Source organism: Mycobacterium sp. 1274761.0 (assembly GCF_001668615.1).
Lineage (GTDB): Bacteria > Actinomycetota > Actinomycetes > Mycobacteriales > Mycobacteriaceae > Mycobacterium.
The window spans coordinates 1-55,259 of sequence record NZ_LZMC01000075.1 but is presented as its reverse complement, the minus strand read 5'-3'; the positions used below and the strand labels follow the sequence as shown (position 1 = coordinate 55,259).

59 protein-coding genes and 1 tRNA gene are annotated in these 55,259 nt (G+C 67.0%); 29 read left to right on the top strand and 31 right to left on the bottom strand.

Annotated features, from left to right (window positions below):
- On the top strand, positions 1 to 657 hold a 657-nt coding region (locus tag A5651_RS16220), incomplete at its 5' end, for an adenylate/guanylate cyclase domain-containing protein (protein ID WP_197496641.1).
- Here the strand turns inward: A5651_RS16220 and topA are convergent.
- From topA to cspA, 3 genes are all read right to left on the bottom strand, one after another.
- Positions 658 to 3,453, bottom strand: coding sequence for a type I DNA topoisomerase (topA, locus tag A5651_RS16215; RefSeq protein WP_066982752.1), 2,796 nt, complete (start codon positions 3,451 to 3,453; stop codon positions 658 to 660). It lies immediately after the preceding gene.
- A 134-nt stretch (positions 3,454 to 3,587) separates the two neighbouring features.
- Positions 3,588 to 4,166 (bottom strand): hypothetical protein, encoded by a 579-nt coding sequence (locus A5651_RS16210; RefSeq protein WP_066982749.1) that lies wholly within the window; start codon positions 4,164 to 4,166, stop codon positions 3,588 to 3,590.
- 125 nt (positions 4,167 to 4,291) lie between these two features.
- Positions 4,292 to 4,495 carry a cold shock protein CspA gene (cspA, locus tag A5651_RS16205; protein ID WP_066982775.1) on the bottom strand — a complete coding sequence of 68 codons (204 nt, stop codon included), beginning with the start codon at positions 4,493 to 4,495 and terminating at the stop codon, positions 4,292 to 4,294.
- Between the two features lie 266 nt (positions 4,496 to 4,761).
- On the opposite strand from cspA, the gene A5651_RS16200 reads away from it, so the two are divergent.
- Positions 4,762 to 7,083 (top strand): DEAD/DEAH box helicase, encoded by a 2,322-nt coding sequence (locus A5651_RS16200; protein WP_066982747.1) that lies wholly within the window; start codon positions 4,762 to 4,764, stop codon positions 7,081 to 7,083.
- Positions 7,084 to 7,379: 296 nt separating this feature from the next.
- A complete protein-coding gene (locus A5651_RS16195; RefSeq protein WP_066982744.1) occupies positions 7,380 to 8,480 on the top strand; it encodes a PAS domain-containing protein in 1,101 nt (366 codons plus the stop codon).
- Here the strand turns inward: A5651_RS16195 and A5651_RS25470 are convergent.
- The 7 genes from A5651_RS25470 to ssd are packed head-to-tail and all read right to left on the bottom strand — an operon-like array spanning position 8,477 to position 12,910.
- Complete coding sequence (locus tag A5651_RS25470; RefSeq protein WP_066982742.1) at positions 8,477 to 8,755, bottom strand: Rv3654c family TadE-like protein; 279 nt, start codon at positions 8,753 to 8,755, stop codon at positions 8,477 to 8,479. The genes A5651_RS16195 and A5651_RS25470 overlap by 4 nt on opposite strands.
- 34 nt (positions 8,756 to 8,789) lie before the next feature.
- On the bottom strand, positions 8,790 to 9,122 hold the full coding sequence (locus tag A5651_RS25465) for a TadE family type IV pilus minor pilin (protein WP_156662980.1): 333 nt from the start codon (positions 9,120 to 9,122) through the stop codon (positions 8,790 to 8,792).
- Positions 9,119 to 9,322 (bottom strand): DUF4244 domain-containing protein, encoded by a 204-nt coding sequence (locus A5651_RS16180; RefSeq protein WP_066982736.1) that lies wholly within the window; start codon positions 9,320 to 9,322, stop codon positions 9,119 to 9,121. Before A5651_RS16180 ends, A5651_RS25465 begins: the two co-directional genes overlap by 4 nt.
- Positions 9,323 to 9,361: 39 nt before the next feature.
- Complete coding sequence (locus tag A5651_RS16175) at positions 9,362 to 9,913, bottom strand: type II secretion system F family protein (protein ID WP_066982769.1); 552 nt, start codon at positions 9,911 to 9,913, stop codon at positions 9,362 to 9,364.
- Between the two features lie 8 nt (positions 9,914 to 9,921).
- The gene (locus A5651_RS16170; RefSeq protein WP_066982734.1) at positions 9,922 to 10,692 is read right to left on the bottom strand and encodes a type II secretion system F family protein; all 771 of its coding nucleotides are present in this window, start codon (positions 10,690 to 10,692) and stop codon (positions 9,922 to 9,924) included.
- A complete protein-coding gene (locus A5651_RS16165) occupies positions 10,689 to 11,855 on the bottom strand; it encodes a TadA family conjugal transfer-associated ATPase (RefSeq protein WP_066982731.1) in 1,167 nt (388 codons plus the stop codon). The genes A5651_RS16170 and A5651_RS16165 overlap by 4 nt, the downstream gene beginning before the upstream one ends.
- Positions 11,852 to 12,910, bottom strand: coding sequence for a septum site-determining protein Ssd (ssd, locus tag A5651_RS16160; protein WP_066982729.1), 1,059 nt, complete (start codon positions 12,908 to 12,910; stop codon positions 11,852 to 11,854). Before ssd ends, A5651_RS16165 begins: the two co-directional genes overlap by 4 nt.
- 407 nt (positions 12,911 to 13,317) lie before the next feature.
- Here ssd and A5651_RS16155 point away from each other — a divergent pair, with 407 nt between their 5' ends.
- The gene (locus tag A5651_RS16155; protein WP_066982726.1) at positions 13,318 to 14,187 is read left to right on the top strand and encodes an HAD-IB family hydrolase; all 870 of its coding nucleotides are present in this window, start codon (positions 13,318 to 13,320) and stop codon (positions 14,185 to 14,187) included.
- 401 nt (positions 14,188 to 14,588) lie between these two features.
- Here A5651_RS16155 and A5651_RS16150 read toward each other — a convergent pair whose 3' ends face one another.
- Positions 14,589 to 15,332, bottom strand: a complete 744-nt coding sequence (locus A5651_RS16150) for an oxidoreductase (protein ID WP_066982723.1) — start codon at positions 15,330 to 15,332, stop codon at positions 14,589 to 14,591.
- Between the two features lie 58 nt (positions 15,333 to 15,390).
- On the opposite strand from A5651_RS16150, the gene acs reads away from it, so the two are divergent.
- A complete protein-coding gene (gene acs / locus A5651_RS16145; RefSeq protein WP_066982720.1) occupies positions 15,391 to 17,355 on the top strand; it encodes an acetate--CoA ligase in 1,965 nt (654 codons plus the stop codon).
- 5 nt (positions 17,356 to 17,360) lie between these two features.
- Here acs and A5651_RS16140 read toward each other — a convergent pair whose 3' ends face one another.
- Positions 17,361 to 18,077: a S1 family peptidase gene (locus A5651_RS16140; protein ID WP_066982717.1), complete on the bottom strand. Its 717-nt coding sequence runs from the start codon at positions 18,075 to 18,077 to the stop codon at positions 17,361 to 17,363.
- Positions 18,078 to 18,212: 135 nt separating this feature from the next.
- Here A5651_RS16140 and A5651_RS16135 point away from each other — a divergent pair, with 135 nt between their 5' ends.
- Positions 18,213 to 18,722 carry a phage holin family protein gene (locus A5651_RS16135; RefSeq protein WP_066982714.1) on the top strand — a complete coding sequence of 170 codons (510 nt, stop codon included), beginning with the start codon at positions 18,213 to 18,215 and terminating at the stop codon, positions 18,720 to 18,722.
- Positions 18,722 to 19,699 (top strand): alpha/beta fold hydrolase, encoded by a 978-nt coding sequence (locus tag A5651_RS16130; protein WP_066982711.1) that lies wholly within the window; start codon positions 18,722 to 18,724, stop codon positions 19,697 to 19,699. The genes A5651_RS16135 and A5651_RS16130 overlap by 1 nt, the downstream gene beginning before the upstream one ends.
- Positions 19,700 to 19,707: 8 nt before the next feature.
- Here A5651_RS16130 and marP read toward each other — a convergent pair whose 3' ends face one another.
- From marP to nth, 4 genes are read right to left on the bottom strand one after another with little or no spacing between them, the layout of a single operon-like run.
- On the bottom strand, positions 19,708 to 20,898 hold the full coding sequence (gene marP, locus A5651_RS16125) for an acid resistance serine protease MarP (RefSeq protein ID WP_066982709.1): 1,191 nt from the start codon (positions 20,896 to 20,898) through the stop codon (positions 19,708 to 19,710).
- Positions 20,895 to 21,677: a CoA pyrophosphatase gene (locus A5651_RS16120; RefSeq protein WP_066982706.1), complete on the bottom strand. Its 783-nt coding sequence runs from the start codon at positions 21,675 to 21,677 to the stop codon at positions 20,895 to 20,897. The genes marP and A5651_RS16120 overlap by 4 nt, the downstream gene beginning before the upstream one ends.
- Positions 21,674 to 22,318, bottom strand: a complete 645-nt coding sequence (locus tag A5651_RS16115) for a TlpA disulfide reductase family protein (RefSeq protein ID WP_066982704.1) — start codon at positions 22,316 to 22,318, stop codon at positions 21,674 to 21,676. The genes A5651_RS16120 and A5651_RS16115 overlap by 4 nt, the downstream gene beginning before the upstream one ends.
- Before the next feature lie 18 nt (positions 22,319 to 22,336).
- The gene (nth, locus tag A5651_RS16110) at positions 22,337 to 23,017 is read right to left on the bottom strand and encodes an endonuclease III (RefSeq protein WP_066982700.1); all 681 of its coding nucleotides are present in this window, start codon (positions 23,015 to 23,017) and stop codon (positions 22,337 to 22,339) included.
- 244 nt (positions 23,018 to 23,261) lie between these two features.
- Here nth and A5651_RS16105 point away from each other — a divergent pair, with 244 nt between their 5' ends.
- On the top strand, positions 23,262 to 23,570 hold the full coding sequence (locus A5651_RS16105; RefSeq protein WP_082943804.1) for a hypothetical protein: 309 nt from the start codon (positions 23,262 to 23,264) through the stop codon (positions 23,568 to 23,570).
- A 101-nt stretch (positions 23,571 to 23,671) separates the two neighbouring features.
- Positions 23,672 to 24,346: a cAMP-activated global transcriptional regulator CRP gene (crp, locus tag A5651_RS16100; RefSeq protein WP_041312815.1), complete on the top strand. Its 675-nt coding sequence runs from the start codon at positions 23,672 to 23,674 to the stop codon at positions 24,344 to 24,346.
- On the opposite strand, the gene A5651_RS16095 is transcribed toward crp, so the two are convergent.
- From A5651_RS16095 to A5651_RS25460, 3 genes are read right to left on the bottom strand one after another with little or no spacing between them, the layout of a single operon-like run.
- A complete protein-coding gene (locus A5651_RS16095) occupies positions 24,343 to 25,170 on the bottom strand; it encodes an MBL fold metallo-hydrolase (RefSeq protein ID WP_066982694.1) in 828 nt (275 codons plus the stop codon). The two genes, crp and A5651_RS16095, sit on opposite strands and share 4 nt — an antisense overlap.
- Positions 25,167 to 25,628 (bottom strand): RidA family protein, encoded by a 462-nt coding sequence (locus A5651_RS16090; RefSeq protein WP_066982691.1) that lies wholly within the window; start codon positions 25,626 to 25,628, stop codon positions 25,167 to 25,169. Before A5651_RS16090 ends, A5651_RS16095 begins: the two co-directional genes overlap by 4 nt.
- Positions 25,625 to 25,786 (bottom strand): DUF4177 domain-containing protein, encoded by a 162-nt coding sequence (locus tag A5651_RS25460; RefSeq protein ID WP_156662974.1) that lies wholly within the window; start codon positions 25,784 to 25,786, stop codon positions 25,625 to 25,627. The genes A5651_RS16090 and A5651_RS25460 overlap by 4 nt, the downstream gene beginning before the upstream one ends.
- Before the next feature lie 48 nt (positions 25,787 to 25,834).
- Between A5651_RS25460 and A5651_RS16085 the strand changes: the two genes are divergently transcribed.
- Both A5651_RS16085 and A5651_RS16080 read left to right on the top strand, forming a co-directional pair.
- On the top strand, positions 25,835 to 26,854 hold the full coding sequence (locus tag A5651_RS16085; protein ID WP_066982688.1) for an ArsA family ATPase: 1,020 nt from the start codon (positions 25,835 to 25,837) through the stop codon (positions 26,852 to 26,854).
- Positions 26,851 to 27,978: an ArsA family ATPase gene (locus tag A5651_RS16080; protein WP_066982685.1), complete on the top strand. Its 1,128-nt coding sequence runs from the start codon at positions 26,851 to 26,853 to the stop codon at positions 27,976 to 27,978. The genes A5651_RS16085 and A5651_RS16080 overlap by 4 nt, the downstream gene beginning before the upstream one ends.
- Positions 27,979 to 27,985: 7 nt before the next feature.
- Here the strand turns inward: A5651_RS16080 and A5651_RS16075 are convergent, their stop codons facing one another.
- Positions 27,986 to 28,345, bottom strand: a complete 360-nt coding sequence (locus A5651_RS16075; protein ID WP_066982682.1) for a WhiB family transcriptional regulator — start codon at positions 28,343 to 28,345, stop codon at positions 27,986 to 27,988.
- A 289-nt stretch (positions 28,346 to 28,634) separates the two neighbouring features.
- Between A5651_RS16075 and ponA2 the strand changes: the two genes are divergently transcribed.
- From ponA2 to A5651_RS16050, 5 genes are all read left to right on the top strand, one after another.
- On the top strand, positions 28,635 to 31,064 hold the full coding sequence (gene ponA2, locus A5651_RS16070; protein WP_066982679.1) for a transglycosylase/D,D-transpeptidase PonA2: 2,430 nt from the start codon (positions 28,635 to 28,637) through the stop codon (positions 31,062 to 31,064).
- A 38-nt stretch (positions 31,065 to 31,102) separates the two neighbouring features.
- On the top strand, positions 31,103 to 32,059 hold the full coding sequence (locus tag A5651_RS16065) for a metallophosphoesterase (protein WP_066982676.1): 957 nt from the start codon (positions 31,103 to 31,105) through the stop codon (positions 32,057 to 32,059).
- On the top strand, positions 32,056 to 33,162 hold the full coding sequence (locus A5651_RS16060) for a PLP-dependent cysteine synthase family protein (RefSeq protein WP_066982673.1): 1,107 nt from the start codon (positions 32,056 to 32,058) through the stop codon (positions 33,160 to 33,162). Before A5651_RS16065 ends, A5651_RS16060 begins: the two co-directional genes overlap by 4 nt.
- Positions 33,163 to 33,414: 252 nt before the next feature.
- Positions 33,415 to 33,488, top strand: a tRNA-Pro gene (locus A5651_RS16055).
- A gap of 62 nt (positions 33,489 to 33,550) precedes the next feature.
- Entirely contained in the window at positions 33,551 to 34,570 is a 1,020-nt protein-coding gene (locus tag A5651_RS16050; RefSeq protein ID WP_066982671.1) for an iron-containing redox enzyme family protein, read from the top strand.
- On the opposite strand, the gene A5651_RS16045 is transcribed toward A5651_RS16050, so the two are convergent.
- Positions 34,550 to 34,717 (bottom strand): CDGSH iron-sulfur domain-containing protein, encoded by a 168-nt coding sequence (locus A5651_RS16045; RefSeq protein ID WP_156662976.1) that lies wholly within the window; start codon positions 34,715 to 34,717, stop codon positions 34,550 to 34,552. The two genes, A5651_RS16050 and A5651_RS16045, sit on opposite strands and share 21 nt — an antisense overlap.
- A gap of 44 nt (positions 34,718 to 34,761) precedes the next feature.
- Positions 34,762 to 35,454 carry a HemK2/MTQ2 family protein methyltransferase gene (locus tag A5651_RS16040; RefSeq protein WP_066982766.1) on the bottom strand — a complete coding sequence of 231 codons (693 nt, stop codon included), beginning with the start codon at positions 35,452 to 35,454 and terminating at the stop codon, positions 34,762 to 34,764.
- Positions 35,455 to 35,533: 79 nt separating this feature from the next.
- On the opposite strand from A5651_RS16040, the gene A5651_RS16035 reads away from it, so the two are divergent.
- Entirely contained in the window at positions 35,534 to 36,220 is a 687-nt protein-coding gene (locus A5651_RS16035; protein WP_231988715.1) for a phosphodiesterase, read from the top strand.
- Between the two features lie 6 nt (positions 36,221 to 36,226).
- Here the strand turns inward: A5651_RS16035 and A5651_RS25745 are convergent, their stop codons facing one another.
- Positions 36,227 to 36,379, bottom strand: a complete 153-nt coding sequence (locus A5651_RS25745; protein ID WP_197496638.1) for a hypothetical protein — start codon at positions 36,377 to 36,379, stop codon at positions 36,227 to 36,229.
- 106 nt (positions 36,380 to 36,485) lie between these two features.
- Between A5651_RS25745 and A5651_RS16030 the strand changes: the two genes are divergently transcribed.
- Positions 36,486 to 37,070 (top strand): hemerythrin domain-containing protein, encoded by a 585-nt coding sequence (locus A5651_RS16030; protein ID WP_066982764.1) that lies wholly within the window; start codon positions 36,486 to 36,488, stop codon positions 37,068 to 37,070.
- A 63-nt stretch (positions 37,071 to 37,133) separates the two neighbouring features.
- Here A5651_RS16030 and A5651_RS16025 read toward each other — a convergent pair whose 3' ends face one another.
- The 3 genes from A5651_RS16025 to A5651_RS16015 form a co-directional block, all read right to left on the bottom strand.
- Positions 37,134 to 38,030 carry a manganese catalase family protein gene (locus A5651_RS16025; RefSeq protein ID WP_066982761.1) on the bottom strand — a complete coding sequence of 299 codons (897 nt, stop codon included), beginning with the start codon at positions 38,028 to 38,030 and terminating at the stop codon, positions 37,134 to 37,136.
- Between the two features lie 72 nt (positions 38,031 to 38,102).
- A complete protein-coding gene (locus tag A5651_RS16020) occupies positions 38,103 to 39,089 on the bottom strand; it encodes an LLM class F420-dependent oxidoreductase (RefSeq protein ID WP_066982662.1) in 987 nt (328 codons plus the stop codon).
- Positions 39,090 to 39,125: 36 nt separating this feature from the next.
- Positions 39,126 to 39,590: a GatB/YqeY domain-containing protein gene (locus A5651_RS16015; RefSeq protein WP_066982659.1), complete on the bottom strand. Its 465-nt coding sequence runs from the start codon at positions 39,588 to 39,590 to the stop codon at positions 39,126 to 39,128.
- A gap of 61 nt (positions 39,591 to 39,651) precedes the next feature.
- Here A5651_RS16015 and A5651_RS16010 point away from each other — a divergent pair, with 61 nt between their 5' ends.
- The 5 genes from A5651_RS16010 to A5651_RS15990 are packed head-to-tail and all read left to right on the top strand — an operon-like array spanning position 39,652 to position 44,794.
- Complete coding sequence (locus A5651_RS16010) at positions 39,652 to 40,755, top strand: glycerophosphoryl diester phosphodiesterase membrane domain-containing protein (RefSeq protein WP_231988714.1); 1,104 nt, start codon at positions 39,652 to 39,654, stop codon at positions 40,753 to 40,755.
- Position 40,756: 1 nt separating this feature from the next.
- Positions 40,757 to 41,371 carry a DUF4129 domain-containing protein gene (locus A5651_RS16005; protein ID WP_066982653.1) on the top strand — a complete coding sequence of 205 codons (615 nt, stop codon included), beginning with the start codon at positions 40,757 to 40,759 and terminating at the stop codon, positions 41,369 to 41,371.
- A 2-nt stretch (positions 41,372 to 41,373) separates the two neighbouring features.
- Positions 41,374 to 42,507, top strand: coding sequence for a DUF4350 domain-containing protein (locus A5651_RS16000; protein ID WP_066982758.1), 1,134 nt, complete (start codon positions 41,374 to 41,376; stop codon positions 42,505 to 42,507).
- Positions 42,504 to 43,472, top strand: a complete 969-nt coding sequence (locus tag A5651_RS15995) for a MoxR family ATPase (RefSeq protein WP_066982650.1) — start codon at positions 42,504 to 42,506, stop codon at positions 43,470 to 43,472. The genes A5651_RS16000 and A5651_RS15995 overlap by 4 nt, the downstream gene beginning before the upstream one ends.
- Positions 43,472 to 44,794 carry a DUF58 domain-containing protein gene (locus A5651_RS15990; protein WP_066982647.1) on the top strand — a complete coding sequence of 441 codons (1,323 nt, stop codon included), beginning with the start codon at positions 43,472 to 43,474 and terminating at the stop codon, positions 44,792 to 44,794. Before A5651_RS15995 ends, A5651_RS15990 begins: the two co-directional genes overlap by 1 nt.
- Before the next feature lie 3 nt (positions 44,795 to 44,797).
- Here the strand turns inward: A5651_RS15990 and A5651_RS15985 are convergent, their stop codons facing one another.
- A complete protein-coding gene (locus A5651_RS15985; RefSeq protein ID WP_066982645.1) occupies positions 44,798 to 45,790 on the bottom strand; it encodes a stage II sporulation protein M in 993 nt (330 codons plus the stop codon).
- Between the two features lie 27 nt (positions 45,791 to 45,817).
- Between A5651_RS15985 and A5651_RS15980 the strand changes: the two genes are divergently transcribed.
- The 3 genes from A5651_RS15980 to A5651_RS15970 all read left to right on the top strand — a co-directional run bounded on the left by A5651_RS15980 (position 45,818) and on the right by A5651_RS15970 (position 48,478).
- Complete coding sequence (locus A5651_RS15980; protein ID WP_066982641.1) at positions 45,818 to 46,669, top strand: RDD family protein; 852 nt, start codon at positions 45,818 to 45,820, stop codon at positions 46,667 to 46,669.
- Between the two features lie 175 nt (positions 46,670 to 46,844).
- On the top strand, positions 46,845 to 47,555 hold the full coding sequence (locus tag A5651_RS15975; RefSeq protein ID WP_066982638.1) for a PadR family transcriptional regulator: 711 nt from the start codon (positions 46,845 to 46,847) through the stop codon (positions 47,553 to 47,555).
- Positions 47,556 to 47,605: 50 nt separating this feature from the next.
- The gene (locus A5651_RS15970; RefSeq protein WP_066982636.1) at positions 47,606 to 48,478 is read left to right on the top strand and encodes an oxidoreductase; all 873 of its coding nucleotides are present in this window, start codon (positions 47,606 to 47,608) and stop codon (positions 48,476 to 48,478) included.
- A 51-nt stretch (positions 48,479 to 48,529) separates the two neighbouring features.
- Here A5651_RS15970 and glpK read toward each other — a convergent pair whose 3' ends face one another.
- Entirely contained in the window at positions 48,530 to 50,047 is a 1,518-nt protein-coding gene (gene glpK / locus A5651_RS15965) for a glycerol kinase GlpK (protein WP_066982633.1), read from the bottom strand.
- 56 nt (positions 50,048 to 50,103) lie between these two features.
- Between glpK and A5651_RS15960 the strand changes: the two genes are divergently transcribed.
- Positions 50,104 to 50,892 carry a class I SAM-dependent methyltransferase gene (locus tag A5651_RS15960; RefSeq protein WP_231988713.1) on the top strand — a complete coding sequence of 263 codons (789 nt, stop codon included), beginning with the start codon at positions 50,104 to 50,106 and terminating at the stop codon, positions 50,890 to 50,892.
- On the opposite strand, the gene A5651_RS15955 is transcribed toward A5651_RS15960, so the two are convergent.
- The gene (locus A5651_RS15955) at positions 50,880 to 51,233 is read right to left on the bottom strand and encodes a CD225/dispanin family protein (RefSeq protein ID WP_082943798.1); all 354 of its coding nucleotides are present in this window, start codon (positions 51,231 to 51,233) and stop codon (positions 50,880 to 50,882) included. The genes A5651_RS15960 and A5651_RS15955 overlap by 13 nt on opposite strands.
- Before the next feature lie 62 nt (positions 51,234 to 51,295).
- Positions 51,296 to 52,096 (bottom strand): MBL fold metallo-hydrolase, encoded by an 801-nt coding sequence (locus tag A5651_RS15950; RefSeq protein ID WP_066982630.1) that lies wholly within the window; start codon positions 52,094 to 52,096, stop codon positions 51,296 to 51,298.
- A gap of 80 nt (positions 52,097 to 52,176) precedes the next feature.
- Here A5651_RS15950 and A5651_RS15945 point away from each other — a divergent pair, with 80 nt between their 5' ends.
- Both A5651_RS15945 and A5651_RS15940 read left to right on the top strand, forming a co-directional pair.
- The gene (locus A5651_RS15945) at positions 52,177 to 53,655 is read left to right on the top strand and encodes a glutamate--cysteine ligase (RefSeq protein ID WP_066982627.1); all 1,479 of its coding nucleotides are present in this window, start codon (positions 52,177 to 52,179) and stop codon (positions 53,653 to 53,655) included.
- Positions 53,652 to 54,086 carry a hypothetical protein gene (locus A5651_RS15940; protein ID WP_066982624.1) on the top strand — a complete coding sequence of 145 codons (435 nt, stop codon included), beginning with the start codon at positions 53,652 to 53,654 and terminating at the stop codon, positions 54,084 to 54,086. The genes A5651_RS15945 and A5651_RS15940 overlap by 4 nt, the downstream gene beginning before the upstream one ends.
- Here the strand turns inward: A5651_RS15940 and A5651_RS15935 are convergent.
- A partial coding sequence (locus A5651_RS15935) for a cation:dicarboxylate symporter family transporter (protein WP_066982621.1) occupies positions 54,083 to 55,259 on the bottom strand: 1,177 nt, incomplete at its 5' end. The genes A5651_RS15940 and A5651_RS15935 overlap by 4 nt on opposite strands.

Genomic DNA, 55,259 nt, shown 5'->3' with positions numbered 1-55,259 from the left:
TACGTCGGTGAGGACGTCGCCCGACGCGCGCTGGAACGCGGCACCGAACTCGGCGGCCAGGAACGCGACGTGGCGGTGCTGTTCGTCGATCTGGTGGGTTCGACGCAGCTGGCCTCGACCCGGCCCGCGGCCGACGTCGTGAACCTTCTCAACGACTTCTTCCGTGTCGTCGTCGACACCGTCAACCGCCACGGCGGGTTCGTCAACAAATTCCAGGGCGACGCCGCACTGGCCATCTTCGGCGCACCGATCGAGCATCCCGACGCTTCGGGGGCGGCGCTGGCGGCTTCCCGCGAACTGCACGACGAACTGCTCGGCGTGCTGGGCTCGGACATGGAGTTCGGCATCGGGGTGTCGGCGGGCCGCGCCATCGCCGGCCACATCGGCGCCCAGGCCCGTTTCGAGTACACCGTGATCGGCGACCCGGTCAACGAGGCCGCCCGCCTCACCGAGCTCGCCAAGCTCGAAGAAGGCCACGTCCTGGCCTCGGCGATCGCGGTCAGCGCGGCGCTGGACGCCGAGGCGCTGTGCTGGGACGTCGGCGAGATCGTCGAGTTGCGCGGCCGCGTCGCGCCCACCCAGCTCGCCCGCCCGCTGAACCTCGTCGACGCGAACCAGGAATCAGACGACGAGGTCTCCAGCGACGTTTCGCGCTAGCTAGCTTTTCTTGGCAGCCTTCTTGGCAGGAGCCTTCTTCGCGGCCTTCCTGGCCGTCTTCTTCCCCGTGCGCTTCACCGGACCGCGTGCACGCCGGTCGGCCAGCAACTCGGCGGCCCGCTCATCGGTGATCGACAGCACGTCGTCACCCTTGCGCAGGCTGGCGTTGGTCTCACCGTCGGTGACATAGGGCCCGAACCGACCGTCCTTGATGACCATCGGCTTGCCCGTCGCCGGGTCCTCACCCAGCTCACGCAGGGGCGGGGCGGCCGCGCGTTGTCCTGCACGGCGTTTCGGCTCCGAGTAGATCTTGAGCGCTTCCTCGAGCGTGATGTCGAACATCTGCTCTTCGGTGGCCAATGAACGAGAGTCGGTGCCGCGCTTCAGGTACGGGCCGTAACGCCCATTCTGCGCGGTGATCTCCTCACCGGTGTTGGGGTCGACGCCGACCACCCGCGGCAGCGACAGCAGCCGCAGCGCATCCTCGAGCGTAACCGTCTCAAGGTCCATCGACCGCAACAGCGAACCGGTGCGCGGCTTGGGGCCCGTCGGCTTCTTGCCCTTCTTGGCGGGCGCGCCGTCCTCGGGTTCGTCCGGCTCGGGCAGCACCTCGGTCACATACGGGCCGTAACGTCCGTCCTTGGCGACGATTTCGTGGCCGGTCTCGGGATCGATGCCCAGCGAGCGGCCCTCCTGCGGAGTGGAGAACAGCTTCTCGGCCAGCTCCAGCGTCAGCTCGTCCGGTGTCAGCGAGTCGTTGAGGTTGGCGCGCTGCGGCTTCGGCTCGCCGTCTTCACCAGTGACCGTCCGCTCAAGGTACGGACCGTTCTTGCCGACCCGCACATAGATGGCTCGGCCCTGCTCATCGTCAAACAGCTTGATGGAGTTGATTTCTCGGGCGTCGATCTCCTCGAGGTTGCCTCCGACGAGCTTCTTTAAGCCGCCGGAACGCGCAATCGACTGCGGCACACCGTGGTCGCCACCGAAATAGAAATTGGACAGCCACGTGGTGCGTTGCTCGTGGCCTGCCGCGATCTCGTCGAGCTCGTCCTCCATGGCCGCGGTGAAGTCGTAATCGACCAGCCGCCCGAAGTGCTGCTCGAGCAGTCCGGTGACGGCGAACGCCACCCACGACGGCACCAGCGCGCTGCCCTTCTTGTGGACGTAGCCGCGGTCCTGGATGGTCTTGATGATCGACGAGTACGTCGACGGCCGGCCGATGCCCAGCTCTTCCAGCGCCTTGATCAGCGACGCCTCGGTGTAGCGGGCCGGCGGTGTGGTGGTGTGCCCGTCGGGCGTCAGCTCCTTGGCGTCGACGCGCTGGCCCTGCTGCAGGTTCGGCAGCCGGCTCTCGGCATCGTCAGACTCGCCGCCGGCCAGCTCGTCGATGCTTTCGACGTAGGCCTTCAGGAAGCCCGCGAAAGTGATGGTGCGGCCGCTGGCGTTGAAGACCACCTGCTGGCCGTCGCTCGACGTGCCCGCAATGCGCAGCGACAGCGTCGTACCGCGCGCATCGGCCATCTGCGAGGCGACGGTGCGCTGCCAGATCAGCTCGTAGAGACGGAACTCGTCGGTGTCGAGCTGGCCGTGCAGCTGACCCGGTGTGGAGAACACGTCACCGGCGGGGCGGATGGCTTCGTGTGCCTCCTGCGCGTTTTTGACCTTGCGCGTGTACTGGCGGGCGGTCGGATGGACGTACTCCTCGCCGTAGAGCTGGCGGGCCTGATTGCGCGCGGCGGTGATCGCCGACTCCGACAGCGTCGTGGAGTCGGTACGCATATAGGTGATGTAGCCGTTCTCGTACAGCCGCTGAGCGATGCTCATCGTGCGCTCCGAGGAGAACCGGAGCTTGCGGCCGGCCTCCTGCTGCAGCGTCGACGTCATGAACGGCGCATAAGGCTTACGCGTGTAAGGCTTTTGCTCGACCGAGGCGACTTCCAGGTGCGCACCGCGCAGCCCGGCCGCCAACGCACCGGCACTGGTCTCGTCGAGCACCAGCACTTCGTCGGGTTTCTTCAGCTGTCCGAGCGAGTCGAAGTCGCGGCCGGTGGCCACGCGCTTGCCGTCGACGGTGTTGAGCTTGGCGGTAAAGGTCGGCGGGGAGGCCTGGGCGTCTGAGACGCTGGCGTCGAGCTCGGCGGTGACGTCCCAGTAGCCGGCGCTGCGGAACGCCATCCGCTCGCGCTCGCGCTGGACGATGATGCGGGTTGCCACCGACTGGACGCGGCCGGCCGACAGCTTCGGCGCGACCTTCTTCCACAGCACGGGGCTGACCTCGTAGCCGTACAGCCGGTCCAGGATGCGGCGGGTTTCCTGGGCGTCGACCAGGTCGTTGTCCAGGTCGCGGGGATCCTCGGCGGCCGCCCGGATCGCGGGCTCGGTGATCTCATGGAACACCATCCGCTTGACCGGCACCCGGGGCTTCAGCGTCTCCAGGAGATGCCAGGCGATGGCCTCGCCCTCGCGGTCACCGTCAGTCGCCAGATACAGCTCGTCGACGTTCTTGAGCAAGTCTTTCAGCTCGGCGACCGTGCTTTTCTTCTCCGGGCTGATGATGTAAAGCGGCTCGAAGTTGTCCTCGACGTTGACCCCGAGGCGCGCCCACGGCTCCGATTTGTACTTCGCGGGCACATCGGCGGCGTTGCGGGGTAAGTCCCTGATATGTCCGCGGGACGACTCGACGATGTAATTGGAGCCCAGGTAACTAGCAATTTTGCGTGCCTTGGTAGGCGACTCGACAATGACGAGTCGCCGCACACCACCGTTGCGGCCGCTGCCGCGGTCCTCGTCAGCCAACTGTGCCTACGCTCCACTTCTGATGTTGCCCTCCGACGCGGAATCATGCGTTATCGGCTATCCCTCGCCCTCGGCAACTGACAATTTGGCACCCCGGGCGGGCCGACGCAAACTGACTCTCCGGCGTCAGGGCGTTAGATCCGGGGCCAAGCCGAGAACGCCTCGACGTCTTCTGGGGGTTCCCCCACGTTCTCTACCAGGCGTGATAGCCGTCGGCGGCCGCTGATTCGCAGCGCGGGACGCGAGCCCCTGGTCCCGATCAGAGTGGGCGCAATCCCCACCCGCATCATCGCCGAGGCGAGCGCGGCATGGGTGTCGGGCGCGTGCGGGTCAAGTCCTAGTAGATAGCGGTCGGCTTCCGGCGTTCCGGCCGCCAGCGTCCAGGCCCGCAGTTCGCGCGGGCCTGGCAGCCACTGCGGCGGGACCGTCTTGACCGCTCCCCTGGTCCAGTCGGCGGCGATGCCGAGCAGCCGGGTGTCGACCGCCGTGCGGACCAGCGGGGTGTTCTCGTCGGTCCGGCTGATCTCGGGTTCGAGGCCGGCGTCGACGATCATCTCGGCCAGCGCGACCGCTCGCCACAAATGCTCCACCACGACCGACAGCCGCGCTCCCTCACCCACCATGACCACCTGTCCTGGTGCGGCGAGCAGACCCGTCAGGTCGGCCACCGCGGGCGGTACCGACTCTGCCGAGAAGAACGACAGCTGGCTCACGGAAACGACAGTAGGCCAGTCAAGCGGCGCTGCGCTGTCGGCGGGCCGCAGTTCTGGCCAGAAACGAAAACCCCCCGCCGGTCCTGTCGGGGACTAGTGCGGGGGGGATTCGTCAGGTTCGTTACTTAGATGGACCGAACACCGGTTGCCTGCGGGCCCTTGGGGCTCTGACCGACCTCGAACTCGACTTTCTGATTCTCTTCGAGAGTCCGGAAGCCGGATCCCTGAATCTCCGTGTAGTGGACAAACACGTCCGCCGACCCATCTTCAGGAGCGATGAAGCCGAAGCCCTTCTCCGCGTTGAACCACTTCACAGTTCCCTGTGGCATCTTTCGTTCTTTCCTTCTCTTCATACCGGGAGCGGTCCACCGACTTCCGGTGTACCGGGCCCGTTCCGACCGCCATACCAACGCGGTGTCGCCGGAACTTGACCCGACCTACAACCCTCGCAGGAACCGCGACCGCAACGTCGATCCTGCGAGTGCATATACACGAACACAGAAGCTGCGACCGCCCTTAGTCAATCATGTTCGGAGCTCCCGCGACAGTCTTGGAGCAGCAACTAGGGAACAATTCCCTAACAGGAGGGTGAACGATGTCGGATTTCGGCCGCGAGCTGCTCTCCTGCGCGGTCGAGGGAACCGATCCGGAGGAGAAGCCGCTACGCCACGTTGCGGACCTGCCGCCACGACAGGCACGGCCGCAGGCGTGGCCGCGATGGGCCGACCCGGATGTACTGCGCGCGTTCCATGATCAGGGAATCACCGCCCCGTGGTCGCACCAACTCGAGGCGGCCGACCTCGCCCATGAGGGACGCCATGTCGTGCTCAGCACCGGCACTGCGTCGGGCAAGTCGTTGGCCTATCAGCTGCCGATCCTGACGGCCTTCGCCACAGACCCTCGTTCCCGAGCGTTGTACCTTTCCCCGACAAAGGCACTCGGCCACGACCAACTCCGGAGCGCGCAGGCGCTGACGAGCGCCGTGGATAAGCTGAGCACCGTTGCACCGAGCGCCTATGACGGCGACAGTCCAACAGAGGTGCGTCGTTTCGCCCGCGAACGCTCGCGGTGGATCTTCTCCAACCCCGACATGATCCATCTGTCGATGTTGCGCAACCACGCGCGGTGGGCGGTGTTCCTGCGGAACCTGCGCTACATCGTCGTCGACGAATGTCATTACTACCGCGGAGTTTTCGGCTCCAATGTGGCGATGGTGCTGCGCAGGCTGCTTCGGTTGTGCACACGGTATTCCGCTGACCATTCGATGCCGACGGTCATCTTCGCCAGCGCGACGACGGCCTCACCCGCGGCCACCGCATCCGAGCTGATCGGGCAGACCGTGCTCGAAGTGACCGAGGACGGCTCACCGCAAGGCGAACGCACGGTCGCGTTATGGGAACCGGCGCTGCGTACCGACATGGTCGGCGAAAACGGCGCTCCGGTACGACGATCGGCGGGCGCAGAGGCGGCACGGGTGATGGCGGACCTGATCGCCGAAGGGGCGCGCACGCTGACGTTCGTCCGGTCCCGCCGCGGCGCGGAGCTCACCGCGCTGGGCGCGCGCGCCCGGCTGGAGGACGTCGCGCCCGAGCTCGCGAGCCGCGTCGCGTCGTATCGCGCCGGCTATCTCGCCGAGGACCGCCGCGCTCTGGAACGCGCGCTGGCCGAAGGCGATCTGCGAGGTTTGGCCAGCACCAACGCCCTTGAGCTCGGCGTCGACATCGCCGGACTCGATGCGGTGGTGCTGGCCGGTTTTCCCGGGACGGTAACGTCGTTCTGGCAGCAGGCCGGTCGGTCAGGCCGGCGCGGTCAAGGCGCACTGATCCTGTTGATCGCCCGAGATGACCCCCTGGATACGTATTTGGTGCATCATCCGGAAGCATTGCTGGACAAGCCGATTGAACGCGTCGTCATCGACCCTGGAAACCCCTATGTGCTCGGCCCGCAATTGCTCTGCGCCGCAACGGAGCTGCCGTTGACCGACGCGGAGGTGCGCGCATGGAACGCCGATGCGGTCGCTGAGTCGCTCGTCGACGACGGGTTGCTGCGCCGACGACCGAGCGGATACTTTCCCAGCCCCGGTGTCGACCCGCACCCCGCCGTGGACATCCGCGGCTCGTCGGGCGGTCAAATCGCGATCCTCGAGACCGAGACCGGCCGGCTACTCGGCAGCGCCGACGTCGGGCGGGCGCCGGCGACGGTCCACCCCGGCGCGGTTTATCTGCACCAGGGCGAGTCCTATCTGGTCGACTCACTCGATTTCGAGGACGGCGTGGCGTTCGTGCATGCCGACGACCCCGGCTACACGACGTTCGCGCGTGAGCTCACCGACATCGCGGTCACCGGAGAGGGAGAGCGGAAGACGTTCGGGTCGACCACGATTGGGCTGGTCCCGGTGTCGGTCAGCAACACTGTGATCGGCTACCTGCGCCGTGAGCTGAGCGGCGAGGTGATCGACTTCGTCGAGCTCGATATGCCGACCCGCACCCTGGACACCAAGGCGGTCATGTGCACGGTCACCCCGGAAGCACTGCAGGACAACGGTATCGAACCACTGCGGATACCCGGCGCCCTGCACGCCGCCGAACATGCCGCGATCGGCCTGCTCCCCCTGGTGGCCAGTTGCGACCGCGGCGACATCGGTGGGTTGTCGACGGCGGTTGGACCCGTCGCGGGTCTGCCGACCATCTTCGTCTACGACGGCTATCCGGGCGGTGCCGGCTTCGCCGATCGCGGCTTCGAGCAGATCGCCACGTGGTGGAAGGCGACGGCCGACGCGATCGAGGCCTGCGAATGTCCGGCCGGCTGCCCGTCGTGCGTACAGTCGCCGAAGTGCGGCAATGGTAACGACCCGCTCGACAAATCGGGAGCGGTTAGGGTGCTGCGATTGGTGCTTCGGGAATTGGGCGTGCGCTGACAGAAGGTCAACGGCGACGGCCGACCCCTCGACGGCCGCCCCCGTGGACCAGCAATCGACGGTGCCGGATCGGGCACGCCGAGCGCGAGAGCCGTTGAGACGAATTGACTACAACGTAATTCGTTGTTGCCCCAATTGCCTTCGCGTAAACGTAAATTACCTCGTCGCGGCGGTCCGAGCAACTTAGCCAGGGATTTTCGCGGCCGTAAAATTCATGGTCCACACCAGAACGCTACGGATTTCGTTGTCGGTCTCGCCAGGCCGTTCGCAATCCGCACAACTGTAAGATTTGCCGCATGAGCCACGACTGGCTGCTCGTGGAAACCCTTGGCAGCGAGCCCGTCGTGGTGGCCGATGGCCGCCAGACCAGGAACCTCATTCCGATCAGCGTTTTTCTGCGACGAAGTCCGGATCTGATGGCGATTCAGACCGCGATATCCGAAACCGTGGCCGCTGGTGAGGCGATGAGCACGATCACGCCGAGGAATGACCGCGTAATCCGGACTGAGCCCGTGGTGATGTCAGACGGGCGGGTGCACGGCGTTCACGTGTGGATCGGACCGCTGGGCACCGAACCCCCGGAGCGGATGGTGCCCGGTCCGTTGAAGTGGGATCTGACCCGCGGGATCGCCACTCACACGCCCGAGTCGATCTACAACAGCGGCCGCGACCCCTCGACCGAACACGTCCACGGCCGGACATTGGCCGACGACATGCCACGCTCGCTGAACCCGAACGAGTCGAAGGCGTTGTCGATGGCGATCAGCGCCGAGCCCGGGATGAAGCTGTGTAGCACCTGGACGCTCACCGATTATCAGGGTGAGACCATCTCGGTCGGCTTCGTCGCACGTGCCGCGGTGGAAACGCAAGATGACGGCAGCGAGCGGCTGATCTGCCGTGCCATGAACTGGCGCGCCGAGCCAGAGGGGCCTGTGCTGCCGCCCGATCATCTTGCGGAACGGATTCTCGACGGCCAAGCTCTTCCCGGCGTGCACCGGGCGTTGGTCGATCCCGGCCACTGGACCCTGCTGAAGTGGCTCGACGAGCCGCCGGGGTTTTTCGACTGGCATGCTCACGAGGCCGGTAAGGAGTCGGTCAACCCGGCCGACGCGCTGCACATGGCGCGAATGACGCTGGAGTACACCAACGGAGCCACCAGCGGAGTGTTGCGCTTGCGCACGCACGAGGGCGGATGGACGCCGGTACATGTGACCGTCAATCGCATTGAGCTGGAACCGGACACGTACGCGGCATTGGTGACATTGCGCCTGCCGACGGAAGAAGAGCTGTCGCTGGTGGAGTTCACCGACGACGACGACTCCGCTGGCAAGAAGTCGCGAAAGAGCAAGCGTAAGAAGGAAAAGAAAGACAAGAAGAAAAGGGCTAAACGCGGTTAACCCGCTTCTGTAGGCCCGGCCCTGGCCGCCGCGCTGGCCCTGCCCGCAGTCACGGTGACAACGACGTCGAGCTCGTCGATTCTGCAGTCAGCCAATACGACCTCGGTCGCGTGCGCAGTGGACGACGCGTGGGCGCATGCCGCTGCGGCGCCTTCGGGCAACCGCGCCGCGGCCGCCAATGCGGCCAGATCGGCGGCCCCCTGCGCCCGGTGCCGAGCGACCACGGCCGAGCCGACGTAGATGCCGCCCGCGGTGATGCTCACCAGGACGGCCATGATCGCGACCGCGATCAGCGTCGCCGAACCGCGGTCACCCTGCAGTCGGCTCGACGGCCGCCACCATGTCGGCCCGGATCGGGATGCCTGGCAAAAGTGCCGAACGGGCGGTGACCGTCGCGATGACCAAACCGCCTTCGCGACGCAGATCGAGGTTCGCCCCTGCCGGTGCGATAGCGCGCGCGGCTTGCGCGGCGTTGCTGTCGTCTCCGCGGGCTGCAAGGCGGGCGGCCTCCCGCGCCGCATCAAGGCAGCGCACCTGCATCGACACGGCGGTGAGCCCGGCCGTACACAACAGCAGAACCACCACCAGGGCGGCGATGGCGAACGCTGCCTCGACGGTGACGGCGCCATGGTCGCCGGTCAGACGTTGGTGTTCAGCGCGCGGGTGATGATGTTGGTCAACGCGCTGACAATTGAATCGCCGGTGACGACCGTATACAGGATCGCGCCGAACGCCGCGGCCGCGATGGTGCCGATGGCGTACTCGACGGTGGACATGCCGGCCTCGTCGACCAGCATCAGCAGCATTCGCGCCCTCAATCGGCGGGTCATGTTCGCTGTCATCGATTTTCCCTTCTCGTAAATTGAATCGATCGCAGCGGGTCATGCCAGACCCGACCGCAGTACGTCACCTGCGAGGCCTGCGACGATCGGCACGATGCCCAGGCACACGAACGCCGGCAGATAGCACAGGCCCAGCGGACCCGCGATGAGCACGGACGCCCGTTGGGCCCTGGCGTCGGCAGCCGAGAGGGCCGCGTGGCGGGCCTGGTCCGCGAGATCGGTGACGCCCTGGGCGAGCGCAGCCCCCGACGCCGCCGACCGGCGAGCGAGTCGTAGGAGCGCCTCGCCGTGGTCGTCGAGCTCGATCTCGGAGTTCGACCACGCCGCAGCGGGATCCGCGCCCAGCGCGAGCATGTCCGCCGCGCGCCCGAGCGCCATGCCGAGCCGGTGCGGCGCCGACGGTGCGGCGGCCGCCGCCGCGGCCGACACCGCCATGCCGGACGTCAGACACGCGGCCAGCACGTCGAACGTCGATGCCGCGGCCAACGCATCCGAGTCGGATGCCGGCGAAACGCGCACCGGCCGAACGGCGCCCGGACCGCGGGCCCGCGACGGGCGCCCGGCAACCATCAGGGCCGCCGCCAGCAACATGCACGCGATCACGTCAGCGCCCGCCCGGTGATGCGATCCGACCACAGCAGCCCGCCGCAGGCCAGCGTCACCCCGACCACCAGCAGCCAGCCGCCGAAACCCGGCGACAGCAAAAAGCCGACGGGATCCGCTCCGATGAGTTGCCCGAGTCCGATGCCGAGCACCGGAAGCCCAGCCAACACCGCGGCAGTGGTGCGGGCACCGGCCATCCCGGCGTCCACCCGAGCCGAGAACCGTTCGCGCTCAACAATGTCTCGGTGCGCCGCCCGCATGAGTGTCGCGATGGCCAACCCGTGGCTCTGTGCAAGCCGCCAGAACAATGCCAGCCGTTCCCAGTGCGCGGGCATCCGCGAGGACGCGGAGAAACAGCGCAGCCCCACCGCGACGTCGGCACCCAGCCGGGCCCGGGCTGCGACCGCGCGCAGGCTGTGCGCGACGGTGCCGTCCGTCTCGCGGGCGGCGACTTCGAACGCCGCGACCGGGTGCGCGCCGACCCGAAGTTCGCCTACGAGTACGTCCAGCGCGCCTTGCAGTGCGCACGCCTCCGCCGCCCGTGCCCGTCGGGCCACCGCCCGGCGCCGGCGCGACACAAGCGTCCCGGTCGACACGCCCGCGGCGAGCGTGAGCGGCAGCGGCAACGTCAACGCCGTCACTGCGGCGAGCGCGGCACCCGACGCCAGCGACGGAAGCCGGCGCCGCGGGGCGACCCGACGGTCCAGGCGATGACGCGACGGCGCCACCAGCAAGGCCAGAGCCAACGAGAGCGCCGCGGCCGTCATCGCACACCCCGGGCGCTGAGCATGGTCACCAGATCGTCTGCGCCGCCGCCGAACCCGTCATCGGCGTGCCATGCGGTGGCCACCCCGACCAACCCGGTGCCGTCCCGGTGCAGCACCGCGATCTCGTGGAGCCTGCGCTTCCCGGACGGGTCCCGGTCGACGTGCAGCAGCACCTGCACCGCAGCGGCCAGTTGGCTGTGCAACGCGAACCGGTCGAGGTTGCCGAGCGCCGCCAGTGCCTCGAGCCGGGCCGGCACCTCTCCCGGATTGTTCGCATGCACGGTGCCCGCGCCGCCATCGTGGCCGGTGTTGAGGGCGGCCAGCAGGTCGACGACTTCCGCGCCGCGGACCTCACCGACGACGATTCGGTCGGGCCGCATGCGCAACGCCTGCCGCACCAGGTCGCGCACCGTGATCGCGCCCACCCCTTCGACATTCGCGGAGCGCGCGACGAGCTTCACCAGATGTGGGTGCCGAGGTTGCAGTTCGGCAGCGTCCTCGACGCAGACGATCCGTTCGTCGGGCGACACCTCGCCAAGCGCCGCCGACAGCAGCGTCGTCTTGCCCGCTCCGGTGCCGCCCGACACCAGAAAGGCCAGCCGCGCGGCGATGACCTTGTCGAGCAACTGTGCGGCCTCGGGCGCGATCGCGCCGGTTTCGGTGAGCGTCGCAAGATCCTGTGTCGCGGGGCGCAGCACCCGCAACGACAAACACGTGCCGCCGGCTGCGATCGGCGCGAGCACCGCGTGCAACCGGACCGTGAACTCGTCTGCGGTGACACCGGTGAGTTGGCCGTCGACCCACGGCTGCGCATCGTCGAGCCGACGCCCGACGCTCAACGCCAGGCGCTGCGCCAGTCGCCGCACCGCATCCTCGTCGGCGAACCTGATCGAGCTGCGACGCAACCCGTTTCCGTCGTCGACCCAGACCGCGTCCGGCGCGGTGACCAAGACATCGGTCGTGCCTTCGGCGCTCAGCAGCGGCTCAAGGATGCCGACGCCGGTCAGCTCGGTCTGCAACATCCGCAGGTTGCTCAGCACCTCCGTGTCACCGAGCACGCCACCGGATTCGGCACGGATCGCGGCGGCCACGACGTCCGGGCGAAGCGGCGCCGATTCCGCGGCCAGCCGCTCGCGGACGCGGTCGATCAACGACACGCTCATGCGGCGTCTGCCAACGGATGTCGCGCCAACAGCGTCATGACCCGACGCGCGGCGGCGCCCAGCGGCGAGCGCGGGGGAATCCGCAGACCGCCGCGCTCCAGCATCATCGCAAGGCCGGGCTGCGCCCGCACAGCCGCCAGCAGCGGCAGCTCGACGATGCGCGCCACCTCGGTCGGCCGCAGGCCGGCGGGCGAGGGGCCGCGCACCACGAGACCGACATTCGCGTTGATCGCGCTGACCGTTGGAGCGACGGCGGTCGCCGCGGCGCAACCCCCGACGTCGGCGGTGACGACGAGCACCACGAGATCGGCCGCGTCTAGGGTGAATTCGACCGCGCGCGTCATGCGCCGCGGCAGATCACAGACGACCGTGACGCCGCCGCGTCGACCGGCGTCGACCACGGCGGCCAACGGTCCGGCGTCCACGTCGTTGCCCGACCGAACGCCCGACAGCACGCTCAGTCCGTCCAGCCGCGGCAACGCCTGCCGCAGCGCGGCGAAGTCAAGCCGACCGTGTTCCACCGCGAGGTCGGGCCACCGCAGCCCCGGCTTGTCTTCGGTGCCGACCACCAGATCCATGCCACCGCTCCAGGGGTCGGCATCGACGAGCAGGGCGTCACCCGCTGCGCGCGCGAGGGCGGTAGCGAACACCGACGCGCCCGCACCACCGCGAGCCGCCATCACGGCGACGACGGGACCGCGACGCTCGCCGTCGCGCCGGGCTGCGGCGGCTTCCGAGATGGCGGCCACGAGATTGGCTTCGTCCGACGGCAGTGTCATGACGCGCTGCGCGCCGACGGCGACGGCGGCCTGCCATTCGGCGGCGTCCGGCTCACCGCGGCAGAGCATCAGCACGAAGCCGCGGCGAGGTAGCGCGGCGCACCCGTCGGCGCGGGCGGTATCGAGCAGCACAGCCAACGCGCCTGACCACGCCTGCCGGCTCGGCGGTCTCGCAACATGGACGACGGGCACGCCGGCGGCGGCCGCCACGCGGTCGACCTCGTCGCGCAGTGCGGCGTCGGCAAGCATCGCGAGGACGCCATTGCTCGTAGTCATCCGCCCACTGTGCGGGCGCCGTCGCAACGGCGGACAGAGCCGTCACGAGTTCTGTGGATCAAGTCTCAACTGTGGATAGAACGTGTGGCAACACACACATCGAAAATGAGATTCCGCAACGTTGGCGCACTCGCCGACCTATCCGGACAACGAAAGGGCTCGGAAAAAGGGACGACCCCCGCCAGGGGGGGAGGAGGCGGAGGTCGTCGTGTATCAGCCCCGGGGGGTCGGGCTGATGCACACCCGGCATAAGCCGAGTAATCCTCACTATACACACGGAAAGCCCAAGAAGCGCAAGTACTGCTTGCTCTTGGAAGCAGTAGTTTTCGCCGGCGGTATGTTGCCATTCACAGGTGGCGTGAACTGCCTTTTTGGCCGCTCGGCCCGTCGCTGCGGGTATACCCCCTATGCTGAGCGCTGTGACCGCAACCGATCCGGCGGCCGCGCAGGCGGAGATACCGCAAACCCAACCGCCCGCCGGAGAGCCCGTTCGCACCGCGGCATTCTTCGATCTCGACAAAACGGTCATCGCTAAGTCGAGCACGTTAGCTTTCAGCAAACCCTTCTTCGACCAAGGGCTAATTAACAGACGCGCCGTACTCAAGTCGACCTACGCCCAGTTCCTGTTCCTGATGTCGGGCGCCGACCACGACCAGATGGACCGGATGCGCAACTACGTCACCAACATGTGCACAGGGTGGGACGTGGAACAGGTGAAGGCGATCGTCGGCGAGACGCTGCACGACATCGTCGACCCCCTGGTGTTCGCCGAAGCCGCCGACCTGATCGCCGATCACCGGCTGTGTGGCCGCGACGTCGTCATCGTTTCGGCGTCGGGCGAGGAGATCGTCGCGCCGATCGCCAAGGCGCTCGGTGCCACCCATGCCATGGCGACGCGGATGGTTGTCGAGGACGGCCAGTACACCGGCGAGGTGGCCTATTACTGCTACGGCGAAGGCAAGGTGCAGGCCATCCGCGAGCTCGCCGCCCGCGAGGGATATGCGCTCGAGCACTGCTACGCGTACTCCGACTCGATCACCGACCTGCCGATGCTCGAAGCGGTCGGCCATCCCACCGTGGTAAACCCCGACCGCGGGCTGCGCAAAGAGGCCGTCGCGCGCGGCTGGCCGGTGCTGACGTTCTCACGGCCGGTGCCGCTGCGTGAACGCATTCCCGCACCGTCGGGCGCGGCCGTGGCGACAACCGCCGCCGTCAGCCTGAGCGCTCTGCTCGCCGGCGCGGTGACGTACTCACTGCTGCGCCGCTTCGCTTTCTGACCGGGTAGCTGACCGGCCCGCCGTAACGATCGAATCTCACGGCGGATTGCCCCTTGCTGTGACCCGGGTCACGTAGTACAAAGGAACCACGGAAGCCTGAGAGGCCAAGCTCGAGCCGGAAGAGAAGGCTCGATCTCCCGCATCAGGCTACCCAGCACGGATCCCGGCACCCACGCGGAGCTAAAGCCGCTGATTAGGCAAAAGTGTTGCGGGCCTGCGTAGTTGCGAAGAGCGGATGGCCACGACGACCCTTTGGGTAGGGTTGCAGTCGTAGCGCATCGCAAGACGCCGAGGCCACCCACGCACACCAGAACAGCACGCTTGGTAACCGGAGTCCGTGCTAGCGGGCGGCGAGCCGAACAGATTCGGAACGCCGCCCGTTCTCAGTTTGCTGAATGGTTCTACTTCGCCACGCCCTCCGCGATCGACAGGGCCTCCCTCGCGCCGGCGCGCAGCGCCTGACAACTCAGCACCAGCCATGCGGTCAGACCGTCGCGGGTACCCGAGGCGAAGCCGCGCGCGGCGGCTCGGTAATCGCCGGGGTTGCGCATCCAGAACACCTCCGGCACGCCGAGACCGTGCGGGTCCAAGCCGGTGGCCATCGTCACCAGACGCGAAACACCGCGCGCGACCAGACCGTCGGCGGTACCAAACGGCGCCAGCGTCAACAGCTCGCCGTGCGCGACCGCGGCGAGCACGGTCGCGGGTATCACCGATTTGCCGGTGACAAGGTCGACCAACAACTCCAGCCGCGGCATCACCTCGGCGTCGGCGCGCGGCCGGCCGAGGCGCTCGTCGTCGACAAGGTCCGCAGCGGCCAATGCATGCAGCCGCGCCAAGGCCTGCATCGGCGCCTTCTGCCAAACCCCGACGAGCGCGGTGGCGCCGCCCTCCAACGCCTCCGAGACGCGCAGCGCACCGGCTAGTAGCGGATCAGGCTCGCCGATATCGGACAGTTGCAGCGCACCGCCCTCGAGTACCGATGACGCACGCGCCGCGCGCAGTGCGGCTTCGGCGGCGGTCTCGGGCCAGCCCCGCAGGTTGGTGCGGTGTCGGTGTGCCTTGCCCAGCGCCTCGCGGGCTTCCTCGGCGGCGGCCGCCACCCCGGGCAGTTTGGCCAGCGGAGCCAGCGGGTGCGACGTCATTCGGGCAAGGTTAACAACGCGGACGTCGGAGGTTTCGTCGGTGACTAGGCTCACAGTTATGTCGCAGACCCAGTCCGAAGGCCCCGCTACGTATCCCCCGTCCGACGACTTCGCCGCCCAGGCGAACGCGACCGCCGAGCTGTACGCCGAGGCCGAGAAGGACCGGCTGGCGTTCTGGGCGAAACAAGCCGAGCGCCTGTCCTGGGATACCCCGTTCAGTGAGGTCCTGGACTGGTCGGAGGCCCCGGTGGCCAAATGGTTCGTCGGCGGCAAGCTCAACGTCGCCTACAACTGCGTCGACCGTCACGTGGAAGCGGGCCACGGCGACCGCGTCGCCATCCGCTGGCAAGGCGAGCCCAAGGACGACAGCAGGGACATTACCTACTCCGATCTGCTCGCCGAGGTGTCCAAAGCGGCCAATGCTCTGACCGATCTCGGCCTGGTCGCAGGCGACCGCGTCGCGATCTACATGCCGATGATCCCGGAGGCCGTCGTCGCGATGCTGGCCTGCGCGCGGCTGGGCGTGCTGCACTCCGTGGTCTTCGCCGGGTTCTCGGCGACGGCGCTGGCCGCCCGCATCGAAGACGCCGAAGCCAAACTGGTCATCACCGCCGACGGGCAATACCGTCGGGGCACGGCGGCCTCACTGAAGGAGTCGGTCGACGAAGCCATCGCTGCCGTCGAAAAGAGCGGCAAGAACCCCGTCGAGCACGTTGTTGTGGTGCGCCGCACTGGAATTGAGGCGCCGTGGACCGACGGCCGCGATCTCTGGTGGCACGACATCGTCGAGCCGGCCTCACCGGAACACACACCGGAGGCCTTCGATTCCGAGCATCCGTTGTTTCTGCTCTACACCTCGGGCACCACCGGTAAGCCCAAGGGCATCGTGCACACCTCCGGCGGCTATCTGACCCAGTCCTCTTACACGCACTACTACGTGTTCGACGTCAAACCGGAAACCGATGTCTATTGGTGCACAGCGGATATCGGCTGGGTCACCGGCCACACCTACATCGTCTACGGACCTTTGTCCAACGGCGTCACTCAGGTGGTATACGAGGGCACCCCGAACTCCCCCGACGAGCACCGGCACTTCGAGATCATTGAGAAGTACGGCGTCACAATCTATTACACTGCTCCGACGCTGATTCGCATGTTCATGAAGTGGGGCAGCGAGTTCCCCGACGCCCATGATCTGAGCAGCCTGCGGCTACTGGGTTCGGTCGGTGAGCCGATCAATCCCGAGGCGTGGCGCTGGTACCGAAATGCCTTCGGCGGCAACCGAACCCCTGTCGTCGACACCTGGTGGCAGACCGAAACGGGAGCGATCATGATCTCGCCCCTGCCCGGCGTCACCGCCGCCAAGCCGGGTTCGGCCATGCAGCCGCTGCCGGGTATCAGCGCGAACATCGTCGACGAAGAGGGCAAGGAGTTGGTGCCCGGCGCCGATGAGGCCGAGCACGTCACCGGATACCTGGTGCTCGATCAGCCGTGGCCGTCGATGCTGCGCGGCATCTGGAATGACCTCGAGCGGTTCAAGGACACCTATTGGTCACGGTATGCCGAGCAGGGCTGGTATTTCGCCGGTGACGGCGCCCGCGTCGACGCCGACGGCAGCATCTGGCTGCTCGGACGCATCGACGACGTGATGAACGTTTCGGGGCACCGGATTTCGACGACCGAGGTGGAGTCGGCGCTCGTCGGCCATTCCGGTGTCGCCGAAGCGGCCGTCGTCGGCGCGTCGGACGAAACGACGGGGCAGGGCATCTGCGCCTTCGTCATCCTGGAGTCGCACGCCAAGGACAACGACAACATGGTCGAGGAACTGCGCGAGCAGGTCGCCAAGGAGATCGGCAAGATCGCGCGGCCGCGCGAGATCCACGTGGTGCCCGAGCTGCCCAAGACCCGTAGCGGCAAGATCATGCGGCGGCTGCTGCGCGACGTCGCCGAGGGCCGCGAGCTCGGCGACACGTCGACGTTGGTCGACCCCAGCGTGTTCGAGGCCATCCGGGCGAGCAAGTAAGCGGGCTACGCCGCGGGTGTCGCCCCCACCGGAACGAAACCCGTTCCCGGGCGGTTCTTCGCCGAGATGTCGGCCAGCTGAGTGTTAATCGACATCGCGACCGCGGGAGTATGCAGCGGGATGAACTTCACGACGCAGGTCGGCAGGTCTTCGGCGAACGCGCCGTGGATCATGCCCACGAGCTTGTTGTTGACCGTCAGCGGGCCGCCGGAGTCCCCCGGCTGGCCGCACACCTGGCTGACGATGGTGCCGGGGTCCTGGCCCGGCCCCCACACGACGCCGCAGGAGTAGCCCGTGGTGCGGCCGAGCTTGCAGGCGACGTCACCGGTCGCCGGATCGGGGCCGATGCCGTCGATCTGGAAGCCGCCGACGTTGTTGACCGGCGTCACCTTCTGCGGGTCGAACTGGATCACCGCATAGTCGAGGGCGTCGTTACCGGCGACCATCGTGCCGAGCACGCCGTTGGCCTCGGCTCCTTCGGCACCCACCTGCGCACCGGGACCACCGCAGTGCGCGGAGGTGAACCCGATCAGGTTGCCCCGACTGTCGTTACCGATCGCGGTCAGCGTGCACAACGTGTCGCCGTTGACGACCAGCCCAGAGCCACCGCCCAGCGGCACCGGGTCGTCGGCCTGCGCCACCGGCGCGGTCGGCGACACGACAGCGGCCAGCAGCATCAGCACAAACCACGGACGCAGGAGCCAGCGGTGTCCGGTCCTCAAAACAGATCCCCCATCGACGTCCCGACCCGCCTACTCGCCTGCGACGGCCAGTCTATCGCTCGGCCGGGATCGTTTACCCCGTCGCCACGTGGCAACATCTAGGCCGGACCACGAACCTGACCCGGGAGGACCTCCGTGAGCAGTAGCGACCGGAAGAACGGCGTGCCGAGCACCGTGACCGCGATACCGCTGGTCGATCCGCACGCTCCCAAGCCCGACCCGTCGATCGGTGACCTGGTCAAAGATGCGACCGCGCAGGTGTCGACGCTGGTGCGCGCCGAAGTCGAACTGGCGCGCGCGGAAATCACCCGCGACGTCAAGAAGGGGCTCACCGGCAGCGTCTTCTTCATCTCCGCGCTCGTGGTCCTCTTCTACTCCACCTTCTTTTTCTTCTTCTTCGTCGCCGAACTGCTCGATACGTGGCTGTGGAGATGGGTTGCCTTCCTGATCGTGTTCGGCGTCATGGTCGTCGTCACCGCGGTCCTGGCGTTGTTCGGCTATCTCAAGGTGCGACGCATTCGAGGTCCACAGAAGACGATCGAGACGGTCAAGGAGATCCCCGACGCGTTGACGCCGGGGCATGACAAGGCCAAGGCGCTTTCCGCGGACGCGGCGGCCCAGACCGCGGACCCGTCCGGCTGGTAATGGCGCGGAGCCGCACCGGCGGCGACATCGGACGGCCGCCTGACCCGTCGGTCGTGCGCATCGACGGTCCTTGGCGCCATCTGGAGGTGCACGCCAACGGCATCCGGTTCCACGTGGTGGAGGCCGTCTCGAGGCCTGACGACATCGCGGAACCGCGGACCGAACGGCCCCTGGTGATCCTGTTGCACGGTTTCGGCTCGTTCTGGTGGTCGTGGCGACACCAGTTGCGCGGACTGCGCAATGCCCGTGTGGTCGCGGTGGACCTGCGCGGCTACGGCGCCAGCGACAAGCCGCCGCGCGGCTACGACGGCTGGACGCTGGCCGGTGACACCGCGGGGCTGGTGCGTGCGCTGGGCCATCCATCGGCGACGCTGGTCGGCCACGCCGACGGCGGCCTGGTGTGCTGGGCCACATCGGTGCTGCATCCGCGCATGGTCCGTGCGATCGCGGTGGTCAGCTCGCCGCACCCCGCAGCGCTGCGCACGTCTACGCTCACCAGACGCGGCCAGGGCCGCGCGTTGCTGCCGTGGATGTTGCGCTACCAGCTGCCGATGTGGCCCGAACGGGCACTGACCCGCCACGACGGGGCCGAGTTGGAGCGCGTGGTGCGCAGCCGTGCCAGCGCGAAATGGGTTGCTTCTGCAGATTTCTCCGAAACCATCGGCTACATGCGCCGCGCCATCCAGATCCCGTCGGCCGCCCACTCCGCGTTGGAGTACCAGCGTTGGGCGGTGCGCAGTCAGCTACGCGGCGAGGGGCGCCGGTTCATCCGGTTGATGAAAAAGCCCGTGTCCGTGCCCATGTTGCACATTCGCGGTGACGCCGACCCGTACGTGCTGGCCGACCCTGTGCATCGGACCCAGCGCTATGCGCCGCACGGGCGCTATGTATCGATCGCCGGCGCAGGGCATTTCGCACACGAGGAAGCGCCCGAAGAAGTCAACGAACAATTGTCCCGCTTCCTCGACATCATCTGAGACGGCGGTCAGCCGTTGACGCAGGTGCCGGTGGCGACCTGCGCGGTGTTGCCGATTCTGCCGAGTTGGTGGCCAACCTCCCTGGTGGTCAGCACGAAGCCGGTCTCGGCATCGTCGACCGCCGCGCCGAACACCACACCGAGGACCTGGCCCTGTCGGTCGATCATCGGACCGCCCGAATTGCCTTGCCGCACAGTACCTCTGATCGTGTATACCTCGCGGTCTACGGTCTTGGTCTTGTAGATGTCGGGACCTTTGAGCTCAATGGTCTCGCGTACCCGAGCCGGGGTGGCCTGGAAATCTCCTCCGCCCGGATAGCCCAGCACCAGCGCATCGGTACCGCTCTTCGCCGGCTCCTGCGCGAACGGCAGCGGCGCCGACTGCAGACCCGGCACGTCGAGGATCGAGATGTCGGCGTCCGGGTCGTAGGACACCACGGTGGCGTCGTAGGTCTGGCCGTCGGCCTCGACCGTCACCGTCTCCGCGCCTGCGACGACGTGGGCGTTGGACATCACCCGGCTGGGTGCGACGACGAAACCCGTTCCCTCCAAGACCTTTTGGCAACCCGGCGCGACACCGCGGATCTTCGCGATGCTCGGCCGGACCGCAGCGACGACGGGATCGTTGATCAGCGTGGCATCCGGCGCATCGACATTGGCGATCGGTGTACGGCCGAACGGCTGCAGCACGTCGGGCAGGCCGGAGGTATCCAGCAGGGCCTTGAGCCGGTTGGGCACCGCCTTCAGCCAGGGTGGCGCGACCGAGTCGACCCGGCTCAGCACCTTCGAACCACGCACGGCGGCGGCGAGATTCGGCTGATTGGTCGACGTCAGCGGCGTCGCGAGAAGATAAGCCACCACCGCGACGGCCAACACCATCACGCCGACGCCGATTATCGAGTCGAATAGCCGCAGCCCAGGGTTGCGGATGGCGCCGCGAACCGCGCGCCCCAAGACGACGCCGGCGATTTCGCCGATCACCACCAGACCCAGGATCAGAAATAGCGTGATGAACAACTGGGTTCGTGTACCGGCGAAGTTGGCGACGATGTGCGGTGCGAGCAGCACTCCGGCCACGGCGCCCAGGACCACCCCGACGAACGACAGCAGCGAGCCCAACGCCCCGGACCGCCAGCCGGAGATCGCCGCCACGAACGCGACCGCCAAGACGGTCATGTCGAGCCACTGCGACGACGTCATAGTTGTGCCTCCCCGTCAGTGTCATCATGACCGACGAGGGCCATCGCTTGCTCCAACTCCCGCACGTCTTCTGTGTTCCAGGGCTGAGCCCAGCCGGCGACGTCGAGCATCGCCGAGATCACCTGCCCGGTGAAACCCCACACCAGCATCTGGTTGAGAAGGAAGGCGGGCCCGGCGAGGCGCCGCGTGTTCTCTCTGCGGTACACCATCAGCCGATTCTCCGGATTGACGAACGCGCGCACCGGGACACGCGCAACGATCGCGGTCTCGGATTCGTCGACGACGGCCACCGGACCCGGATCCTGCGAATAGGCCAGCACCGGCACCACGTGGAATCCCGACGGCGGGATGAACATCTTCTCCAGCGTCGCCAGCGGGTGCAGCCGGCTGGTGTCGATGCCGGTTTCCTCGTTGGCCTCACGCAGCGCGGTGTCGATGGGGCCTTCGTCGCCGGGATCGGCCGCGCCGCCGGGAAACGCGGCCTGGCTGGCGTGGTGACGAAGAGTCGACGCGCGCACGGTCAGCAGCAGATCGGCCTCGTCGGGCAGGCCGCCGTTCGGAGAGTCTTCAGGACCCGAAAAAAGTGCCAGCACCGCCGCGTCGCGGCCGCCGCCGGTCACCGCGGCCTTCACGTTGGCGGCCGTGACCAACGCGAGCAGTTCGGCAGGCACGCGCCGCCGGTAGGCGCGTTTCACGGCGTGGGCATTGTCCACCAGCGGCTTCAACCAGGCGGGAGCAGCGTCGGGAGTCAGCCGACCCCGTTCGCTCTCCCAGTTCACCCAGGCACTCCTATCTGTGGACCGACGGCGGCGGCGATCTCGTCCGCACTGGCGAACGACCGCGGCAGGATCTCGGCAACGCTACCGTCCGACCGCAGCACAACGGTTGCGGGCATGACGTTGGGCACCTGCAGCGCGGCGGCGATCAACCGCCTGCCGTCCTGCAGCGTCGGCAGGTGCACGCCGAGCTCCGCAAGCCGCAGAAGCGCGGCGGTTTCATTTTCGTCCTGGTGCACGGTCACGACCGTCGCGGCCGCACCGACCCGCCGCTGATATTCGGCCATCGCGGGTAGTTCGTCGGCGCACGGTCCGCACCAGTACGCCCACAGGTTGAGCACGACCGCACGTCCGGCAAGCGCCTTCGCGACGTCGACGCGTGCGCCGTTGCCTACGCATTGGACCGTGATGCCGTGCAGCTTCAGCGGGCCTTGGCCGGGCCCGTCGCCGGGGCAGGGGGCCAGCCGCGCCTGCGCCCGCGGACCGGCCAGCGCCTCGGGTGTGTCGGCGTCGCGGTGCTCCCGGGCGGGCGGTTGTCCTGGTCTCGTCGATCCGCCGCTGCGGTCCAGCTGTAGCCACAGCGCCACCCCGAGCGCGAGGACCACGACCAGGACGGCCACGGTCCAGCGAGTCGACGTGCTCATGGCCGGGGCGCGCAGCGTTTACAGCCCGGCCAACGCCAGCAGGTGCTCGGTTTCCGGCCCCTTCACCAGCGGGGCTGCCACGAGAGGATCCGTCGGCCCGATCCCGTAAGACGGGCAGTCCTTGGCGAGCACGCACACGCCGCAGGCGGGCTTACGGGCATGACACACGCGGCGGCCGTGGAAGATCACCCGGTGGCTCAGGTCGGTCCACTCCTTGCGTTCGATCAGAGCACCGATGGCGTGCTCGACCTTGACCGGATCCTCCTCCTCGGTCCACCGCCAGCGCCGGACTAGCCTGCCGAAATGGGTGTCGACGGTGATGCCCGGAATACCGAAGGCGTTTCCCAGGATCACGTTGGCGGTCTTGCGGCCGACCCCGGGCAGCGTGACGAGCTGCTCCATGGTGGAGGGCACCTCGCCGTCGAACCGCTCGACGAGTTCCTGGCCGAGCCGGATCAGCGCGTTGGCCTTGTTTCGGTAGAACCCCGTCGGCCGCACCATCTCCTCGAGCTCGGTGCGGTCAGCCTGTGCGTAGTCCCTGGCCGTGCGATATTTGGCGAACAATGCGGGCGTGGTGAGGTTGACGCCTTTGTCGGTGCTCTGCGCCGACAGGATGGTCGCCACCGTCAGCTCGAGCGGGTTGGTGAAGTTCAGTTCGCAGTAGACGTGTGGGAAGGCTTGCGCGAGTTTGCGATTCATGCGACGCGCCCGACGGACCAGGCCGAGGTGTGTCTCGTTGTCCCACTTGCGCGTAGCGGCTGCCGCGCGTGGTTTGGGTTGCGTCGCCTTCTCGGCGGAAGACTCACCTACAGTCACCCTGCAAGGGTACTGAGAGGGGGCGACAGCACTACTGCGGACCGGTGACAATTCGTGATCCCGACGAGACCTTGGGCGTGTTAACTACCTGCTTGTGTCGTGGCTGCTCGCGGTCCTCATCCCGGGGATGCTGATGTTGGCGATCCTTGGGCTCGAGCGGCTCGAATCGGGCCTCGACGACGGCGCAGTATCGGCCAGCGACGTCGCTGCATTCTTGGAGCAGGCGCAGGCGGATGACGTTCATACCCTGGCCCGCGACGGGATGCCGACAGCGTTGGATGGCATGCAACGCCGGCTGCAGGGACGCGTCGCCGAGGCGCCCGTTGCCAGACCTCTTAGTACCGAAGAGGACTGGCTGCAGTTGCCGACGCCGCAGTATCAATACAACCGCGAAATTCCTGGGTTTCAGCAGTATCGGCACGCCGATCGTGTGTAGCGTGGCTACGCACGAAATAACCAGCCTCTAGACTGATCTCGCAAACCGGTTAGAGGTCGGCGCGCGTATGTCATATCACCCGACAGCTTAAGAGGGGCAACGTGGACGAGATCCTGGCCAGGGCCGGAATCTTCCAGGGGGTTGAGCCAAGCGCCGTATCCGCGCTGACAAAACAGCTTCAGCCCGTCGACTTCCCCCGCGGGCACACGGTGTTCGCCGAGGGCGAGCCCGGCGATCGGCTGTTCATCATCATATCGGGCAAGGTGAAGATCGGCCGCCGGTCTCCTGACGGCCGCGAGAACCTGCTGACGATCATGGGCCCGTCGGACATGTTCGGCGAGCTGTCGATCTTCGACCCGGGGCCGCGCACGTCAAGCGCCACCACGATCACCGAGGTGCGCGCCGTATCGATGGACCGCGACGCGCTGCGCGCGTGGATCGCCGACCGGCCTGAGATCGCCGAGCAGCTGCTGCGGGTGCTGGCCCGCCGACTGCGCCGCACCAACAACAACCTCGCCGACCTGATCTTCACTGACGTCCCGGGCCGCGTCGCCAAGCAGCTGCTGCAGCTGGCGCAGCGCTTCGGCACGCAGGAGGGCGGCGCGCTTCGCGTCACCCACGACCTGACCCAAGAGGAGATCGCGCAGTTGGTCGGCGCGTCCCGGGAGACGGTCAACAAGGCGCTCGCCGATTTCGCCCATCGCGGCTGGATCCGGTTGGAGGGCAAGAGCGTGCTGATCTCCGACAGCGAGCGGCTGGCCCGCCGAGCGCGCTAGCGATTTGGGCGTGAAAACCCGCGCCCATCGCGGGAAATCACGCCGAAATCGCGGAGGTAGTCGAGCTGCGCCTGGACGCTCCATTCCGCGTAGTCCCATAGCTTTTCGTCGACGTCGGTGTAGACGTATTCGACCACCTGGCGGGCGGTCGCGTCGTCACCCAGCACCCGCAACGCGTCGCGCACCTGTTCCAGCCGCTCCTCGCGATGCGCCAGGTACATCGCGGTGATGGCCTCGAGGTCGGAGAGGTTGGGCCCGTGTCCCGGCAGCACCGCGCGGTGGCCCAAGCCATGCAGTCGCTTCAGCGATTCGAGATAGTCGCCGAGTGAGCCGTCCTCGGCGTCGATCACGGTGGTGCCCCGCCCCAGCACGGTGTCGGCGGTCAGCACGGCGTCCTCGAGCACGAACGACAACGAGTCGGCGGTGTGCCCGGGCGTGGCCATCACGGTGATGCGCAGCCCGGCCGCGTCGATGACCTCGCCGTCGGACAACGGGCCGCCGAGGCCTCGCAGGTAGCCGCTGCCGACCGAGCGGACCACCGCGCCGGTGCGCTCGACGAGCTTGTCGATACCGCCGGTGTGGTCCTCGTGCTTGTGGCTGATCAGCACCAGCGGGATGGTGCCGAGTGCCGCGATGGCGGCGATGTGCTCGTCGTCATCCGGTCCAGGGTCGACGACGACGATCTCGTCGCTGCCCCTACCGCGCAACACCCACGTGTTGGTGCCGTCCAGCGTCAACAGCCCGGGGTTGTTGCACAGCAGCACCGATGCCGTCTCGGTCACCGGGCGCAGCACCCCATACGCCGGGTGCTGATCGTCGCTCACGCGACCTCGACAATGATCTCGACCTCCACCGGCGCGTCCAGCGGCAGCTCGGACACCCCGACGGCGGACCGCGCGTGCGCGCCGGCCTCGCCGAACACTTCGCCGAACAGTTGGGAGGCACCGTTCACCACACCGGGCTGCCCGTGGAAGCCCGGTGCCGACGCCACGAAGCCGACGACCTTTACCACCTTGACGATGGAGTCGATGCCGACCAGCGAGTCGACGGCGGCCAACGCGTTGAGTGCGCAGATGCGGGCCAGCGTCTTGCCGATCTCCGGCGTGACCTCGAGGCCGACCTTGCCAGTCGCCACGAGCTCGCCATTGACCAGTGGCAGCTGTCCGGCGGTGTAGACGAGGTTCCCGGTCCTGACGGCCGGCACATACGCCGCCAACGGTTTGGCCAGTTCGGGCAGCGTGATCCCTAGCTCGGACAGCCGCGCCGACCAGCCGCTGCTCACTTCGGCCGCTTCAGATACGCGACGTGCTGCTCACCGGTGGGTCCCGGCAGCACGGACACCAACTCCCAACCGTCTTCGCCCCACTGGTCGAGAATCTGCTTGGTGGCGTGCGTCAGCAACGGGACCGTCGCGTACTCCCACCGGGTCGTTTCGCTCATGTGGCTGAGCTTATCGGTCGGGCGGGACGGCTTCGTTAGCATGCAGTGATGGGCACCGAGGCAAACGACCGCAAGACGGTCGGCTGGCCGTCGCGTCTGACCAAGGCGCGGCTGCACTTCGTCACCGGCAAGGGCGGCACCGGAAAGTCGACCATCGCCGCTTCGCTGGCGCTGGCGCTGGCCGCCGGCGGCCGGAAGGTGTTGTTGGTCGAAGTCGAAGGGCGCCAAGGCATTGCGCAGCTTTTCGACGTTCCGCCCTTGCCGTACGAGGAAGTCAAGATCGCGACGGCCGACGGCGGCGGGACGGTCAATGCGCTGGCCATCGACATCGAGGCGGCGTTCCTGGAGTATCTCGAGATGTTCTACAACCTCGGGCTGGCGGGGCGGGCCATGCGGCGCATCGGTGCCGTCGAGTTCGCCACCACCATCGCGCCGGGCCTGCGCGACGTCCTGCTCACGGGCAAGATCCGCGAGATCGTCACGCGCGGCGAGAAGGGTAAGCAGCCGGTGTACGACGCTGTCGTCGTCGACTCGCCGCCGACGGGGCGCATCTCCCGCTTCCTCGACGTCACCAAGGCCGTGTCGGATCTCGCCAAGGGCGGGCCGGTGCACTCGCAGGCCGAGAGCGTGGTGAAGGTGCTGCATTCGGACCTCACGGCCATCCACCTGGTGACGCTGCTCGAAGCGCTGCCCATGCAGGAGACCATCGAGGCCATCGACGAACTGCAGGACCTGGATCTGCCGATCGGCAGCGTCATCGTCAACCGCAACATCCCCGCCTACCTCGCGCCCGACGCGCTCGCCAAGGCTGCCGAAGGTGACGTCGACGCCGACAAGGTGCGCGCCGACCTGACCAAAGCGGGAATCACATTGTCCGACAGCGACTTCGCGGGCCTGCTCACCGAGACCATCCAGCATGCCACCCGCATCACGGCTCGCGCCGAGAGCGCCGAGCAGCTCGACGAGATCGAGGTGCCGCGGCTCGAACTGCCCGCCATACCCGACGGCGTTGACCTGGGCAGCCTCTACGAATTGGCAGAAGCGCTCAACCATCAGGGGGTCAGATGAGCACCACACCGCCGGCCCTGGACATGGCCTCGATCCTGAACGACACCTCCAACCGCGTCGTGGTCTGTTGCGGCGCAGGCGGTGTCGGCAAGACCACGACGGCAGCGGCGATGGCCCTGCGCGCCGCGGAGTATGGCCGCACTGTCGTGGTGCTGACCATCGACCCGGCCAAGCGGCTGGCCCAGGCGCTGGGAATCAAGGACCTCGGCAATACGCCGCAGCGGGTGCCGCTGGCACCGGAGGTGTCCGGCCAGCTGCACGCGATGATGCTCGACATGCGTCGCACATTCGACGAAATGGTCGTCCAGTACTCGGGACCCGAACGCGCGCAAGCGATTTTGGACAACCAGTTCTATCAAACGGTCGCCACCTCCCTTGCCGGCACGCAGGAGTACATGGCGATGGAGAAGCTGGGCCAGCTGCTGGGCGAGGACCGGTGGGATCTGGTGGTCGTCGATACGCCGCCGTCGCGCAACGCGCTGGACTTCCTGGATGCGCCGAAACGGTTGGGCGGCTTCATGGACAGCCGCCTGTGGAAGCTGCTGCTCGGGCCCGGCCGCGGCATCGGCAAGCTGGTGTCAGGGGCGATGGGGCTCGCCATGCGCGCGCTGTCGACCGTCCTCGGTTCTCAGATGCTTTCCGACGCAGCGGCATTCGTGCAGTCGCTGGACGCCACGTTCGGCGGATTCCGCGAGAAGGCCGACCGTACCTACGAGCTGCTGAAGCGGCGCGGCACCCAGTTCGTCGTGGTGTCGGCAGCCGAGCCCGATGCGCTGCGCGAGGCGGCGTTCTTCGTCGACCGCCTGTCCGAAGAGCACATGCCGCTGGCCGGGCTGATTCTCAACCGGACACATCCGATGTTGTCGTCGCTGCACGCCGACAAGGCCGAAGAAGCCGCAGACGTGCTCGCGGTCGACGATCCTGAGTCGCTGACCGCGGCGGTGCTGCGGATTCATTCCGATCGGGCCGGCACGGCCAAACGTGAAGTACGGCTGCTGTCGCGGTTCACGGGCGCCAACCCGCACGTCTCGATCGTCGGCGTGCCGTCATTGCCGTTCGACGTCTCAGACTTGGAGGCGCTGCGCGCGATCGCCGATCAGATCACCGGCGAGGCCGCGGCCTAGCGGGCCGTTATACGGCGCTGCGGTGTTTGCGCTGGGCGGTGAAGAACTCGGCCCAGGACACCACCTCGGGATGTTGCTTGAGTAGTGCGCGGCGCTGCCGCTCGGTCATGCCACCCCACACGCCGAACTCGACACGGTTGTCCAGGGCATCGGCGCCGCATTCCAAGATCACTGGGCAGTGCCTGCAGATGACCGCGGCTTTGCGCTGGGCCGCGCCACGGACAAACAGTTCGTCCGGGTCAGCCTGGCGGCATCGGGCCTGAGAAACCCATGCAATACGGGCCTCGGCCTCCGCGCCTTGGACCAAACTGCTGGGAAGTGAAGTGGTGGTTGTTGTCCTACGCGCGACTGGCCGTGTGCTCGACACCAGCGTTTCCCCTTAAGTCCAGCCGCCGTGACTTGACGGCTCGCTCCCTCGGTGTAAATCGCTGCTGCGATCTACGCCACATTGCGCAGGTCTCTGTTACCTGAATCGCACTGTAGGTACAAGCTAGGTGGTCACACGCTATTTATGCAACTCTTTGTTTGCCCCTTTTTTGGGACACCCGTCCAGACTCGCCCGACGGCGGCGGCGCGAATTGCGGCGTATGTGGCTTTATGCTGGCAAGTTGGGCTCGAGGCGCGGAGCATTAGCAAGCCTGGCTAGTCTATAGGGCATGCCGGAGCGCCCGCCGAATCGACCGCCGGCGACGGTCACGGTCATCAAATTGGCGTGGTGTTGCCTGCTGGCAAGCGTGGTGGCGGCGGGGTTGATGTTCCCCATCGTCGGCGGCTTCGGCCTGATGTCGAACCGGGCTTCGGATGTGGTTGCCAACGGGTCGGCGCAACTGGTCGAGGGCGAGGTGCCCGGCGTCTCGACGATGGTGGACGCGAAGGGCAACGTCATCGCCTGGCTGTATTCGCAGCGCCGGTTCGAGGTGCCCAGCGATCAGATCGCCGACACGATGAAGCTGGCCATCGTCTCGATCGAGGACAAGCGGTTTGCCGAGCACAACGGCGTCGACTGGAAGGGCACGCTGACGGGTGTGTCGGGCTACATGTCCGGCAACGCGGACACTCGCGGTGGCTCCACCCTCGAGCAGCAGTACGTGAAGAACTATCAGCTGTTGGTCCTGGCGCAGACCGACGCCGAGAAGCGGGCCGCCGTCGAGACCACGCCGGCGCGCAAGCTGCGTGAGATCCGCATGGCGCTCACCCTTGACAAGACCTTCACCAAACAGGAAATCCTCACCCGCTATCTGAACCTGGTTTCGTTCGGCAACAACGCTTTTGGCATTCAGGACGCCGCGCAGACCTACTTCGGGATCAATGCTTCCGAGTTGAACTGGCAGCAGTCCGCGCTGCTTGCTGGCCTGGTGCAGTCCACCAGCACGCTGAACCCGTACACCAATCCCGACGGCGCACTTGCCCGGCGCAATCTCGTGCTCGACACGATGATTCAGAACATCCCGCAGGAAGCCGATGCGCTGCGCGCCGCCAAGCAGGAGCCGCTGGGAATCCTGCCGCAGCCGCAGGAGCTGCCGCGGGGCTGCATCGCCGCCGGCGATCGCGCATTCTTCTGCGATTACGTGCTCGACTATCTGGCCCGCGCCGGCATCAGCAAGGAGCAGGTGGCCAGGGGCGGCTATCTGATCAAGACGACGCTGGACCCCGATGTGCAGGCACCGGTGAAGTCGGCGATCGACGGCATCGCAAGCCCGGACCTGCACGGCATCGCCAGCGTCATGAGCGTCATCAAGCCCGGCAAAGACACTCATGCGGTGCTGGCAATGGCGAGCAACCGGACCTATGGCTTGAACATCGATGCCGGCGAAACCATGCAGCCGCAACCATTTTCGCTTGTCGGCGACGGCGCAGGGTCCATCTTCAAGCTCTTCACCACCGCGGCCGCGCTCGACATGGGCATGGGCATCAACGCTACCCTCGACGCGCCCAGCCGCTTCGAGGCCAAGGGTCTGGGCAGCGGCGGCGCCAAAGGTTGTCCGCCAGCGACCTGGTGTGTGCAGAACGCCGGTAACTACCGCGGCTCGATGAACGTCACCGACGCGTTGGCTACGTCACCCAATACGGCCTTCGCCAAGCTCATCTCCCAGATCGGGGTGCAGCGCACCGTCGACATGGCGGTCAAGCTCGGGCTGCGGTCGTATGCGCTGCCTGGTACCGCGCGCGACTACGACCCGGAGAGCAACGAGAGCCTCGCCGATTTCGTCAAGCGCCAGAACCTCGGCTCGTTCACACTCGGTCCGATCGAGGTCAACGCCCTCGAGTTGTCCAACGTCGCCGCGACGCTGGCGTCGGGCGGCATGTGGTGTCCGCCCAACCCCATCGACAAGGTGTTCGATCGGCACGGCAACGAGGTGTCGGTCACCACGGAAACGTGTGAGCAGGTCGTGTCCGAGGGGTTGGCCAACACGCTGGCCAATGCGATGAGCCACGATTCGGTGGGCAACGGTACCGCCGCGGGTTCGGCGGGTTCCGCGGGCTGGGACCTGCCGATGTCGGGCAAGACGGGAACAACGGAGGCGCACCGCTCGTCGGGATTTCTCGGCTTCATCAACACCCTGGCCGCCGCCAACTACATCTATGACGACTCCACCGAGCCCGGCGAGCTGTGCTCATTCCCGTTGCGGCAGTGCGGTTCTGGAAACCTGTTCGGCGGCAACGAGCCCGCTCGTACGTGGTTCACCGCGATGAAGCCGATTGCCAACAACTTCGGCGAGGTGAAGTTGCCGCCGACCGACCCGCGCTACGTCGACGGGGCGCCGGGCGGTCGGGTGCCCAGCGTGTCGGGCATGAGTCAGGACCTGGCGCGGCAGCGGCTGAAAGAGGCCGGCTTCCAGGTGTCCGACCAGACCAACTCGGTCAACAGCACGTCGTCGTATGGCACCGTCGTCGGCACCTCGCCGTCTGGCCAGACGGTCCCCGGTTCGATCATCACCCTGCAGATCAGCAACGGCATTCCGCCGCCACCTCCGCCGCCGCCGGAGGGCATTCCGGGTCTGCCGATCGCCGGGTCGACGGTGGTCGAGATTCCCGGCTTGCCGCCCATCACGGTCCCGGTGCTCGGGCCGCCGCCACCTCCGTAAAGAGGTGTGGACAGCCGAAGGGCAGTAGGCTGCGAGGCATGTCAGCCCCTTCTACCCTGAAGAAATCCGCCGCGGTGGCCGCAGGCACGCTTGCGGCCGGAATCGGTTACGCGTCGATCATCGAGCGGAACGCGTTCGTCACCCGCGAGCTGACCATGCCCGTCCTGACACCGGGTTCCACCCCGCTGCGGGTGCTGCACATCAGCGACATCCACATGCGGCCCAACCAGCGACGCAAGCAGGCCTGGCTGCGCGAGCTCGCCAGCCTGCAGCCCGACCTAGTCGTGAACACCGGTGACAACCTTGCGCATCCGAAGGCGGTGCCCGCGGTCGTGCAGACCCTGGGTGATCTGCTATCGGTGCCCGGTGTCTTCGTGTTCGGCAGCAACGACTATTTCGGGCCGCGGCTGAAGAACCCGGCGAACTACCTGACCAACCCGTCTCACCGGTCGTTCGGCCAGCCGCTGCCCTGGCAGGATCTACGCGCCGCCTTCACCGAGCGCGGTTGGCTGGACCTGACCCACAACCGCCGCGACATCGAGGTCGCCGGGCTGCGCATAGCCGCCGCCGGTGTGGACGATCCGCACCTGAAGCGCGACCGCTACGAGACCATCGCCGGGCCTGCCGATCCCACGGCCAATCTGCGGCTCGGCCTGACCCATTCGCCCGAGCCGCGAGTGCTGGACCGGTTCGCCGCAGACGGGTATCAGCTGGTGATGGCCGGCCACACTCACGGCGGGCAGCTGTGCCTGCCGTTCTACGGCGCCATCGTGACCAACTGCGACCTGGACCGGTCACGGGCCAAGGGGCCCTCGCGCTGGGGCGCCAACATGGCCCTGCATGTCTCGGCGGGCATCGGCACGTCGCCGTTCGCGCCGCTGCGGTTCTGCTGCAGGCCCGAGGCGACGCTGCTGACGTTGGTGGCGGCGCCGACCGGCGGTCGTGACGCCGGCAAACGGGTGGGTCAATCCCACCCGACCGCTTCGGTGCGGTGACCGACGCGCCGTCGAGCGCGACTCGCAGCCAGCCCCGCGAGTGGGTGGACAACGCGATCCGGCTGATCGAGGCCGATGCGCGCCGCAGCGCCGACACCCATCTGCTGCGGTATCCGCTGCCGGCGGCCTGGTGTGACGGCGTCGACGTCGCGCTGTATCTCAAGGACGAGTCGACTCATATCACCGGCAGCCTCAAACACCGGCTGGCGCGGTCACTGTTTCTCTACGGGTTGTGCAACGGATGGATCGGCGAGCACACCACCGTCATCGAGGCGTCGTCGGGTTCGACGGCGGTGTCCGAGGCGTATTTCGCGGCGTTGCTGGGTCTGCCGTTCATCGCTGTGATGCCGTCGTCGACGAGCGCTGCGAAGATCAAGCTGATCGAATCACAAGGCGGCCGTTGCCATTTCGTGGCTGAGTCGTCGCAGGTGTACACCGAGGCGGAGCGGCTGGCCGACGAGACCGGTGGACATTACCTGGATCAGTTCACCAACGCCGAACGGGCGACCGACTGGCGCGGCAACAACAACATCGCCGAGTCGATCTACGTACAGATGGGCCAGGAGGCCCATCCGATTCCGGAGTGGATCGTCGTCGGCGCGGGCACCGGCGGGACCAGCGCGACGATCGGTCGCTACATCCGCTACCGGCGCTACCCGACGCGGCTGTGTGTTGTCGACCCGGAGAACTCGGCTTTCTTTCCCTCGTACGCCCAAGGTCGCGGCGACATCGTCACCGGAGCGTCGTCACGGATCGAGGGGATCGGCAGGCCGCGGGTCGAACCGTCGTTTCTGCCCGACGTCGTCGACCGGATGATGTGCGTGCCCGACGCCGCGTCGATCGCGGCCGCGCAGCATGTCAGCACCGTGCTAGGCCGACGGGTGGGCCCGTCGACGGGAACGAACATGTGGGGAGCGTTTCACCTGCTGGCAGAGATGGTTGCCGCCGGATGCGGCGGGTCGGTGGTAACGCTGATCGCCGACAGCGGCGACCGCTACGCCGACACCTACTTCAGCGACGAGTGGCTGGACAGCGCCGGACTCGATCCGTCATCGGCGGCGGCCGTGCTCGCCGAGTTCGAACGGTCCGCCCGCTTGCCCTGATCGTCGCGATCACGGGTCAAAGGACCGTCGGACGTCAGGAACAGCCACAGCGCAGCCAGGACGAAGAAACCCACGTAAATCGAGGCTCCCAACCCAGTCATCTCGGGCCTGCTTTCACAACCGATGTACGGCTACTTGCCGTCATTCTGCACAACAACACCGACAATCAAGATTCATCCCGCGGCGTGGCGTGACCTGCGACGCGATTTGGCGGCGCACCTAGCGCGTGCGATACGCTGTCGTGGCTTCACGCGGGGTGTGGCGCAGCTTGGTAGCGCGCTTCGTTCGGGACGAAGAGGTCGTGGGTTCGAATCCCGCCACCCCGACTGCGTTAAATGGGCTAACTTTTTGGGTTTGACCGGTAGCTACGCCGGGAATCACAAGCAGCGTGACGTTGGCTTCACCCGTGCTCGAACCTGCGCTGCCCTGGGCAACAGGACCGCTGTCCTCTACCGTTCGTAGCCTTCTGGAGTGCCGCCCGCCGCAGCGGACGTTCAGCCCGGTCTCGCTGCCGATGGCCGACGCTGACCCCTATGGTCTCGATCTGCACTTGGCGCTCTACGTCTGCTACGAGTTGCACTACCGCGGCTTCGCCGGCGTGGACTCCCGCTGGGAGTGGAACCCGGTGCTGCTGGCCGTGCGGACCCAGCTCGAGGATGTGTTCCTCGAAGCCGTGAGTCGCGACGTCGGCGACATTCCCGAGGATGCCAGCGCCGCAGCGGAAATGGATGCCCTCTGCATCGAGCCGGTCGATGGCACAGGCCTGTCCTACTATCTGCGCGACGAGGGCACCTGGGAGCAGATGCAGGAGTACTTCGTGCACCGCTCGCTGTACCACCTGAAGGAGGGCGACCCGCACGCGTTCGCGATCCCACGGCTGCGCGGGCAGGCCAAGGCGTCGTTCGTGGCCATCGAGTTCGACGAGTTCGGTGGCGGCCGCGGCTCTGCGCTGCATCAGCAGCTGTTCGCCGACCTGATGCACGCCGCCGGTCTGGATCCGACCTACCTCGCCTACCTCGACGCGGTTCCCGCCGAGTCGCTCGCGGTGGTCAACCTGATGTCGATGTTTGGGCTGCACCGCAACCTGCGCGGCGCCGCGATCGGTGACTTCGCCTCGACCGAAATCACCTCGTCGCCGGGGTCACGTCGCCTCGTCGAAGCACTGCGCCGAATGGGCGCGCCCGAACCGTGCATCCACTTCTACGCCGAACACGTCGAGGCCGACGCGGTGCACGAGCAGGTGGTCCGCACCGACGTCGTCGGCGACATGGTGGCCAACGAGCCACATCTGGACCGCGACATCGTCTTCGGGATCAGGGCCAAGGATGTGCTCGAGGGACGGTTGGCGAGCCACATCATGGACTGCTGGACGGCCGGGCGGTCGTCGCTACGCAGGCCGCTGAGCTGAGGCGTCGGCCCGCCGCCGTTTACGGTGGCTGGTGTCGCACAGCGGGTAGTTCTTCGAACGACGGCACGTACAGATCGCCACCATGAAGCGATCGGATTCCACGACGCTGCCGTCGGGCATCTCGATGCGGACCGGCCCCTCGACCATGAGGGGTCCGGACGGCACCACCCGCACGGTGCGGGCATCGTCGCTCACGCCTTGTCCGCTCTGATCACCACGAGTTCTTCTTCCCGGCGACCCGGATCGAGCCGACCGGTGTCTTCAAGCCACTGCGCCCGCGCCGACAGCACTGGACCGAACGGAATCCATTCCCACGCAAGAATTTCCGCGTCCAGGCCACAACTTGCCAGGGCGGCCAGCGTCTTGCGTGGTTCGGCGAACTCGGACTGCACGAGCAGCATCGTGCCGCCTTCGGCGAGCAGGCCCCGCATCGACGCGCACAGCGGGTCGAGTACTAGCCGGCCGTCATAACCGGCGTCCCACGCGCGAGACGGTCCCACGTGCTCCGGCAGGTTCAGGTCGTCGATGGCCGGATCATGCGGAACGTAGGGCGGATTGCACACCACCAGGTCGTACGGCCCGAATTCGGCGGCACGCGCCCACGAGCCGAGATGAACAGTGACATCGACGCCGGCCATCGACACCTGCTGGCGCGCGAAATGCGCCGCACGCGGACAGATGTCGAAAGCGGTCACCTCGGCAGCGCCCTGATCAGCGGCCGCGATCGCGACGACACCGCTACCGGTGCACAAGTCGGCCACGCGGCGGCCGCGTGCCAGCCCGGTCTTGTCCATGACGTCGATCAGCAGACGGGAATCTTCCTGCGGCGTGTATACGCCCTCTGTGACGACCGGTGCGTCCCAGTCGTTGTAGGCAGTGGTCAACATCGGCCTTTCGCGCATGATCGTGATGGGTCAAGCTTTGAATTAATGCCCCATATCAGCGGTGTTAAACCAGCGCTACGTGTTTGCTCCGCCCCCACCGGGGCAATCACGACTGGTGCAGTTCTCCGATATCGCCGCCCTGCCAGTGCGGCTGGGCTCCGCTGTCCGCGGCCGCCGGCTGTTCCATCCCGTCGGCATCCTTGCCGAGGGGACGCTGGAACGGCTGGCGCCAGCAGGCGAAGGACTGCCGATGGCATCCGGCGACGTCATCGGCCGCGTCTCGAAGGGCATCGGTCTCCCCGGGGCGCTTCCCGACATCGCGGGACTGGCCTGGCGAATGCGGGTGTCCGACGCAACCACACCGTGGGATGTGCTGCTGGCCTCGACGGTCCGCAACCGACTTTTGTTGGCGCCGGCCGCCAAGTGGTGGGGAACCACCTTCTCCAGCCTCATGCCGTTTCGCCACGGTGACGGGGTGTGGTGGATCCGAGCCCGGCTCACCACCGAAATCGACGTGGCGGGTTTGCCCCTCGACGCCATCCGCAGCCACCTCGGCTCCACCGGCGTCGACTTCCTGGTCGACCAGGCGGCGGGCACCGGCGAGTTTCTGCCGCTGGCGCGACTGACGCTGCGGCGTCCGCACGTCGAGGACGTCGCGTTCGATCCGATCCTCAACACCGATCCCGACGTGCAGCCGTTGCCGCAGTGGCTGGCCGACTTCCGGCGCGCCGCCTACCGCCGTAGTCGCGAGGGCCGCGACGCATAAGCGCCGTCAGTCGGGCGGCTCCTGATCGGGCTCGGCCACGTCGGGTGCGATCTCCCGAGTGGCCATGCCGCCCTCGCGGCCTTCGTCGGCTGGTCCCGGCCGGCCGCCCTTCTTCTCGCCTGCGGTTTCGTCGTCGTAGAGTCCCTTGCCGCGAGTCATCACGTTTCTCCTTCGTCCCCGGTGGGAGCTACCCGCAGTAGCGGCGTTTCAACCGCATCCCCCGGGGTATGGGGTGCGAACCCTCAACGGTCTGAAAGGTTTTGAGATGGATGCTTTGACGTTTCTCCGAGAGGACCACAAAAGCGTGCTAGGGATGCTCGAGGTCCTCGACGGTGCGCCCACCGGTTCCGGCGCACAGCAAAGCGGATTGGAAACCATGGTGACCAACCTCATCATCGCCGAATCGCAGCACGAAGCCGTCGAGGAACAGTTTTTCTGGCCTGCTGTACGGGAGGCACTCGACAGCGGTGACGAACTCGCCGATGTTGCGATACAGCAGGAGCAGGAAGGCAAGAAGCTCCTACAGCGCCTTGAAGACGGTAAGCCGGGCGACCCCGACTACCACGAGGCGTTGCAGGAGTTCGTCAAGGCAGCCCGCGAGCACATCATGTACGAGCAGGACGTCGTCTGGCCGGTGTTCGAGTCGGAGGTCGGCCGTGAAGAGTTGGAGAAGCTGGGCGAAAAGCTGGAGACCGCGAAGAAGGCCGCACCGACGCGACCGCATCCAGACACTCCTCCCAATCCGACGGTGCTCAAGACTATGGGTATGGGAGCTGCGGTGATGGACCACGTGCGTGACGCCGTCAGCGGGCGGGCGGCAGAGAATCCACCTGATCCCCAGCAGCACTGACCTCGGCATGCCAAAGGCCGATGCCACGTTCCGGCACCGACCTTCCGCATGTATCAGCGTGTATCAGGTTGTGGGCGTGCGCTGTTCGTGTGTAAACGGCTTTTCACACGGTACGTCTGGCTGACCTTCGGGATTGTTCTTTGCGCCCTTGTTCTCCCGAATCTTTGTGCCCAGCCACTCTTCTTCGGGCTTCTGGACGTACTTCCATTTCATGCCGTCCGGCCACGGTCCCTGGCCCTGATTCCACGGCCCGCGACTGGATCTGCCTCCACCGTTGGACATGTTGAACGCCACGTTCTGGAAGCGGTCGTCGCCGGCGAGAGTACCTGGCGGGAAGTTCACCGGTAGTTCGTTGAGCGCTGCAGTGAATTGCTGGTAATGAGCGATCTCGCGTGTCATCAGGAAGGTCAGGGTGTCCTGAACGCCGGGATCGTCGGTGAACTGCTTCAGATATTCGTAGACGATCTTCGCTCGCGATTCAGCGGCGAGGTTGTTGCGTAGATCGACGGTGGGGTCGCCGTTCGCGTCGATGAACGCTCCGGTCCAGTTGTTGCCGGCGGAGTCTTTGGCGTCGGGGCCGCCCCCGCTGAGGACGAAGAAAAGCGGGTTGACTGCGACCTGATGAATGGCCTGCTCGCGGCCGTCTGCGCTCGCCACCGCGGGCATCCAGTCACACCGCTCGTTGGCCAGCTTCAGGTCGTCGTTCAGGCCATCCAGCAGCATCGTGATTGTCGAGCCGACCATTTCGAGGTGGCTGAGTTCTTCTGTGGCGATGTCCATGAACAGGTCGTACATCTTCGGGTTTTTCTGTCGCAGCACGAACGCCTGAATGAAGTATTGAAGCGCCGCGGTGAGTTCTCCGTTCGCTCCGCCGAACTGCTCCATGAGCAGAGAAGCGAACCGCGGGTCGGGCTTTTCGACCCGTACCTCGAATTGAAGGTCTTTGTTGTGGACGAACATCGGCATCTCCGAGCTGTTGAAGTAGTGCAGAACGTGCCGGGTACCCGAGAGCGTTCGGCCCAAACTCGTTGACTAGCCTGCTGCAGCGCGCAGCTTCTGCAGCAGCGTCCCGGCGGCCTCCTCGAGGAATTCGTTCTGGCCGGCGTCGCCGACCTGGACGAGCGCGATGTCGGTGAAGCCGGCCTTCCAGTACTCGCTGACGGCCTCGACGATCGCGTCGAGATCCGGTCCGCACGGAATGGATTCGGCGACGTCGGATGGTTTGACGAACTGCGTAGCGCCCTCGAAGCCCGCCGTGGTCGGCAAGTCGGAATTCACCGCCCAGCCACCGGCGAACCACCGGAACTGGTCGTGTGCGCGCGCGATCGCGGCGTCGCGGTCGGGATCCCAGCAGATCGGGATCTGGCCGATGACCCGGACGTCGCCCGGCAGTCCGGTGCCGCGCCTTGCTTCATGCCATGCGTCGACAAGATCCTTGTTGGGTTCAACCGCGATGAGGTGGTCGGCCAGCGGGGCGAACAGCTCGACGGAACGGTCCCCGGACACGGCGGCCGCAATGGGGACGGGAACATCGGGCACATCCCAGATGCGGGCGGAGTCGACCTCGAAGTGCTCACCCTTCCAGTCGACGAGTTCGCCGGTGAACAGCTCGCGGATGATCTGAATCGCTTCGCGCAGCATCTCGTGTCGACGGGTGACCGTCGGCCACCGCTTCCCGACGACGTGTTCGTTGAGGTTCTCGCCGCTGCCCAGGCCGAGGGTGAAGCGGCCGTCGGCGAGGACCTGCAGGGTGGCTGCCTTCTGGGCGACCACGGCGGGGTGATACCGGATCGTCGGACAGGTGACATAGGTCATCAGCTCGACTCGTTCGGTGGCGTTGGCGACGGCTCCGAGGACCGACCATGCATACGGCGCATGCCCCTGGGAGGCCAGCCACGGAAAGAAGTGGTCGCTGGAGACCTCGAAGTCGAAGCCCACGCGCTCCGCCGAAACGGCATATCGGACAAGCTCTTTGGGTCCGCTCTGTTCGGTCATCAGGGTGTAGCCAAAACGCGTCATGGCACCCGATTACCCAGGTGACGAACACCGAAACGGCTACAGGCGGGCCTTGACCGCCGCCGAGAGGCGCGCCCCGTCGGCCTTACCAGCCGCGATCGCGGTGGCGGCCTTCATCACCTGACCCATCTGCTTCATGCCGGGGGCTTCGCCGGTCTCCTCGGCGACCTGCGCGATGGCGGTGTCCACCACGTCGGCCAACTCCGCTTCGGTCAGCGGCGTCGGCAGGTACTCGTCGATGATGCGGGCCTCGGCGTGTTCGTTGGCGGCCAGTTCACCGCGGCCGTTCTGGGTGTAGATCTCCGCCGATTCGCCGCGCTTCTTCGATTCCCTGGCCAACACCTTGAGCACGTCGGCGTCGGACAGTTCGCGCAACTGCTTACCGGACACTTCTTCGGTCTGAATGGCCGACAACAGCATCCGCAGTGTCGCCGTGCGCAACTTGTCCTGCGCCTTCATTGCAGCGGTCAGGTCTGTCCGAAGCCGGTCCTTGAGTTCCGCCATGACGCAAACGCTACGCCGACTCGCGTTGTCTTTTGTCGCGGTGATCGACAGGATGGTTGCCATGAGCAACCCGGGGTATCCGCCGCCCGGCTATCCCGCTGGCTATCAGCCTTATCCCCCACCGGGCTACCAGGGCTACCCGCCGCCCGGCTATCCCGGCTACCCCCCGCCGGGGTTCAGCGCACCACCGTACGGACCACCTGCGTTCAAGCCCGGTGTCATCCCGCTGCGGCCGCTCAGCCTGACCGACATCCTCAACGGTGCCTTCTCCTATATCCGCACCAACCCGAAGGCCACGCTGGGCCTGACCACGATCGTCGTGGTGATCGCCCAGCTCATCGGGCTCGTGCTGCAGATCGGGCCGTTGGCAGCCATGGGTGAACTCGGGGTGTTGCGCGGCCAGGAAGGGTCGACGGCGGCGATGGTGGGCGAGTCGGCGTCGAACATTGCCAGCACGGTGACCACGCTGCTGTCGTCGATCGTGCTGAGCGGCATGCTCACAGTCATCGTCGGACGGGCGGTGTTCGGAGCCACGATCAGTATCGGCGAAGCGTGGCAACGGGTCCGGGGTCGGCTGTGGCCGCTGTTCGGCTTCATGGCGTTGTGGCTGCTCGCGGTCGCCGTTCCGATCTTCGTCGTGGGGTTCGTGATCATCGTCGCCGCCTCGTTGAGCGGTGCGGTGGCGTTCGTCATCGCGATCCCGTTGGTTCTGAGCCTGATTGCGCTGCTGGTCTACCTGTGGACGGTGCTCAGCTTCGCGCCGCCACTGATCGTGCTCGAGCGCCTCGGCGTCTTCCCCGCCATCAAGCGGTCGGTACGGCTGATCAAGGGGGACTTCTGGCGGGTGCTGGGGATCCGGCTGGTGGCCACGCTGGTTGCGGGCATCGTCGCGGCCGCGGTGGCGATCCCGTTCAGCCTCGTCGGCCAGTTAATGCTGGTGGGTTCCGAATCCACCGCGACGATCCCGCTGGCACTCGTGCTGGTCGCGATCGGCGGGGCGGTCGCACAGATCATCACGGCGCCGTTCAGTGCGGGTGCGGTGGTGCTGATCTACACCGATCGGCGGATGCGGGCCGAGGCGTTCGACCTGGTGCTGCAGACCGGGGCGGCGCCGGGCGCAGCGCCGGACTCGACTGATCATCTGTGGCTGACGCGGCAGCCCTGACGTGCCCGCGATCGACGTCGACCGTGACACCGCCCATGAGGCGGCGCAGCGCGAGCTCGCAAAACCCATCTATCCCAGGTCGTCGCTGACCGAACGCCTCGGGGACTGGCTCGACGACCTGCTTTACCGCATTGCGCAGGAAGGCTCTTCGTTGCCCGGCGGCTGGTTCACCATCACCGTACTGCTGATCATCCTCGCGGTGGCGGTGGTGGTCGCCGTGCGGATAGCGCGCCGGACCATGCGCACCAAACGCGGCGGCGAGCTGGCCCTGTTCGACTCCCACGAGCTGACGGCCGGTCAGCACCGCGCCACCGCCGAACAGTATGCGGCACAAGGTGACTGGGCCGCCGCCATCCGCCATCGCCTCAGAGCGGTTGCCCGCCAACTCGAAGAGGACGGTGTGCTCAACCCGGTGCCGGGCCGCACCGCCACCGAACTCGCGAAGGATGCGGGCGCGGCGGTACCGAACCTTGCCGACGAATTGACCGGCGCGGCAACGACTTTCAACGACGTCACCTACGGCGAACGGCCGGGTACCGAGCCGACCTACCGCATGATCGCCGACCTGGACGACCGGCTACGGGCGCGCGGGCCAGCCAGGACGGTCGCGCCGTGACGATGACCGCCGTCGGCCCGACGGTCATGCAGCGGTGGCGTAACTACCGATGGGTGCTCGTGGCGTTGGTCGTCGTCGGTGCCGTCATGACGGTCACGACCTTGCTGACCACGCCGCGGCCCGGCGGGCGAATGGACGCCGGCGCAACGTCCTCCGGAGGCGCCCACGCCCTCGTCACGTTGCTGCGTGACCGCGGCGTCGACGTGATAGTCGCCGACGACCTCGCCGCGGTGGAACGCGCGGCCACTCCCGATTCCCTTGTGCTGACGGCCCAGACGCACAACATCTCCGATGAGGACCTGCTGCGGCGGCTGGCAGCGGTACCCGGCGACCGGCTCCTCGTCGAGCCCGTCTCGCACGCCAGGGAGGTGCTGGCACCGCAACTGCGGCGCTCGGCGGGCGGCACCGCAGGCGGCCCACCCGACTGCGATATGCGGGAAGCGATGCGCGCGGGCGATGTTCAGTTCGGGGCAAGCGACACGTTCGAGGCGTCCGGCGAGGTGTCCGTGACTCGCTGTTACGACGGTGCCCTGGCCCGCTACACCGAGGGCGGGCGCACCATCACCGTGGTCGGCAGTTCGGAGTTCATGACCAACGCCGGGTTACCGAAGCAGGGCAACGCCGCGCTGGCGATGAATCTCTCGGGCACCCAGCCGCGGCTGGTCTGGTACGCCCCGCAGCGCCCCGAGGGCGATGAGACGTCAGGCAGCGCAACCATTTCCGATCTGATACCAGAGCGGGTGTTGTGGATCGTGTTGCAACTGTGCCTCGTCGTCGTGCTGCTGGCGCTGTGGAAGGCGCGCCGGATCGGCCCCCTGGTCGCCGAGGCGCTTCCGGTGGTGGTGCGCGCCTCCGAGACAGCTGAAGGCCGCGGCAGGCTGTACCGGTCGCGCCGCGCGAGTGACCGTGCCGCCGATGCCCTGCGCACGGCGACGCTGCAACGGCTCATGCCCAGGCTCGGCCTCGGACCCGACGCCGAACGCGCTGCCGTCGTCGAGACGGTGGCGCAGCGCATCGGGGGAGATCCGCAGGCAGTAGGACATACGCTGTTCGGGCCGCCGCCGGCAACCGACGCCGACCTGGTCAACCTGGCCAACGCGCTCGACGACATCGAAAGGCAGGTCGCACGCTCGTGACTCAGTCCGCAACCGCACCCACAGATACCGCGCGAAATGCGTTGCTGGCCTTGCGAAGCGAGATCGCTAAGGTGGTAGTAGGCCAAGATGCCGTGGTCAGCGGCCTGGTGATAGCGCTGCTGTGTCGCGGCCACGTGCTGCTCGAAGGTGTGCCCGGCGTTGCGAAGACCCTGCTGGTGCGAACGCTGGCGGCGGCTCTTCAATTGGAGTTCAAGCGTGTGCAGTTCACGCCGGATCTGATGCCGGGTGACGTCACCGGCTCGTTGGTGTACGACGCCCGCACCGCCGAGTTCGAATTCCACCCTGGCCCGGTGTTCGCGAATCTGCTGCTGGCCGACGAGATCAACCGGACGCCGCCGAAGACGCAAGCCGCGCTGCTGGAAGCGATGGAGGAACGTCAGGTCAGCGTCGAGGGTCAGCCGCGTCCGCTGCCTGATCCCTTCATCGTCGCCGCCACACAGAACCCGATCGAATACGAGGGCACCTACCAGCTGCCTGAGGCGCAGCTCGACCGGTTCCTGCTGAAGCTCACCGTCCCGCTGCCGCCGCGCGATCAGGAGGTCGCGATTCTGAACCGTCATGCGCGCGGCTTCGATCCGCGTGATCTGTCGGCGGTGCGGCCGGTCGCCGGCGTGGCGGAGCTCACCGCGGGCCGGGCCGCCGTACGCGAAGTGCTGGTGGCCGACGAGGTGCTGGGCTACATCGTCGACATCGTGGGCGCCACACGGCATTCGCCTTCACTGCAACTCGGTGTCTCGCCGCGCGGTGCGACCGCGTTGTTGGCCACGGCGCGGTCGTGGGCGTGGCTGTCCGGCCGCAACTACGTCACCCCCGACGACGTGAAGGCCATGGCACGTCCGACACTACGGCACCGGGTTGCGCTGCGGCCGGAGGCCGAACTGGAGGGCGCCAGCCCGGACGCCGTCCTCGACGGCATCTTGGCCGCGGTGCCGGTACCGCGATAGTGGTCCTCACCCGGCGCGCCGGCCTGGTGGCACTGATTTGCGTCCTCCCGATCGCACTATCACCCTGGCCCGCAACGGCTTTCGTCGTCCTGGCGGCCGCGTTGGCGGTCGCGGTGGCAGCCGATGTGTCGTTGGCGGCCAGCACGCGGCAGCTGCGGTTCACCAGGTCCGGCGACACCGCAGCGAGGCTGGGTCAGCCGGTGGCCGCCCGGCTGTCGATCGTGAATGCCGGACGGCGCCGCATGCGCGGGCAGATCCGCGACGCGTGGCCGCCCAGCGGGCGCGCGCAGCCACGCACCCATCCGGTGAATCTGTCTGCGGGCCAACACATTGACGTGGAAACCTGGCTGCGGCCGGTACGTCGCGGTGATCAGCGTTCGGCGTTGGTGACCGCGCGGTCGCTGGGCCCCTTGGGCCTGGCCGGCAGGCAGATCTCACACCGGGTGCCGTGGCAGATCCGGATCCTGCCGCCCTTCCTGTCGCGCAAACATCTGCCATCACGGCTGGCGAGACTGCGGGAACTCGAGGGCGCGGTGCCGGTGCTGATCCGGGGCCAGGGCACCGAATTCGACTCGCTGCGGGAATACGTCATCGGTGATGACGTCCGTTCCATCGACTGGCGCGCCACTGCACGCCGCGCCGACGTCGTCGTGCGCACCTGGCGGCCAGAGCGAGACCGGCGGATCGTGCTCGTGCTGGACACGGGCCGCACCTCGGCGGGCCGCGTGGGCGTCGACCCCACCAAGTCCGAACCCGGCGGTTGGCCGCGGCTGGACTGGTCGATGGATGCCGCGTTGTTGTTGGCGGCGTTGGCATCTCGGGCCGGCGACCACGTGGACTTCCTCGCCCACGACCGGGTGACCCGAGGCGGGGTATTCAACGCGTCGCGTACCGAACTGCTCGCCCAGTTGGTCAACGCCATGGCGCCGCTGGACCCGGCATTGGTCGAGTTGGACGCCGCCGCGGTGGTGGCCGCGGTGCAGCGTCGCGTCCGCAGGCGCGCACTGGTGGTGCTGATGACCGACCTCAACGCGTCGGCGCTCGACGAAGGGTTGATGACCGTTCTGCCGCAACTGTCGGCCAGACATCAGGTGCTGGTGGCCGCGGTCGCCGACCCCCGGATCGATCAACTGGCCGCCGGGCGGTCCGACGCCGCGCAGGTATACGACGCCGCGGCCGCCGAGCGGGCCCGCAACGACCGGCGGTCCATCGCGTCACGGTTGCGCCGACACGGAGTCGACGTCGTTGACGCGCCGCCGGACGAGTTGGCACCCGCGCTGGCCGATCATTATCTGGCGATGAAGGCCACCGGCCGGCTCTAAAGGTCAGCCTGTCGGCACCAGGTCGGGCGCGTCGTCGAGATCGCCGGACTCGTTGGCCGCCACGGCTTTTCGTCCGAAATAGATGATGTAGACCAAGAACCCTACCTCGGCGAGCACCCCGATACCGACGCGCACGGGCGTCGGAAACGGCGACGGCGTCACCATCGCCTCGATCAGCCCGGACACCAGCAGTACGGCCACCAACCCGACGGCGACCGACACCACCGCCCTGCCCTGTTCGGCGAGCGCCTGCCCGCGGGGCCGGTCGCCGGGCGAGATCGCCGTCCACCCCAGCCGCATGCCCGCAGCCCCGGCGAGAAACACCGCGGTCAACTCCAGCAGCCCGTGCGGGGTCAGCAGGCCGAGCAAGATGTCGCCCTTGCCGGCGTTGAACATCAAGCCGGCTATGACGCCGAGGTTGGCGGCGTTCTGGAACAGGATGTACGGAATCGGAATGCCCAGCAGAAGAGCGAACGCGATGCACTGGGCGGCGACCAGGGAGTTGTTCGTCCAGACCTGGAGAGCGAAGGACGCCGACGGGTGCTCGCTGTAATAGTCGGCCACTTCGTGATTGACCAAATGTTCTATCTCGCTGGGTGTTCCGATGGCGGACTGGACCTCTGGATTGCCCGCCACCCATATGGCGATGATCGCCGTTACGGCGAAGAACACCGCGGCGGTGGCGACCCACCAGCGCCACGACCGGTAGGTGGCAACTGGGAACGACACCGTCCAGAACCGAACGAACTCGCTCCACAGCGGCGCGTGCGCGCCGGTCACCGCCGACCGGGCCCGGGCCACCAGCGACGACAACCGACCTACCAGCACGGAATCCGCCGCGGCCGTCCGCACCATCGACAGGTGCGTCGACACCCGCTGATACAGATCGACGAGTTCGTCGACCTCGGCACCTGTCAGCCGCCGGCGGCGCTTGACCAGCTCGTCGAGCCGGTCCCAGGTCGGCCGGTGGGCCAGCACGAATGCGTCGACATCCACCTGGCAAATCCTAGTAGCGTGTCGGGCATGGTCGGGCAGGCAGAACAGGTGGTGACCGGTGACGCCGTCGTCCTCGACGTCCAGATCGCCCAGCTGCCTGTCCGGGCGCTGTCGGCGCTGATCGATATCGCGGTGATCTTCGTCGGTTATCTGGCCGGAGTGATGCTGTGGGCGCTGACCCTCGGCTCGCTGGACGCCGCGCTCTCCGGAGCGGTTTTGATCATCTTCACCGTGCTGGCGCTGATCGGTTATCCGTTGATCTTCGAAAGCGCAACGCGCGGCAAGACGCTCGGCAAAATGGCGCTCGGGCTTCGGGTGGTCTCCGACGACGGTGGCCCGGAACGCTTCCGGCAGGCGCTGTTTCGCGCGCTGGCCTCGTTCATCGAAATCTGGATGTTCTTCGGCGCCCCCGCGGTGATCTGCAGCCTGCTGTCACCGAAGGGCAAGCGGCTCGGGGATGTGTTCGCCGGCACCGTCGTGATCAGCGAGCGCGGACCACGGCTGCCACCGCCACCGGTCATGCCGCCGTCGCTGGCATGGTGGGCCTCGTCGCTGCAGCTGTCGGCTCTCGGCGCCGAACAGGCCGAGTTGGCTCGCCAATTCCTCTCGCGGGCATCGCAATTGGATCCACAGATTCGCGACCAGATGGCGTATCGCATTGCCGGTGACGTTGTGTCGCGGATCTCGCCGCCCCCGCCACCCGGTGTCCCCCCGCAGTATGTACTGGCCGCGGTGTTGGCGGAACGGCACCGTCGCGAGCTGGAGCGGTTGCGGCCGGCGCCGCCGCAGCAGCCGCCGTCGTGGAGCCCGCCGCCGAGCGCGCCGTGGTCACCACCGCCGCCAGCACCCGGCGGTGACAGCTTCGCGCCCCCTGGCTGACAGCCCGGTAGAGCTTCACCGAGACGGCCGTCAATCCAGGCCAACACCACTATGCCCGGGCGGGGTCCAGGGGTTCCTCGGCGCATACAGCAACGTTGCATCGCGATAGTTTCCGATATATCGTTGTCGTATCGGAAACGCGTAGGGCGTTTCCTCCCAAACGTAAGGACTGTCCATGAACTACCCATTCACACCACAACCCGGCGGGTTCGGCTTCGGATTCGGACCGGAGCAGCGCCGCGCGCTGCACGAGCATCGCCGGCAGGCCCGTCGCGAATTCCGCGACCACATCCGTGAGCACGGCGCCGACCGACACGGCCCCGGCTTTCAGGCCGGCTTTGGTTTCGGGCCCGGCCGCGGCGGCTTCGGTTTCGACCCGCGCGGTGGCTTCGGGTTCGGCTTCGGCGGGCCCCGCGGACGTCGCGGCGGCGGCAGGCGCGGCAAGCGCGGCGACGTGCGCGCCGCCATCCTGGCGCTGCTGTCCGACCGGCCTATGCACGGTTACGAGATGATCCAGGAGATCGCCGAGCGCAGCGGCGGGCTGTGGCGGCCGAGCCCCGGCTCGGTGTACCCCACCCTGCAACTGCTGGTCGACGAGGGCCTGATCGTCGGCACCGAAACCGAAGGCAGCAAGCGGCTTTTCGAGCTCACCGACGACGGTCGCGCGGCCGCCGAGAAGGTCGAGACTCCCCCGTGGGAAGAGATCGCCGCCGACGTCGAGCCCGGCCACGCCAACCTGCACACCGCGGTGACCCAGCTGATGGGCGCCGTCGCCCAGTCGGCATTCGCCGCGTCCGAGGAGCAGCAGCAGCGCATCATCGACATCGTCAACAACGCCCGCCGCGAGGTTTACAACATCCTCGCCGAAACCGACGATTCGGCGTAGTCGCCGATCCAACCGGAATAAGCCCGGCGGGAATCGTGTACGCACTAACTATGCGAACTTTCCCGCTGGGCTCTTTCCATGTCGGCCGCGTCGGCTTCGGCGCCATGCAACTACCCGGGCCGGGAGTGTTCGGCCCTCCCCGCGACCACGACCAGGCGGTGGCGGTTCTGCGCCGAGCAGTCGAGTTGGGCATCAACCACATCGACACCGCGCAGTTCTACGGACCCAACGTCGCCAACCAACTGATCCGCGAAGCGCTTCACCCGTATCCGGCCGACCTCGCGCTGGTCAGCAAGGTGGGCGCCAGGCGCGACGACACCGGCGCGTGGCTGCCCGCCCAGCATCCCGACGAGTTGCGCGCCAGCATCGAAGAGAACCTGCGCACGCTGGACACCGACCGGCTCGCCGCGGTCAACCTTCGTATCCACGACGACGATCCGATCGCCACCGGCCCCGTCGACCGCGACCTGTTCGGTCGTCAACTCGACGCGATGATCAAGGCCCGCGACGAAGGACTCATCGGCGGAATCGGGTTAAGCAGCATCACGATTGAGCACCTGCAGATCGCGCTGGACCACACGGAGATCGTCTGCGTTCAGAACGCCTACAATCTGGTCGACCGGATTGCGCAGCCAATCCTGGACGCTTGCGGAGAACACGGAATCGCGTTCGTGCCGTTCTTTCCGCTCGGGTCGGCGTTCGTCGCCGACAACCCGGTGCTCGGCCACCCCGCCGTCAAGCGGGAGGCCGAGCGGCAGGGTCGCACACCGGCGCAGATCGCGCTGGCATGGACTCTGTCGGTTGCTCCCAACGTCTTGCTAATCCCGGGGACATCGTCGGTTGCGCACCTCGAAGAGAACACCGCTGTGGCCGACATCGAGCTGGACGAAGACATCAAGCGCCAACTCGACGACGCCGCCTAGTTGCGATTTGGGCGTGATTTCCCGCGACGGGCGCGGGTTTTCACGCCGAAATCACTCGACGTCGACCCAGTCCAGCGTGCGCTCGACGGCCTTCTTCCAGCCCGCATAGCCTGCGGCGCGCTGGTCGTCGCTCCAATCGGGCGTCCAGCGCTTGTCCTCTTGCCAGTTGGACCGCAGGTCGTCCTCGTTCTCCCAGAAGCCGACCGCGAGACCCGCCGCGTACGCCGCGCCCAGCGCGGTGGTCTCGGCGACGACCGGCTTGACGACGTCGACGCCGAGGACGTCGGCCTGGATCTGCATGCACAGGTCGTTGACGGTGATGCCGCCGTCGACCTTTAGCACCTCCATGTGCACGCCAGAGTCGGCCTCCATCGCATCGACGACATCGCGGCTCTGGTAGCAGATCGCCTCCAGCGTCGCCCGCGCCACATGGGCGTTCGTGTTGTACCGCGACAGCCCGACGATCGCGCCGCGGGCATCCGAACGCCAGTACGGCGCAAACAACCCCGAGAAGGCGGGCACAAAGTAGACCCCGCCGTTGTCTTCGACCTGTCGGGCCAGCGACTCGCTTTGCGCGGCGCCGCTGATGATGCCCAGCTGGTCGCGCAGCCACTGCACAGCCGAGCCGGTTACCGCGATCGAACCTTCAAGTGCATAAACGGGTTTCGCGTCTCCGAACTGGTAGCAGACCGTCGTCAACAACCCGTTGTCGGACCGCACGATCTTCTCGCCGGTGTTCAGCAGCAGGAAATTGCCGGTGCCATAGGTGTTCTTCGCCTCTCCTGCATCCAGGCATACCTGACCGACCATCGCGGCCTGCTGGTCGCCGAGTATTCCGGTGATAGGGATCTGGCCGTTGACGGGTCCCTCGTCGCGGGTGATGCCGTAGGACTCCGGATAGGACGACGGCTTGATCTCGGGCAGCATCTGGCGCGGGATGTCGAAGAACGACAGCAATTCGTCGTCCCAGTCGAGGGTTTCGAGGTTCATCAGCATGGTTCGGCTGGCGTTGGTGACGTCGGTGACGTGTACCCCGCCGCGGGACCCGCCCGTGAGGTTCCACAGCACCCACGAGTCCGCGGTACCGAAGAGGGCGTCGCCCTTCTCGGCGTCCTCGCGCACGCCGTCGACGTTCTCCAAGATCCACTGCACCTTGCCGGCGGCGAAGTAGGTGGCCGGTGGCAGACCGGCCTTGCGCCTGATCACGTCCCCGCGCCCGTCCCGGTCGAGCGCCGAGGCGATGCGGTCGGTTCGGGTGTCCTGCCAGACGATCGCGTTGTAGTAGGGCCGGCCGGTGTTGCGGTTCCACACCAGCGACGTCTCACGCTGGTTCGTAATACCAAGCGCCGCAAGGTCGGTCGTCGACAACTTCGTCTTGTTCAGCACCGAATTCAGCACCGATGCGGTGCGCTCCCAGATCTCGACCGGGTTGTGCTCGACCCAGCCAGCCTGCGGCAGGATCTGCTCATGCTCGAGCTGGTGGCGTCCGACTTCTGCGCCGTCGTGGTCGAAGATCATGGCGCGGGTACTCGTGGTGCCCTGATCGATCGCCGCTATGAACTCTGCCAACTCCGGATGCTCCTCACCTTGTGCACGCCAAGCTCCAGTCGTCCATCATGGACCACATGCCAGGCAAGATCGTCGACATTCGAGCCGGAAGGCCGGCGACATCAGACATTGACCGCATGCCCCGCGGCGGCCCCGACGCGTCATGCCTCGATCGCCTGCTGCAGACCGATCGGCTGGAGTACCTGGACCGCGACGATGTCGACGAGGGCAAGAAGCGCAGCGTGATCCGCGCGCTCGAATGGACGGGCGCCGTCTTCGGCAACACCGACAAGTTCGCCCACATCGCGCTCGATGAAGTGGCCGACGTGCCCGACCCGAAGATCCTCGAGCTCGGCGCGGGCCACCGCGCCCTGTCACGCAAGCTGCTCGAATGGCATCCCACTGCCGAGCTCACGGTCACCGATCTGGACACAGCATCGGTGCAGGCCATCGCCGCGACCGACCTCGGCGACCATCCACGCGCCAGGGTCGCTCGGATGGACGCGACGGCAATCGACGCGCCTGACCGCCATTTCGATCTGGCAGTATTCGTGCTGTCCTTCCACCATCTCCCGCCGGCGTTGGCCGTGAAGGTCCTCGCCGAGGGCACCCGGGCGGCCACCAAACTCCTGATCATCGATCTGCCGCGGCCGCCCGCACCCTTGCACCTCGTGCGGCTGGCGACCATGCTCCCGCTGGCGCCGTGGGTGCCGTTCGTGCATGACGGTGTGATCAGCTCGCTGCGCTGCTACAGCCCCTCAGCCCTGCGGGCGCTCGCGGAGCACGCCGACCCGATGATCCAGCTCGAGCTGCGCGGTGGCCTGGTCAGTCCGCAGATAGCCGTCGCCAGCCGTCAGTCCGCGTAGCGACGGGGCATCCCGTGGTGGCCCCAGTCCCCGCCTTGGGAGATCAGCACCATCACGAAGATGGCGTAGAAGATCACGAACAGCAGCAGCAGACCACCCGCGATCCACAGTGACAGCTGGCCCAGCCGGCGCACCCGGTCGGACGCATACTGCGCACCCGCATAATTGCCCGCCGCCCACAGCGGATACACGTTGAAGGCGTGGGTGAAGGCCGAAAAGGACAGCGGCCAGAAGAACAACACCGCGGCGACGGCCCAGCCGACGTTGTGGGGTGGCGGCGCGGGCGGTAGCGCCGCAGGCTGCGGCTGCTGTGTCGGGGTGGTCGGTTCGGATTCGGTCATATCGGACTCCCTGTCGATGGAGAAAACGACATCACCGAACGTACTGCCATCGACGGCGGTCGTCAGATGCTCACCGAGGCGCCGCGCTCCAATTCGATGACACGGTCGCTGATCCCACGCCGTCTCATCTCTTCGACGAAATCCGACAGGGGCGAGGCGAAAACCCCGTAGTCATCGAAGTGGACGGGAATCATCCTCGGCAGGTTGAGCGCCTCGACCGCGTCGGCGCCCTGGCGGCCGTCCATGGTGACCGTCAACCCGAACGGCAGCCGTCGACCTGCGGGCAGCCGGGTGCCGCCCAGGTGCAGCACCCCCGCGTCGATGGCCGCGAAGCGGACCGGAATCTCGTTGAGCTCGTCCACGCAGAGCGTGTCGCCGGAAATGTAGATCCGGCGCGTCCGCTCGCCCGAGGTGAATTCGAGCATGGTGCCCATCACCGGCGGCAACAGCCGATGCACCGGCATCGGGGCGTGCCTGCCGGGTAGGGCCGTCACGTCGAGGACGGCGTCGTCCTTGACGATTTTGTGGCTCTGCCAGGTGCTCAGACCTATCGCGGAGCCGAATCCGCGGCGTCCGAGCCGCTTTGCCGCATGGGCAGTGGTGAGTACCGGGAGCTCATGATCGAGTTCGGTGGTCGCGCGGCGGTCCCAGTGGTCGCCGTGCATGTGGGACAACACGATCGCCTGCAGTGGTGGCAACTGGTCGATGTCGAGGGCCGGTTCCCGTAGGCGCTTGGACACCAGCCCGTAGCCCAGATAGGCGTGCTGTCCCCGATGCAGGAAGTTGGGGTCGGTCATCACGGTGATCCCGCCGCCGGAGATGAGCGTGGTGGCGTTGCCGATGAAGGTGACAGTGATATCCATCGCAAGGGGGCTTACCCGCGGCCCGCCGGATTATGCGCCGGTCCTTGCGCGGACCTCGCTGAGCCTGTTCCATCGGCGGTGTGGGCGAAGAGGTGACGCGGACCGACTACACCCGCGCACACCGCCGCGAGTACCGGCGCAAGGTCCAGCTGTGCCTGGACGTCTTCGAGACCATGCTGGCTCGATCGGGCTTCGAGTTCGAGCGGCCGCTGACCGGCATGGAAATCGAATGCAACCTCGTCGATAACGAGTATCAGCCCGCGATGAGCAACTCCGAAGTGCTGGCGTCGATCGCCGATCCGGCCTATCAGACCGAATTGGGCGCCTACAACATCGAATTCAATGTGCCACCCCGGCCGTTGCCCGGGCGTTCTGCGCTGGAATTGGAGTCCGATGTACGGGCGAGCCTCAACGCGGCCGAGGCTAAGGCGACCTCGGGCGGTACCCACATCGTGATGATCGGCATCCTGCCGACGCTGATGCCCGAGCATCTCACCGGCGACTGGATGAGCAATTCGACGCGCTATCAGGCGCTCAACGATTCCATCTTTGTCGCCCGCGGCGAGGATATCCAGATCGACATCATCGGCCCGGAGCGGCTCAGCCTGCACGCCGCCTCGATTGCGCCCGAATCAGCCTGCACCAGCATGCAATTGCATCTTCAGGTGTCCCCCGAAGACTTCGCGAAGAATTGGAATGCCGCGCAGGTGATTGCGGGTCCGCAGCTCGCACTTGGCGCCAACTCGCCCTACTTCTTCGGCCATCAACTGTGGGCCGAAACCCGCATCGAGTTGTTCGCCCAGGCCACCGACACCCGCCCCGACGAACTCAAGGCGCAGGGCGTGCGGCCACGGGTGTGGTTCGGCGAGCGCTGGATCACGTCGATCTTCGACCTGTTCGAGGAAAACGTCCGCTACTTCCCGTCGCTGCTGCCCGAGCTGTCCGACGAAGACCCCGTCGCCGAGCTGGCCGCGGGGCGCACACCGAAACTGCCTGAGCTTCGACTCCACAACGGCACGATCTACCGGTGGAACCGCCCGGTATATGACGTTGTGGATGGCCGGCCACACCTTCGCGTGGAAAACCGCGTGCTGCCTGCCGGTCCGACGGTGCTCGACATGATGGCCAACTCGGCGTTCTACTACGGCATGTTGCGTACCCTGTCCGAGGACGACCGGCCGTTGTGGACGAAGATGAGTTTTGCTGCCGCACACCAAAACTTCCTCGAATCCGCCCAGCACGGCATGGACGCCAGGCTGTATTGGCCAGGTGTGGGTGAGGTGACGCCCGACGAACTGGTGCTGCGCCAACTGCTTCCGATGGCCCGCGCCGGTCTGCGCAGCTGGGGGGTGGCCGATGAGGTGTCCGACCGCTACCTCGGAGTCATCGAAGGCCGCGCGAAGACCGGCCGCAACGGCTCGGTCTGGCAAGTCCAGACGGTACGCATCCTGCAGGAGCGAGGCATGACCCGGCCGGAAGCGCTCGCCGAAATGTTGCGGCGCTACTGCGCACGGATGCACAGCAACGAGCCGGTGCACACATGGGAGATCGACGGATGACGCCCAGGCGTTGGCTGGTAGCCGCCGCGGCGACGGTGGCTCTGGCCAGCTGCCAGCACGGCCAGCAGGCCGGCGCCGACCCCGTCACGTTCACAGTGGGACGGGAGTTCACGCTCAACGGCGGGCAGGAGGCAATCAGTGATGAGAACCTGCGCGTGCGGTTCACCGGCGTCCTCGAAGACTCTCGGTGCCCCCTGGACGTCGAATGCTTCTGGACCGGCCAGGCGCGGGTCGCGGTCGAGGTGCAGTCCCCCGGAAGACCGGCTGCCACAGCGGAATTCAACACCAACCCGGCACCCGGTCAGAACAGGCAGACGGTTCAGGCCGGCGGGCTCACGATCTCGTTGAAGGCTCTCGAACCGTATCCGCAGGCGCCCGACGATCCCAGGCCCTTCGAAGATTACCGGGCGCAGCTGCTGGTGCAGCGTTAGCGGTCGGCGGCCTCGTGCTCGTCGGTCGACTCTTCGGCGGCCTCGTCGTCGATCATCGTGGTTTCGTCGAACGGTCTCTCACCGTCGAGGACGCACTGCATCTGGTGGTGGTCCACGGATTTCGTCCACGACCCGACCAGAACGGTGGCCACCGCATTGCCCGAGAAGTTGGTGAGTGCGCGGGCCTCGGACATAAACCTATCGATGCCGACGATGATCCCCACGCCGTTCAGCAGTTCCGGCCGATGGGCCTGCACACCGGCGGCGAGGGTCGCCAGGCCGGCACCGGTCACCCCCGCGGCGCCCTTGGACGCCAGAATCATGAACGCGAGCAACCCGAGCTGCTCGGGGATTGACAGCGGGTCGCCCAGCGCGTCGGCGATGAACAGCGAGGCCATCGTCAGATAGATCGCGGTGCCGTCCAAGTTGAACGAATACCCCGTTGGCACAACGATTCCCACCGTTGCGGGTTCAACACCGGCGTGTTCCATCTTCGCGATCAGCCTGGGCAGCGCCGACTCCGACGACGACGTCGCGAGGATCAGCAGGTACTCGCGTGCAAGGTAGCGGGCCAGCTTGAAAATCGACACCCGGCTGACGGTCCATAAGATGGCGCCTAGCACACCGAATACGAAGATGACGCACGTGAGGTAGAACGCCGCCATCAGCACGCCGAGCTGCACAACGGCGTCGAAGCCGGTGGCACCGACCACCTCGGCCATCGCCCCGAAAGCCCCGATGGGCGCCACCCACAGCACGCCGAACAGGATGCGGAACACCAGCTTCTGCAGCAGCTCCACACCGCGCAGCAGAGGCTCACCGGTGGGGCCCAAAGTCTGGATGCCGAAGCCCACCAGCAACGCCACGACCAGCGCCTGCAGGACATTTCCCTTCGTCAGCGACGAGAACAGGGTCGTCGGGATGATGTCGGAGATGAAGTCCATCGGGCCGCCTTTGGCGGCGGCCTCCCCCGCCAGTTCGGCGCCCTTGGATGGATCGGACGGGATGTCGAGGCCGGTTCCCGGCGCGATGATGTTGCCGACCAGCAGCCCTATGCCCAGCGCGACCGTCGACATCACCAGGAAGTAGCCCAACGCAAGGCCGCCGACCTTGCCGACCGCGGCCGCCCTGATCTTGCCGATGCCCAGCACCACCGTGCAGAAGATGACGGGG

Excerpts from the sequence above, each read along its gene's own strand:
- cspA (WP_066982775.1), bottom strand. The coding sequence starts at position 4,495 with ATGCCACAGGGAACTGTGAAGTGGTTCAACGCGGAGAAGGGCTTCGGC.
- A5651_RS16200 (WP_066982747.1), top strand. The coding sequence starts at position 4,762 with ATGTCGGATTTCGGCCGCGAGCTGCTCTCCTGCGCGGTCGAGGGAACC.
- A5651_RS16195 (WP_066982744.1), top strand. The coding sequence starts at position 7,380 with ATGAGCCACGACTGGCTGCTCGTGGAAACCCTTGGCAGCGAGCCCGTC.
- A5651_RS25470 (WP_066982742.1), bottom strand. The coding sequence starts at position 8,755 with ATGGCCGTCCTGGTGAGCATCACCGCGGGCGGCATCTACGTCGGCTCG.
- A5651_RS16180 (WP_066982736.1), bottom strand. The coding sequence starts at position 9,322 with ATGACAGCGAACATGACCCGCCGATTGAGGGCGCGAATGCTGCTGATG.
- A5651_RS16175 (WP_066982769.1), bottom strand. The coding sequence starts at position 9,913 with ATGTTGCTGGCGGCGGCCCTGATGGTTGCCGGGCGCCCGTCGCGGGCC.
- A5651_RS16170 (WP_066982734.1), bottom strand. The coding sequence starts at position 10,692 with ATGACGGCCGCGGCGCTCTCGTTGGCTCTGGCCTTGCTGGTGGCGCCG.
- A5651_RS16165 (WP_066982731.1), bottom strand. The coding sequence starts at position 11,855 with ATGAGCGTGTCGTTGATCGACCGCGTCCGCGAGCGGCTGGCCGCGGAA.
- ssd (WP_066982729.1), bottom strand. The coding sequence starts at position 12,910 with ATGACTACGAGCAATGGCGTCCTCGCGATGCTTGCCGACGCCGCACTG.
- A5651_RS16155 (WP_066982726.1), top strand. The coding sequence starts at position 13,318 with ATGCTGAGCGCTGTGACCGCAACCGATCCGGCGGCCGCGCAGGCGGAG.
- A5651_RS16150 (WP_066982723.1), bottom strand. The coding sequence starts at position 15,332 with ATGACGTCGCACCCGCTGGCTCCGCTGGCCAAACTGCCCGGGGTGGCG.
- acs (WP_066982720.1), top strand. The coding sequence starts at position 15,391 with ATGTCGCAGACCCAGTCCGAAGGCCCCGCTACGTATCCCCCGTCCGAC.
- A5651_RS16130 (WP_066982711.1), top strand. The coding sequence starts at position 18,722 with ATGGCGCGGAGCCGCACCGGCGGCGACATCGGACGGCCGCCTGACCCG.
- marP (WP_066982709.1), bottom strand. The coding sequence starts at position 20,898 with ATGACGTCGTCGCAGTGGCTCGACATGACCGTCTTGGCGGTCGCGTTC.
- A5651_RS16115 (WP_066982704.1), bottom strand. The coding sequence starts at position 22,318 with ATGAGCACGTCGACTCGCTGGACCGTGGCCGTCCTGGTCGTGGTCCTC.
- nth (WP_066982700.1), bottom strand. The coding sequence starts at position 23,017 with ATGAATCGCAAACTCGCGCAAGCCTTCCCACACGTCTACTGCGAACTG.
- A5651_RS16105 (WP_082943804.1), top strand. The coding sequence starts at position 23,262 with ATGCTGATGTTGGCGATCCTTGGGCTCGAGCGGCTCGAATCGGGCCTC.
- A5651_RS25460 (WP_156662974.1), bottom strand. The coding sequence starts at position 25,786 with ATGAGCGAAACGACCCGGTGGGAGTACGCGACGGTCCCGTTGCTGACG.
- A5651_RS16085 (WP_066982688.1), top strand. The coding sequence starts at position 25,835 with ATGGGCACCGAGGCAAACGACCGCAAGACGGTCGGCTGGCCGTCGCGT.
- A5651_RS16080 (WP_066982685.1), top strand. The coding sequence starts at position 26,851 with ATGAGCACCACACCGCCGGCCCTGGACATGGCCTCGATCCTGAACGAC.
- ponA2 (WP_066982679.1), top strand. The coding sequence starts at position 28,635 with ATGCCGGAGCGCCCGCCGAATCGACCGCCGGCGACGGTCACGGTCATC.
- A5651_RS16065 (WP_066982676.1), top strand. The coding sequence starts at position 31,103 with ATGTCAGCCCCTTCTACCCTGAAGAAATCCGCCGCGGTGGCCGCAGGC.
- A5651_RS16045 (WP_156662976.1), bottom strand. The coding sequence starts at position 34,717 with ATGGTCGAGGGGCCGGTCCGCATCGAGATGCCCGACGGCAGCGTCGTG.
- A5651_RS25745 (WP_197496638.1), bottom strand. The coding sequence starts at position 36,379 with ATGACTCGCGGCAAGGGACTCTACGACGACGAAACCGCAGGCGAGAAG.
- A5651_RS16030 (WP_066982764.1), top strand. The coding sequence starts at position 36,486 with ATGGATGCTTTGACGTTTCTCCGAGAGGACCACAAAAGCGTGCTAGGG.
- A5651_RS16025 (WP_066982761.1), bottom strand. The coding sequence starts at position 38,030 with ATGTTCGTCCACAACAAAGACCTTCAATTCGAGGTACGGGTCGAAAAG.
- A5651_RS16020 (WP_066982662.1), bottom strand. The coding sequence starts at position 39,089 with ATGACGCGTTTTGGCTACACCCTGATGACCGAACAGAGCGGACCCAAA.
- A5651_RS16015 (WP_066982659.1), bottom strand. The coding sequence starts at position 39,590 with ATGGCGGAACTCAAGGACCGGCTTCGGACAGACCTGACCGCTGCAATG.
- A5651_RS16010 (WP_231988714.1), top strand. The coding sequence starts at position 39,652 with ATGAGCAACCCGGGGTATCCGCCGCCCGGCTATCCCGCTGGCTATCAG.
- A5651_RS16000 (WP_066982758.1), top strand. The coding sequence starts at position 41,374 with ATGACCGCCGTCGGCCCGACGGTCATGCAGCGGTGGCGTAACTACCGA.
- A5651_RS15980 (WP_066982641.1), top strand. The coding sequence starts at position 45,818 with ATGGTCGGGCAGGCAGAACAGGTGGTGACCGGTGACGCCGTCGTCCTC.
- A5651_RS15975 (WP_066982638.1), top strand. The coding sequence starts at position 46,845 with ATGAACTACCCATTCACACCACAACCCGGCGGGTTCGGCTTCGGATTC.
- A5651_RS15970 (WP_066982636.1), top strand. The coding sequence starts at position 47,606 with ATGCGAACTTTCCCGCTGGGCTCTTTCCATGTCGGCCGCGTCGGCTTC.
- A5651_RS15960 (WP_231988713.1), top strand. The coding sequence starts at position 50,104 with ATGCCAGGCAAGATCGTCGACATTCGAGCCGGAAGGCCGGCGACATCA.
- A5651_RS15955 (WP_082943798.1), bottom strand. The coding sequence starts at position 51,233 with ATGACCGAATCCGAACCGACCACCCCGACACAGCAGCCGCAGCCTGCG.
- A5651_RS15950 (WP_066982630.1), bottom strand. The coding sequence starts at position 52,096 with ATGGATATCACTGTCACCTTCATCGGCAACGCCACCACGCTCATCTCC.
- A5651_RS15940 (WP_066982624.1), top strand. The coding sequence starts at position 53,652 with ATGACGCCCAGGCGTTGGCTGGTAGCCGCCGCGGCGACGGTGGCTCTG.